The organism is Salegentibacter sp. T436, from assembly GCF_001932675.1.
Classification (GTDB): Bacteria; Bacteroidota; Bacteroidia; order Flavobacteriales; family Flavobacteriaceae; genus Salegentibacter; species Salegentibacter agarivorans.
Genome location: NZ_CP012872.1, coordinates 1323631 through 1381301, shown reverse-complemented (window position 1 = coordinate 1381301; position 57671 = coordinate 1323631). Strand labels below are relative to the sequence as shown.

Annotated in this window: 58 protein-coding genes (1 of these 58 running past the window's edge); 29 read left to right on the top strand and 29 right to left on the bottom strand. The window is 36.8% G+C overall.

Annotated elements, in window-relative coordinates; genetic code table 11:
• Positions 1–367 precede the first annotated feature (367 nt).
• Positions 368–1621 (bottom strand): LVIVD repeat-containing protein, encoded by a 1254-nt coding sequence (locus tag AO058_RS06150; RefSeq protein ID WP_075325735.1) that lies wholly within the window; start codon positions 1619–1621, stop codon positions 368–370.
• A gap of 142 nt (positions 1622–1763) precedes the next feature.
• Here AO058_RS06150 and miaB point away from each other — a divergent pair, with 142 nt between their 5' ends.
• The 7 genes from miaB (at position 1764) to groL (ending at position 8459) form a co-directional block, all read left to right on the top strand.
• A complete protein-coding gene (miaB, locus tag AO058_RS06145; RefSeq protein ID WP_075325734.1) occupies positions 1764–3209 on the top strand; it encodes a tRNA (N6-isopentenyl adenosine(37)-C2)-methylthiotransferase MiaB in 1446 nt (481 codons plus the stop codon).
• A gap of 74 nt (positions 3210–3283) precedes the next feature.
• Positions 3284–4561 carry a sigma-54 interaction domain-containing protein gene (locus tag AO058_RS06140; RefSeq protein ID WP_075325733.1) on the top strand — a complete coding sequence of 426 codons (1278 nt, stop codon included), beginning with the start codon at positions 3284–3286 and terminating at the stop codon, positions 4559–4561.
• 15 nt (positions 4562–4576) lie between these two features.
• Positions 4577–5080 carry an LPS assembly lipoprotein LptE gene (lptE, locus tag AO058_RS06135; RefSeq protein ID WP_075325732.1) on the top strand — a complete coding sequence of 168 codons (504 nt, stop codon included), beginning with the start codon at positions 4577–4579 and terminating at the stop codon, positions 5078–5080.
• A gap of 1 nt (position 5081) precedes the next feature.
• Positions 5082–5954 carry a hypothetical protein gene (locus AO058_RS06130; RefSeq protein WP_075325731.1) on the top strand — a complete coding sequence of 291 codons (873 nt, stop codon included), beginning with the start codon at positions 5082–5084 and terminating at the stop codon, positions 5952–5954.
• Positions 5951–6295 (top strand): preprotein translocase subunit SecG, encoded by a 345-nt coding sequence (gene secG, locus AO058_RS06125; RefSeq protein WP_075325730.1) that lies wholly within the window; start codon positions 5951–5953, stop codon positions 6293–6295. Before AO058_RS06130 ends, secG begins: the two co-directional genes overlap by 4 nt.
• A gap of 153 nt (positions 6296–6448) precedes the next feature.
• A complete protein-coding gene (locus AO058_RS06120; protein ID WP_057482963.1) occupies positions 6449–6724 on the top strand; it encodes a co-chaperone GroES in 276 nt (91 codons plus the stop codon).
• Between the two features lie 94 nt (positions 6725–6818).
• Positions 6819–8459, top strand: coding sequence for a chaperonin GroEL (groL, locus tag AO058_RS06115; protein ID WP_075325729.1), 1641 nt, complete (start codon positions 6819–6821; stop codon positions 8457–8459).
• A gap of 107 nt (positions 8460–8566) precedes the next feature.
• Here groL and AO058_RS06110 read toward each other — a convergent pair whose 3' ends face one another.
• The 6 genes from AO058_RS06110 to AO058_RS06085 form a co-directional block, all read right to left on the bottom strand.
• Complete coding sequence (locus AO058_RS06110) at positions 8567–9193, bottom strand: copper homeostasis protein CutC (protein WP_075325728.1); 627 nt, start codon at positions 9191–9193, stop codon at positions 8567–8569.
• Between the two features lie 5 nt (positions 9194–9198).
• Positions 9199–9654: an SRPBCC domain-containing protein gene (locus AO058_RS06105; protein ID WP_075325727.1), complete on the bottom strand. Its 456-nt coding sequence runs from the start codon at positions 9652–9654 to the stop codon at positions 9199–9201.
• A gap of 152 nt (positions 9655–9806) precedes the next feature.
• Positions 9807–12452: a carboxypeptidase-like regulatory domain-containing protein gene (locus AO058_RS06100; RefSeq protein ID WP_075325726.1), complete on the bottom strand. Its 2646-nt coding sequence runs from the start codon at positions 12450–12452 to the stop codon at positions 9807–9809.
• A 30-nt stretch (positions 12453–12482) separates the two neighbouring features.
• Positions 12483–13283, bottom strand: a complete 801-nt coding sequence (locus AO058_RS06095; protein WP_075325725.1) for a GLPGLI family protein — start codon at positions 13281–13283, stop codon at positions 12483–12485.
• On the bottom strand, positions 13280–14080 hold the full coding sequence (locus tag AO058_RS06090) for a GLPGLI family protein (RefSeq protein WP_075325724.1): 801 nt from the start codon (positions 14078–14080) through the stop codon (positions 13280–13282). The genes AO058_RS06095 and AO058_RS06090 overlap by 4 nt, the downstream gene beginning before the upstream one ends.
• An 8-nt stretch (positions 14081–14088) precedes the next feature.
• Positions 14089–14919 (bottom strand): GLPGLI family protein, encoded by an 831-nt coding sequence (locus AO058_RS06085; protein ID WP_075325723.1) that lies wholly within the window; start codon positions 14917–14919, stop codon positions 14089–14091.
• A gap of 189 nt (positions 14920–15108) precedes the next feature.
• Between AO058_RS06085 and AO058_RS06080 the strand changes: the two genes are divergently transcribed.
• Positions 15109–16578: an SLC13 family permease gene (locus tag AO058_RS06080; protein ID WP_075325722.1), complete on the top strand. Its 1470-nt coding sequence runs from the start codon at positions 15109–15111 to the stop codon at positions 16576–16578.
• A 35-nt stretch (positions 16579–16613) separates the two neighbouring features.
• On the opposite strand, the gene AO058_RS06075 is transcribed toward AO058_RS06080, so the two are convergent.
• Complete coding sequence (locus tag AO058_RS06075; RefSeq protein ID WP_075325721.1) at positions 16614–17636, bottom strand: helix-turn-helix domain-containing protein; 1023 nt, start codon at positions 17634–17636, stop codon at positions 16614–16616.
• 578 nt (positions 17637–18214) lie between these two features.
• Between AO058_RS06075 and AO058_RS06070 the strand changes: the two genes are divergently transcribed.
• The 9 genes from AO058_RS06070 (at position 18215) to AO058_RS06030 (ending at position 27876) form a co-directional block, all read left to right on the top strand.
• A complete protein-coding gene (locus AO058_RS06070; protein WP_075325720.1) occupies positions 18215–18550 on the top strand; it encodes an arsenosugar biosynthesis-associated peroxidase-like protein in 336 nt (111 codons plus the stop codon).
• A 67-nt stretch (positions 18551–18617) separates the two neighbouring features.
• The gene (arsS, locus tag AO058_RS06065) at positions 18618–19676 is read left to right on the top strand and encodes an arsenosugar biosynthesis radical SAM (seleno)protein ArsS (RefSeq protein ID WP_075325719.1); all 1059 of its coding nucleotides are present in this window, start codon (positions 18618–18620) and stop codon (positions 19674–19676) included.
• Between the two features lie 24 nt (positions 19677–19700).
• Positions 19701–20318 carry a TIGR04282 family arsenosugar biosynthesis glycosyltransferase gene (locus AO058_RS06060; RefSeq protein ID WP_075325718.1) on the top strand — a complete coding sequence of 206 codons (618 nt, stop codon included), beginning with the start codon at positions 19701–19703 and terminating at the stop codon, positions 20316–20318.
• Positions 20319–20321: 3 nt separating this feature from the next.
• Positions 20322–21134, top strand: a complete 813-nt coding sequence (locus AO058_RS06055) for a purine-nucleoside phosphorylase (RefSeq protein WP_075325717.1) — start codon at positions 20322–20324, stop codon at positions 21132–21134.
• 99 nt (positions 21135–21233) lie between these two features.
• A complete protein-coding gene (locus AO058_RS06050; protein WP_075325716.1) occupies positions 21234–22520 on the top strand; it encodes an NAD(P)/FAD-dependent oxidoreductase in 1287 nt (428 codons plus the stop codon).
• Complete coding sequence (locus AO058_RS06045) at positions 22517–24100, top strand: 4Fe-4S binding protein (protein ID WP_075325715.1); 1584 nt, start codon at positions 22517–22519, stop codon at positions 24098–24100. The genes AO058_RS06050 and AO058_RS06045 overlap by 4 nt, the downstream gene beginning before the upstream one ends.
• A complete protein-coding gene (locus AO058_RS06040) occupies positions 24101–24901 on the top strand; it encodes a glycosyltransferase family 2 protein (RefSeq protein ID WP_083634136.1) in 801 nt (266 codons plus the stop codon).
• A complete protein-coding gene (locus AO058_RS06035) occupies positions 24901–26367 on the top strand; it encodes a cellulose synthase family protein (protein WP_075325714.1) in 1467 nt (488 codons plus the stop codon). The genes AO058_RS06040 and AO058_RS06035 overlap by 1 nt, the downstream gene beginning before the upstream one ends.
• A gap of 123 nt (positions 26368–26490) precedes the next feature.
• Positions 26491–27876, top strand: coding sequence for a glycosyltransferase 87 family protein (locus AO058_RS06030; RefSeq protein ID WP_075325713.1), 1386 nt, complete (start codon positions 26491–26493; stop codon positions 27874–27876).
• On the opposite strand, the gene AO058_RS06025 is transcribed toward AO058_RS06030, so the two are convergent.
• From AO058_RS06025 to mvaD, 11 genes are all read right to left on the bottom strand, one after another.
• The gene (locus AO058_RS06025; protein WP_075325712.1) at positions 27847–28473 is read right to left on the bottom strand and encodes a lipid-A-disaccharide synthase N-terminal domain-containing protein; all 627 of its coding nucleotides are present in this window, start codon (positions 28471–28473) and stop codon (positions 27847–27849) included. The two genes, AO058_RS06030 and AO058_RS06025, sit on opposite strands and share 30 nt — an antisense overlap.
• 102 nt (positions 28474–28575) lie before the next feature.
• Entirely contained in the window at positions 28576–29547 is a 972-nt protein-coding gene (locus tag AO058_RS06020; protein ID WP_075325711.1) for a deoxyhypusine synthase family protein, read from the bottom strand.
• A complete protein-coding gene (speB, locus tag AO058_RS06015) occupies positions 29540–30415 on the bottom strand; it encodes an agmatinase (protein WP_075325710.1) in 876 nt (291 codons plus the stop codon). Before speB ends, AO058_RS06020 begins: the two co-directional genes overlap by 8 nt.
• 46 nt (positions 30416–30461) lie before the next feature.
• Positions 30462–31865: an arginine decarboxylase gene (locus AO058_RS06010; RefSeq protein WP_075325709.1), complete on the bottom strand. Its 1404-nt coding sequence runs from the start codon at positions 31863–31865 to the stop codon at positions 30462–30464.
• A 285-nt stretch (positions 31866–32150) separates the two neighbouring features.
• On the bottom strand, positions 32151–32993 hold the full coding sequence (locus AO058_RS06005; protein ID WP_075325708.1) for a pseudouridine synthase: 843 nt from the start codon (positions 32991–32993) through the stop codon (positions 32151–32153).
• 95 nt (positions 32994–33088) lie between these two features.
• Positions 33089–33565, bottom strand: coding sequence for a nucleoside deaminase (locus tag AO058_RS06000; protein WP_075325707.1), 477 nt, complete (start codon positions 33563–33565; stop codon positions 33089–33091).
• 21 nt (positions 33566–33586) lie between these two features.
• Complete coding sequence (locus AO058_RS05995) at positions 33587–34492, bottom strand: geranylgeranylglycerol-phosphate geranylgeranyltransferase (protein WP_075325706.1); 906 nt, start codon at positions 34490–34492, stop codon at positions 33587–33589.
• 12 nt (positions 34493–34504) lie between these two features.
• A complete protein-coding gene (locus AO058_RS05990; RefSeq protein ID WP_075325705.1) occupies positions 34505–35443 on the bottom strand; it encodes a mevalonate kinase family protein in 939 nt (312 codons plus the stop codon).
• Positions 35444–35477: 34 nt separating this feature from the next.
• Complete coding sequence (locus AO058_RS05985; RefSeq protein WP_075325704.1) at positions 35478–35804, bottom strand: hypothetical protein; 327 nt, start codon at positions 35802–35804, stop codon at positions 35478–35480.
• Positions 35792–35992, bottom strand: coding sequence for a hypothetical protein (locus AO058_RS05980; RefSeq protein ID WP_075325703.1), 201 nt, complete (start codon positions 35990–35992; stop codon positions 35792–35794). The genes AO058_RS05985 and AO058_RS05980 overlap by 13 nt, the downstream gene beginning before the upstream one ends.
• 53 nt (positions 35993–36045) lie before the next feature.
• A complete protein-coding gene (mvaD, locus tag AO058_RS05975; protein WP_075325702.1) occupies positions 36046–37146 on the bottom strand; it encodes a diphosphomevalonate decarboxylase in 1101 nt (366 codons plus the stop codon).
• Positions 37147–37377: 231 nt separating this feature from the next.
• On the opposite strand from mvaD, the gene AO058_RS05970 reads away from it, so the two are divergent.
• On the top strand, positions 37378–37854 hold the full coding sequence (locus tag AO058_RS05970) for a TspO/MBR family protein (protein WP_075325701.1): 477 nt from the start codon (positions 37378–37380) through the stop codon (positions 37852–37854).
• Here the strand turns inward: AO058_RS05970 and AO058_RS05965 are convergent.
• Entirely contained in the window at positions 37851–39071 is a 1221-nt protein-coding gene (locus AO058_RS05965; RefSeq protein WP_075325700.1) for an NAD(P)/FAD-dependent oxidoreductase, read from the bottom strand. The genes AO058_RS05970 and AO058_RS05965 overlap by 4 nt on opposite strands.
• Positions 39072–39122: 51 nt before the next feature.
• The gene (locus AO058_RS05960; RefSeq protein ID WP_075325699.1) at positions 39123–39809 is read right to left on the bottom strand and encodes a glycerophosphodiester phosphodiesterase; all 687 of its coding nucleotides are present in this window, start codon (positions 39807–39809) and stop codon (positions 39123–39125) included.
• A 190-nt stretch (positions 39810–39999) separates the two neighbouring features.
• On the opposite strand from AO058_RS05960, the gene AO058_RS05955 reads away from it, so the two are divergent.
• The 6 genes from AO058_RS05955 (at position 40000) to AO058_RS05930 (ending at position 43669) form a co-directional block, all read left to right on the top strand.
• Positions 40000–40848, top strand: a complete 849-nt coding sequence (locus AO058_RS05955; RefSeq protein ID WP_075325698.1) for an SDR family oxidoreductase — start codon at positions 40000–40002, stop codon at positions 40846–40848.
• Between the two features lie 33 nt (positions 40849–40881).
• Entirely contained in the window at positions 40882–41403 is a 522-nt protein-coding gene (locus AO058_RS05950) for a DUF421 domain-containing protein (RefSeq protein ID WP_075325697.1), read from the top strand.
• 6 nt (positions 41404–41409) lie between these two features.
• Positions 41410–41679, top strand: a complete 270-nt coding sequence (locus AO058_RS05945) for a SemiSWEET family sugar transporter (protein WP_075325696.1) — start codon at positions 41410–41412, stop codon at positions 41677–41679.
• Positions 41680–41781: 102 nt separating this feature from the next.
• Positions 41782–42480 (top strand): guanitoxin biosynthesis heme-dependent pre-guanitoxin N-hydroxylase GntA, encoded by a 699-nt coding sequence (gene gntA / locus AO058_RS05940; protein WP_075325695.1) that lies wholly within the window; start codon positions 41782–41784, stop codon positions 42478–42480.
• Positions 42481–42482: 2 nt separating this feature from the next.
• On the top strand, positions 42483–43100 hold the full coding sequence (locus tag AO058_RS05935) for an FMN-binding negative transcriptional regulator (protein ID WP_075325694.1): 618 nt from the start codon (positions 42483–42485) through the stop codon (positions 43098–43100).
• Positions 43091–43669: a DUF1989 domain-containing protein gene (locus AO058_RS05930; RefSeq protein WP_075325693.1), complete on the top strand. Its 579-nt coding sequence runs from the start codon at positions 43091–43093 to the stop codon at positions 43667–43669. The genes AO058_RS05935 and AO058_RS05930 overlap by 10 nt, the downstream gene beginning before the upstream one ends.
• A 78-nt stretch (positions 43670–43747) precedes the next feature.
• Here AO058_RS05930 and clpX read toward each other — a convergent pair whose 3' ends face one another.
• The 8 genes from clpX to AO058_RS05890 form a co-directional block, all read right to left on the bottom strand.
• On the bottom strand, positions 43748–44980 hold the full coding sequence (clpX, locus tag AO058_RS05925; RefSeq protein ID WP_075327894.1) for an ATP-dependent Clp protease ATP-binding subunit ClpX: 1233 nt from the start codon (positions 44978–44980) through the stop codon (positions 43748–43750).
• A gap of 52 nt (positions 44981–45032) precedes the next feature.
• Positions 45033–45710, bottom strand: coding sequence for an ATP-dependent Clp endopeptidase proteolytic subunit ClpP (gene clpP, locus AO058_RS05920; protein ID WP_075325692.1), 678 nt, complete (start codon positions 45708–45710; stop codon positions 45033–45035).
• A gap of 107 nt (positions 45711–45817) precedes the next feature.
• Positions 45818–47140 (bottom strand): trigger factor, encoded by a 1323-nt coding sequence (tig, locus tag AO058_RS05915; RefSeq protein WP_075325691.1) that lies wholly within the window; start codon positions 47138–47140, stop codon positions 45818–45820.
• Positions 47141–47229: 89 nt separating this feature from the next.
• Positions 47230–47571 (bottom strand): phage holin family protein, encoded by a 342-nt coding sequence (locus AO058_RS05910; RefSeq protein ID WP_075325690.1) that lies wholly within the window; start codon positions 47569–47571, stop codon positions 47230–47232.
• An 87-nt stretch (positions 47572–47658) separates the two neighbouring features.
• Positions 47659–49194 carry an SGNH/GDSL hydrolase family protein gene (locus tag AO058_RS05905; RefSeq protein WP_075325689.1) on the bottom strand — a complete coding sequence of 512 codons (1536 nt, stop codon included), beginning with the start codon at positions 49192–49194 and terminating at the stop codon, positions 47659–47661.
• Between the two features lie 10 nt (positions 49195–49204).
• Positions 49205–50452: an OmpP1/FadL family transporter gene (locus tag AO058_RS05900; protein WP_075325688.1), complete on the bottom strand. Its 1248-nt coding sequence runs from the start codon at positions 50450–50452 to the stop codon at positions 49205–49207.
• A 119-nt stretch (positions 50453–50571) separates the two neighbouring features.
• Positions 50572–51336 (bottom strand): alpha/beta fold hydrolase, encoded by a 765-nt coding sequence (locus AO058_RS05895; RefSeq protein WP_075325687.1) that lies wholly within the window; start codon positions 51334–51336, stop codon positions 50572–50574.
• Positions 51337–51361: 25 nt separating this feature from the next.
• Positions 51362–52075 (bottom strand): pyridoxine 5'-phosphate synthase, encoded by a 714-nt coding sequence (locus AO058_RS05890; RefSeq protein ID WP_075325686.1) that lies wholly within the window; start codon positions 52073–52075, stop codon positions 51362–51364.
• Between the two features lie 90 nt (positions 52076–52165).
• On the opposite strand from AO058_RS05890, the gene AO058_RS05885 reads away from it, so the two are divergent.
• The 5 genes from AO058_RS05885 to bamA all read left to right on the top strand — a co-directional run.
• On the top strand, positions 52166–52822 hold the full coding sequence (locus AO058_RS05885; protein WP_075325685.1) for a CBS domain-containing protein: 657 nt from the start codon (positions 52166–52168) through the stop codon (positions 52820–52822).
• Positions 52819–53703 carry an NAD kinase gene (locus AO058_RS05880; protein ID WP_075325684.1) on the top strand — a complete coding sequence of 295 codons (885 nt, stop codon included), beginning with the start codon at positions 52819–52821 and terminating at the stop codon, positions 53701–53703. Before AO058_RS05885 ends, AO058_RS05880 begins: the two co-directional genes overlap by 4 nt.
• Before the next feature lie 100 nt (positions 53704–53803).
• Entirely contained in the window at positions 53804–54508 is a 705-nt protein-coding gene (locus tag AO058_RS05875; RefSeq protein ID WP_075325683.1) for a type IX secretion system protein PorG, read from the top strand.
• Between the two features lies 1 nt (position 54509).
• Positions 54510–55250 carry an isoprenyl transferase gene (locus AO058_RS05870; protein WP_075325682.1) on the top strand — a complete coding sequence of 247 codons (741 nt, stop codon included), beginning with the start codon at positions 54510–54512 and terminating at the stop codon, positions 55248–55250.
• Positions 55251–55257: 7 nt separating this feature from the next.
• A protein-coding gene (bamA, locus tag AO058_RS05865; RefSeq protein ID WP_177195695.1) for an outer membrane protein assembly factor BamA crosses the window boundary here: on the top strand, positions 55258–57671 show its 5' portion. Its footprint extends 205 nt past the window's final position; 2414 of the gene's 2619 nt are visible here — the first part of the coding sequence; it begins with the start codon at positions 55258–55260; its stop codon lies off the right edge, out of view.

Here is a 57671-nt window from a genome sequence, read left to right as displayed (position 1 = left end):
TGTCTCTCGACTTGTTTCTGCTTAGCCTGGAAAGGCGAATAATCAGGCTTCCCCCGTTAAGCAAACATTCCTGTTAGTGAAGCCATCCGTTTTAACATATATTGCTATTCGGATTTTGGGCATCGGCACTTTTTGCAACCTTACCCCCAATATATGCCAGAATCGGTTCGATTTCTCTATGTTCCACTAACTTGCTAGGTCTTCCTTCACACCCCACCGTTGCCAGTGACGCACTTGACTTTACATTGCTCTTCCCTCCGATCAGGTGAGCGGGCTTTCTTTCAAGTCCCGGAATTGTTTGCATGCAGGGCAAACAAAAAACCCCGCAGTATTGCGGGGCATCCTTAAAAAACCAAACAAAATAAAATCAATTAAGGCTGAAAGTGCTTAGTAAATTGATCTCATTACCTTTATAAGTATATTGGAAAAGTGTATTATCCCCAACCATTAAGAGCACATCTTCTAAAGGGATGACGTCATAGGTGTTAATGTCCTGAAAATGGTCTATAAGTTCCAGGTTGGGGGTATTTTTTGTGTCATATATTTTTAATCCGGCAGTACCATCGCAAACAAAAAGCCAGTCGTCTTTTACGCCAAGGCCGTAAGGATTTTTCATTGGGTAAGATTGCAATAACTGCGGATTGGACTTATCGGTTACATCTATTACATCCAACTGGCTCCATTCCTGCCCGCATATATTTCCTCCTCTAATAGTTACATAAGCCATATCCCCTTTTACTACAACGGGATCGCAACCAAGAATATGTCTAAACATAGATTTATATTCTGGCGTAGCTGGATTTTCTACACTATAGATATACATACCGGTAGAACTTCCCAGGTATAAATGATTTTCTTTATAAAAAATAGTTTCTATATCTGGCCCAATCCATTCAGTTTTTAATAATTCGGGGTTACTTAATCCTGCAATATTGAAAACCGATAAATTATTTTGATCTACTACATATAAATAATCTTCATGAATATTGAAACGAGCCAAAGAACCTCCGGTACCGGAACCGCCTGATGAATTCCCTGATTCAGAAAAAGATGCCCTATCATTAGTTAACCATTCTGTATCGTTTGCCATTTCAATTTTTCGGGTTTCCATAACGTAACCTATCACTACTTCGGTTTCAGCATTAAAATTATCGCTATCTACAAAAGATGCACTTGCAGGAATACGGTTATTATGGTTGGGAAAAACGTTTTTCATTCTTTCCGCTTGTGTTATATTATTCATATCACTAATATCAAAAACCACCAGGTCCATAGCAGAATTTGCAAATAACATATCATCTTTTACAGCGATATCGGTATTTTGCGGAATTTCAAGAAATTTCATTTTTACAGGGTTTCGGTGATCACTGTTATCTATAATATGCACACCTTTTTGATCATCGTTTATAAAAACATAATCTCCATAAGAATAGATCTTGCCAGCTTCGGTAATTGCTCTTGGCTCAGAAATTTTAACCATAGCCCTAAATTCTTCAATAGGCTTTACTACGGGAACGGCTACATTATAAAATTCTTCTTCGGTTGCGTCTTTCTCGCAAGAAGTGAACAAAGCCATTAAAGCCAGAAGAAGCAACGTAATTAAACTGTAGAAAAATCTCATAATTATCTGGTTGGTTTCTATATAGATGCATTAATTACAAAAAGGTTGCGTGAGAAAATTAAAAATATTGCTGTCACTTTGTCAGAAGTTCGTTTTACCCTTATCTTTGCATTTCTTAATCCTGAAAAGGAAGATTTGAATTATGGAGAAGACAATAGACGAAAAACAACAGGGAAACACGCTCGTAATGGAGCCTAAGCAAGAAAATACCCGAAAGCTTTTTATTGAAAGTTACGGTTGTGCAATGAATTTTAGCGATAGCGAAATTGTTGCTTCTATTCTTGCAAAAGAAGGTTTTAATACTACTCAAAACTTAGAAGAAGCAGATCTGGTTTTGGTAAACACCTGTTCTATTAGAGAAAAAGCTGAACAAACCGTTCGTAAAAGGCTTGAAAAATATAACGCAGTAAAAAGAATAAATCCCGGGATGAAAGTGGGCGTATTAGGTTGTATGGCCGAGCGTCTTAAAGAAAAATTCCTGGAAGAAGAAAAAATAGTAGATCTTGTAGTTGGGCCAGATGCCTATAAAGACCTTCCAAATCTTATAAATGAAGTTGAAGCAGGCCGGGATGCAATAAATGTTCTTCTCTCTAAAGAAGAAACTTATAGTGATATTTCTCCTGTTCGATTACAAAGCAATGGAGTTTCAGCATTTGTCTCTATCACCAGGGGCTGCGATAATATGTGTACCTTTTGCGTGGTACCCTTTACCCGGGGAAGAGAGCGAAGCCGCGACCCACAAAGTATAGTAGAGGAAGTAAACGATCTTTGGAATAAAGGTTTCAAAGAAATTACGCTTCTGGGCCAAAACGTAGATAGCTATTTATGGTATGGCGGCGGACTTAAAAAAGACTTTAAAAATGCTTCTGAAATTCAAAAAGCTACAGCCACAGATTTCTCCGCACTTTTAAGACTGGTCGCCGAAGCACAACCAAAAATGAGGATTAGGTTTTCAACTTCAAATCCGCAGGATATGACTTTGGAGGTAATTGAAGTTGTAGCCGCTTATCCCAATATTTGCAAGCATATTCATTTACCGGTTCAAAGCGGAAGTGATAGAATCTTAAAAGAGATGAACAGGCTGCACACCCGCGAAGAATATTTTAAACTTATAGACTATATAAGAGAATTAATGCCAGAGTGCTCTATTTCCCAGGATTTAATTGTTGGTTTCCCAACTGAAACTGAAGAGGATCATAAGGATACTTTATCATTAATGGAATATGTGAAATATGACTTTGGGTATATGTATGCATATTCTGAAAGACCTGGTACTATGGCGGCCCGTAAATTGGAAGACGATGTGCCTGCAGAAACAAAACAAAGAAGATTAGCCGAAATAGTAGCGCTTCAGCGTGAACATAATCATTTTAGGACGCAAAGATTTCTTGGAGAAACCGTAGAAGTTTTAGTTGAAAAAGAATCTAAAAAGTCTAGCGAACACTGGAGCGGCCGAATCACTCAAAACACCGTGGCGGTATTCCCAAAAAAGAATTACAAGATTGGTGACTTTGTAAACGTAAAAATTAATGACTGTACCAGCGCAACCCTAATTGGTGAAGCCGTTGGATATAGTGAAAATAATTAAAAAATAGTTATTCAGTTTAAAGGAATCAGTTTTAGTAACTAGATTAATTCCTTCTGAAATAACAGGATTTATATATGGAATCAATTCAGGCAGTAAAACAGCGGTTTGGAATAATTGGCGACGATCAACGCCTTAACCGCGCTATAGAAAAAGCAATCCAGGTTGCGCCTACAGATATCTCGGTTTTGGTAACCGGGGAAAGTGGGGTTGGGAAAGAAAGTATTCCAAAAATAATCCATTCATTATCTCATAGAAAACACGGGAAATATATTGCAGTAAACTGTGGTGCAATTCCCGAAGGCACTATAGATTCTGAACTTTTTGGTCACGAAAAAGGCGCTTTTACCGGTGCCACCCAAACCCGCAGCGGTTATTTTGAAGTTGCCGATGGCGGGACTATTTTTTTAGATGAAGTTGGAGAATTACCACTTCCCACACAAGTTAGATTATTGCGTGTTTTAGAAAACGGCGAATTTATAAAAGTTGGTTCATCTAAAGTGCAAAAATCTGATGTTCGTATTATCGCGGCTACCAACATTAATATGCAGGAATCTATTAAAAAAGAACGCTTCCGTGAAGACCTGTATTATAGATTAAGCACGGTAGAGATTAACTTACCACCACTGCGGGATCGTAAAGACGATATTCATTTATTATTTAGAAAATTCGCTTCAGATTTTGCGCTGAAATATAAAATGCCAACCATTAAACTTCAGGATGATGCGGTAGGTTTATTAAAAAAATACCGATGGGGCGGGAATATTCGGCAGTTAAGAAATATTGCCGAACAAATTTCAGTTTTAGAGCAGGAGCGTATTATTGGCCCCGAGCGTTTAAAAGAATATTTACCTGATATTGGTAGCAATTTACCCGCAGTTATTTCTGATAAAAAGAAAGAAAGCGATTTTAGCAACGAACGGGAAATTCTTTACAAAGTGCTTTTTGATATGAAAAGCGACCTGACCGATCTCAAAAAACTCACCCTAAAACTTATGGAGAGTGGGAATACGCAAAAAGTTCAGGACGAAAACGAAAGCCTAATTCAGAAACTTTACGGCGACGATGATGGCGAAGATGTTGATGCAGAAGAATTAGAAGCTTTAAATGATGAAAGGCTGGAAGTACTTCAAATTCCGCAGAACAGTCCAAAATCTGAAATTAGTAGGGAAAAGGATAAATATTATTTTGCAGAAGAGATTCAGGAAGAAGAAACCCTTTCTTTGCAGGATAAAGAATTAGAACTTATAAAAAAATCTTTAGAAAGGCATAGCGGAAAACGCAAAGCTGCCGCTGAGGAATTAGGGATAAGTGAACGCACACTTTACCGAAAAATAAAACAATACAACCTGTAATTTTAGTCCGCTTATATGAAAAAAATTGCTTTTCTTTTATGTTTTGTGCTCCTACTTAGCACCCAATCTTGCGGAATTTACTCTTTTACGGGCGCCGATACCGGTGATGCCGAATCTTTCCAGGTGAATTTCTTTCAAAACCAGGCCGATTTAGTAGAACCGGGAATAGACAGGACTTTCACTTTACAGTTACAGGATCTTATTCAAAATCAAACCAGTTTAAGCCTGGCCAACAATAACGCCGATCTTATTTTTGAAGGAGAAATTATTGATTTTTATGTAGCACCTATTACCGCTACCGCCGAAAATACGGCGGCACAAAACCGACTCACCATTGCAGTGAATGTTCGTTATTATAACACCCTGGAACCGGAAAAAGATTTTGAAAGACGCTTTTCTTTTTACTACGATTATCCCGCCAATGCGCAATTAGTTGGTGACGTGTTGGCCACTGCCTTAGATGAAATTTACAACAGGTTAACCCAGGATATTTTTAATGCCGCTTTAACCGATTGGTAATATGGAAGCAAACGAATTCATACAACTGCTGCAAAACCCAGCCGAAATCACTGCCGGGCAAACCAGTGCTCTGGAAAAGCTTATTCAAAAAGCACCGTATTTCCAGGCGGCACGTGCAGTAAGGCTCAAAGGTTTAAAAGAGCATCAGGAATTCAGCTACAACAGCGCACTAAAAAAGACTGCCGCTTATACTACTAATCGTAGTGTACTTTTTGATTTTATAACCTCGGTAGAATTTAATCAGAATAAAATAGCAAGGCAAATCCAGGAGCAGGAAGAACAATTACGAAATATTACCGTTTTTGAACCCGAAGAAGTTTTTGCCAAAAGAAGTATGGCTATAGATGAAGCCATAAAAATGAGGCAATCTGAATCTGAACAGGTGATGGATCCCGACTTGTTTTCTGAGAAAAGTGAGGAAGCAAAGGAACATACCGAAGAAAATTTATCTGAAGACCAATTGAAATTGGGTGAACCTTTAGAGTTTGATGCTTCAGAATCACATTCTTTTTCAGAATGGTTGCGACTTACTTCAGCAAAACCTATAAAAAGAGAAGAATCGGAAGAAGAAAATCCGAAAGATGAGGTTCAGCATAAAAAGTTTGAACTTATAGACAGGTTCATATCCAAAAGTCCGAAAATAAAACCGGGCAAACCCAGCAATAAATCCAACCTGGCAGAAGTAAGCACAACCCCGCCAGAGTCGTTAATGACCGAGACTTTAGCACGGGTTTATTTGGAACAAAAAAATTATAAAAAAGCAATCCAGGCATATAAAATATTAATTTTGAAAAATCCCGAAAAAAGTGGTTTCTTTGCTGACCAAATTCGGGCAATCGAAAAATTACAAGAAAATAATACAAAGCAAGAATGAGCACATTCACGATTTTTTTAGCATTAATAGTTATTGTAGCCTTTTTACTGGTAGTGGTAATTATGGTACAAAACCCTAAAGGCGGTGGCCTATCTTCCTCTTTTGGTGGTAGTGGACAACAAGTAGGTGGTGTAAAGAAGACCGGAGACTTTTTAGATAAAAGTACCTGGACTTTAGCAACACTTTTATTAGTACTTATTTTACTTTCTAATGTAACTATTATGGACGATTCAAGCTACGGCGAATCAAGGGTTTTTGACGAAGATGCAATGCCTGAAAATACCGCTACCCCACCGGCACAAATGCCAGGACAACAATCAGGATCTGACAGCGATCAATAATCGCTTCTTTCTTTATAAAATTTACAAATGCCAGCTTATGACAAGCTGGCATTTTTTGTTTGTAATTGGCAGTAAAAGCGGGGTGGCATAATTTTAGAAATAGGCTTAGTCGCTTATTCAAAGATTAATTAACCTAAATAAATTTATAAAAAAATGGGACTAAACATTAAACCGCTCTCAGACAGGGTTCTTATTGAGCCTGAAGCAGCCGAAACTAAAACGGCATCTGGAATTTACATTCCCGAAACAGCTAAAGAAAAACCACAACGTGGAAAAGTTGTAGCTGTAGGTAAGGGTAATAAAGACCACGATATGACTGTGAAAGTTGGTGATACTGTGCTTTACGGAAAATACTCCGGTACAGAATTAAAACTTGAGGGTACAGACTATCTAATGATGAGAGAAGACGATATCCTTGCAATAGTATAAGACTTCTTTTCCCCACTCCCGGGGAAACTTTCAAAATAAATAATAGTATTAATTAGATTTCCGTCTTCACGGAAATGACAAAACATAATTTACAATGGCAAAAGATATAAAGTTTGACATTCAAGCCCGCGACGGAATTAAGCGCGGTGTAGATGCATTGGCAAATGCCGTAAAAGTAACTTTAGGTCCTAAAGGACGTAATGTAGTAATAAGCAAATCTTTTGGTGCACCAACCGTAACTAAAGATGGTGTTACTGTAGCAAAAGAAATTGAACTGGAAGATGCCTTAGAAAATATGGGCGCTCAAATGGTAAAAGAAGTTGCTTCTAAAACCAATGACCTTGCAGGAGACGGTACTACTACCGCTACTGTACTTGCCCAGGCTATCGTAAAAGAGGGCCTTAAAAACGTTGCAGCAGGCGCTAGCCCAATGGACCTTAAAAGAGGTATAGACAAGGCTGTAACTGCAATCACTAAAGATTTAGAGAAACAAACCAAAGAAGTTGGTGATTCTTCAGAAAAAATAAAGCAGGTAGCTTCTATTTCTGCAAACAATGACGAGCATATTGGTGATCTTATCGCCCAGGCTTTTGGGAAAGTTGGAAAAGAAGGTGTAATTACTGTAGAAGAAGCAAAAGGTACCGAGACTCACGTTGAAGTAGTTGAAGGTATGCAGTTTGACCGTGGTTATCTTTCTCCATATTTCGTAACAAATTCAGAGAAAATGACTGCAGATCTTGAAGATCCGTACATTTTATTGTTCGACAAAAAGATCTCTTCTATGAAAGATTTGCTTCCTGTTCTTGAACCGGTAGCACAATCTGGAAAGCCACTTTTAATTATTGCTGAAGATGTAGATGGCGAAGCCCTTGCAACTTTAGTAGTAAATAAATTACGTGGTTCTCTTAAAATCGCTGCTGTTAAAGCGCCAGGATTTGGAGATCGTAGAAAAGCAATGTTAGAAGATATCGCTATTCTAACCGGTGGTACTGTTATTTCTGAAGAAAGAGGATTCTCTTTAGAAAACGCTACTATTGATATGTTAGGTACTGCTGAAAAAGTAGCTATCGATAAAGATAACACTACTATTGTAAACGGTGCTGGAGACAACAAGCAAATTGAAGAACGTGTAAACCAGATCAAAGCTCAGATCGAAACCACTACTTCAGATTATGATAAAGAAAAACTTCAGGAGCGTTTGGCTAAACTAGCCGGTGGTGTTGCCGTACTTTATGTAGGTGCAGCTTCAGAAGTTGAAATGAAAGAGAAGAAAGACCGTGTAGACGATGCCCTTCACGCAACCCGTGCGGCTGTAGAAGAAGGAATTGTTGCCGGTGGTGGTGTTGCGTTAGTAAGAGCACAAGCCGTTCTTGCCAAGATCAAGACTGAAAATGATGATGAAGCAACCGGAGTTCAAATTGTATTTAGAGCAATTGAGTCTCCACTTAGAACCATCGTAGAAAATGCAGGTGGTGAAGCTTCTGTAGTAATCAATAAAGTTCTTGAAGGCAAGAAAGAATTTGGTTACGATGCAAAAACCGACACATTTGTAGATATGATGAAAGCCGGAATTATAGATCCTAAGAAAGTAACAAGAGTTGCGCTTGAAAACGCTGCTTCTGTTGCCGGAATGATCTTAACTACCGAGTGTGCTCTTGTTGATCTTCCAGAAGACGACAAAGGTGGCGGAGGTATGCCAGGCGGAATGGGCGGTGGAATGCCCGGAATGATGTAATGGCCCGACCATAACAGATATTAAAAACCCGTTTCTTTATTGAAACGGGTTTTTCTTTTTTCCAGAAACTTAAAAACTGGATTTATTAATTTCATTCAGAAGAATAATTATTGCAATCCCCGAACAATTCTCTTACCGTGATACGCTTTAGTATTGATTTCCCGGTGTAACTCTTCCAGATTTTCTGAAGTGATTTTTCCCGCGCAAATCACTTCCATATCACCGGCCAGAGCTATTACTTTTTTAAGTTGAAGGATGCCTTCAGCCGCGGTATTTTCTCCTCCTGAAGTAAGAATACCATTTACAACACCTGAGTCTCTTAAAGATTTCACAGATTCTAAAATAGCCGGAGTTTCATCTATGGCTTTATGAAAGACAAATTTCATAGGTTTTCCTATTGCCGCTAGTTTTTCAACGGCATCAATATTTATTGTTTTATCTTCTTTTAAAATTCCTAATACCACGCCATCTACACCGGCTTCTTTACAAAAGGCTATATCACTACCCATCTGCTTAATTTCAACATTATTATACACGAAATCACCCGCCCGGGGCCTAATCATTACGTGCACCGGAATATTTAATTGAGATTTAACCGAAAGGATCAATTCCCTGGAAGGCGTTAAACCCTCTAAACCTAAATCTGCACAGAGCTCGATACGATCAGCTCCATTTTGCTCAGCAATAAAAGCTTGTTCTAAGTTTTCCACACAGGCTTCCCGTATATAAGACATCTATTTTAGCTTTTCTTCATAAAATCGAAACCACCTTTTCTAAGATTGATCCCAAATTCTAAATAAGCCTTTAAACAGGCCAGGAAATTTGCCCAACCTTCGGTATTTCCGCCAAACCATTGAAGGCCCATCTCATTTGCTTCCAGCTTTCCCTCGGTTATTTTTACCAGTGTACTGGTTTTGGAAACTTCTGTAAGGCTAATTTCAACCTGTAGAGTTTTTTCTGCTGCACCTTCCCATTCAAAAGAGATCAATTCATTTGGAACTAATTGCACTACATCTACCGGCACATATTCATCAAACTCTGCGAATTTCCAACTAATAGACTTCCCCTCCTCCATCATCCCGGAGCTTTCAGCAATAAAATAATGCTTCATTTTTTCAGGATCTATTATTGCTTCAAAAACCTCAGCTTTTGGTTTTGCAATTTGTAAAGCGGTTTTTATCTCTAACATTTTCATAGGTTGAAATTTACTTAAATATAAAACAGAAATTCCAAACCTCACAGGTTTCAAACATACCAAGTTTAAAAACTAAACCATAAACCCACGAAATACAAAACTTATAATTAACTCAGGCTTAGATTTTGAAATATATTCAGATGGATGCTTAGTTAGAGACTAAATTTTAAGGTTGCTAAAACCTGCGAAGGCCTCAGTTGATAGCTGCTCTGCACATAATAATATTGATTGTTATATGCATTTATAAAAGTATCTGTATTCAAAATATTTCGCCAGCTTAAATTCAAGTCCATTTTGGGCTTTTTAAAAGTAAACTGATAGCCCAGGTTTACAAAATAATTATCCTCATTTTCAGAAAGTGAATTCCCATAATATTCTCCACTCAAACTCAAATATTGATTATCCTTAGGATAAAAATAAAGCTCAATAATATGCTGATGGGTTTCTATTTTTTGAAAATTATTGCCTTCAAAACCCGAAGTATAAGTTGAAAAATTACCTGAATAATTCGCAATTAGCCAACTAGAAATATCGGCTTCCACACTTCCTCGTAGATTCAAATTTTGCGTATTCACCTCGGCCAGCGTATTATTTAAAAGCTGTTGCCGATTTGATAAATTATATGAAGCATTTAGTTTAAGTGTTGTTTTTAATTTCCTAAAGTATTTACTTCCGCCGGCTTTGAAACTATGATTATCAAAACTATTATTGCGAGCCACAGCTTCTAAAATTGTTGTACCATTTTCACCAATATTAGAACTGTACAATAGGTTATTTTCAGAATATGCAAACGAGTAAGACGCATTTAAAAATAATTGATTTAACGGATTTCGATAGCGTAGGCCTCCGCTATAATTTTGCTTTTGTTCTTCGGAAATTGGTGCATTATAGCGATTTAAATTCCGATAGCCTTTCAGTAAAAATCCGTAATATAATTGCTGAATTTCACCAAAATTATAACTCAATCCTGCTGAAGCATTTGCTTCCCAAAAAGCTGAAATTTTCTTTTTTACATAAAAATTAGGTTCAAAAACCAAACGATCCAGATTTCTGCTATCCTCAAAATTATCATCTTCAAGGTGAAAGCTTTTAAATTCAAGCGGTGTACTTAAACGCAAATTCCAGGTTTCATCCTTACTTTCAAATCTGAAAGCGTTTTTAAAATACACCGAAGATTGTTCAAATTTGGTTCGGTTTTTAAAATTCGCATCCAAAACTTCGTCGTTCTCATTAAGAAAAACATCGCTATCTAGCTGCTGATGCTGAAATGAAAAACCGAATTTTGGGGAGATAGTGAATTTCCCCAGTGCTTTTGTGAATCCGGCAGAATTATCGGTATAAATTTTTCTGGCAGATACCAGTTGCTGAATTTCATTATAAGGATCTCCATCATTAAAAATAGCTTCAAATTGTCCTGGCTGCACCATGAGATCCTGATTATTTTCTGTAAATCCGGTATTCGAATTAAAAGTGATTAATTGTTTACCCACGGCCCTAAGCAAACGCAGATCGTTTTTAATTCCGAAGAAAGGATTATCCAGCTGCTGCTTTATTTTTGTATCAGGACGATCTATAACACCTCGTGCAGCATTCCAAAATCCGTTAAATTCCAATTGATTTTTCAGGTAATTTTTATCGGCATTATTTTCTAGGGTTAGTTTCCCCTGAAGTGTACTCACATAAAGATGGTTGTTTGTATTCTCGATCACATCAATCGTATCTGTAGGTGTAAAATAGCGGGTTTGTGTACTCCCATCCTGTTGCTGGTAATCATTTAGATAAGAGATATTCAGTTTTAGATCTATATTCTCTTTTATACGCTGTAAAATATTTGCAGAACCCAAATGCACATTATTATCCAACCAGCGTTCCTGAGAAAAAGGCGGCTCTGAAATGTTCTGAATCGAAAGCCAATCGGTTTTATTAATCGTAAACTGATCACCCAAAAAATTAATCGAAAAATCACGAATCTCCCGGGAAACATCACTACCGGTATTATTACTTTGATAAGTAAAGATCGCCTGTTGTTTTTTAGTAAAAATCATGGGCGTTACCTTTGCTTGCCAAAGCAGAGGCGCTGCACCAATCCCGGCGGTGGTCGTTCCGCTATACGTAATATCTTTTTTAAGCTTGATATTTATGGAAGCGCGCTCTGAAAATTCCAAACTATCCAAAACTTTTACCGGCTGGTGATTTTCCAGGATCTCTACTTTAGAAACCGCCTCGGCAGACAGGTTATCATTCGCCAGATTATAACGCCCTTCTAACAAATCTACACCTTCGATATAATATTTCTGAATAGGCTCATCTCTATAAAAAATCTGTCCGTTTGGCCGAATATCGATACCCGGTATTTTTTTTAGAACATCAGCGATCACACGGTCATTTTTTCCTTTAAAGGCTGCTACTGAAAAACTAAGCGTATCGCCACGTTGCTGCAAAATTTCAGATTTTACGAGCACCTCTTTTAAAGATTCTGAAGAAGGCGAAAGCTTAACTTCCAATGTCTGTGTTTTATTCTGAATCGTTGTTTTAAACGTACCAAAACCTATGTATGAAACCTTTAAAAACAGGGACTCACTTTCATTCTTGACAGCTATTTTGAATTTCCCATTCGCATCTGAAATACCATAAGCTAATATTGGAGAAACAGAATCTTTACTGACCATCACCGTTGCCCCACTAAGTTTTTCATCTTGATCGTCAAAAACCTGTCCCGAGATTTCTTTTTGAGAATAACCTATAGAAATGATGAATATCGATATCAGGAATAGGAAAATCTGTCTAAAATGATCCAATTGATTATTTTTTTGATTGATGATGATTTATTATGGCTGAAGCTCGATTGGATTATTTCGTCTTTTATATTTTTCGCTTAGTTCTTTTCTTGTTTTAGTTTCATCTTCTTCGCTCCAACCGAATTTTATGCCTGCCTTTTGCATGGTGCCAATAGGATCGCGATTATAATCGTCCCGAACCTGATCGAGTTCTTGCTGCGAAACAGTTTTATAATTATCTAAATTCAATAGTTTATCTACCGGATTTGCTAATTCCTGAAATGCCGTTAAGCTAAAATGATAATGATTTTTTAGGTCTGAAATCTCTAAAATAAGTCCCGGCAAACCACTAAACTTATAAGGCCCATCTGAGAATGGTAATTCTGGCGCAAACCAGGCGATATAATTTCTACCTGCAAAATCACCTGTGGCTTTCTGAACGCTAAAGCCTAAAATTTCTTTATTCTCTGGCTGAATTTCCCATTCAATCTGTTTTAGATCCTGTTTATATTTTAATTCATATTGAAAAACCTTTTCGGCTAAAGTAAGTTCGTTATCCTGATAATCTTTATAGATAGTATATTTAAAATCGGTCATTTGATTATACTCATCCATTCTCATGACTACAGGATTTGTCATATTTTCTAAAGAATCTTTAACTGCTTTACCCAGGCTGGAATATCGTGATTGCTCCTCACTTAAATAAAGTACACCGGTTTCAGATTTTATGGAATTTTCATCTGTCGAATCCTCCTGGAATTCGAGTTGATAGGTAGCTTTATAGGAATACTGATTCTGTGCCTGCAAATTTCCTAAACTAAGTAAAAGCACTATGATTATAAGACTTCTCATTTTTGTAGTTCTATTTGGTTATTCATTTTCGCAAACCTTTCTTTAAACAATTCAGCATATTTTTTCTTGGTTTCTTTAGAGATAGTTACATTAGGGGGAGTGGGAGCATACCCCCATGGATCTTCCATATATCGTTTCCAAACTTTATATAATTCAGTTTTATTGGTTTCAGCGTATTGGTTAAGATTGATCTTGTATTTAAGTTTTGGACTGAGTTTCTCAAGACCGAAAAATTCAAATACATAATGCTGCTGGGTATCTTCAAGCTCCAATATTAAACCCGGCAAACCACTAAACTTATAAGGCCCGTCTGAAATTGGAATTTCTGAAGTGAACCAGGCTATATAATCTCTTCCGGCAAAAGAAGTTTTAGCTTTCTGAACCTCAAAATCTTTAATTTTCTTTTTCTCCGGTAGAATTTCCCATTTAAATTGATTCATTTCCTGGGTATAGTAAAATTGATCACGTGAAATAGTTCTCGTGAAAAACAGCTTATTTTCACTCCTATGCTTCAAAATAACATATTGAAAATCTGTAACCGCTTCCCGGGAAGTATGTGCAGTATTTCCTTTTCTAACAATAGGATTGGCCAGAGTTTTTGCCCGACTTGAAAATTTAGAAAGTTCGTCTCCGGCAAACAGGAGCATATATTCAGATTTCGATTTATCCAGATTGGTAGAGTCTAACTTATAAGTGAGCTTGTAGGTAACTTTATATTCGAATTTATCGGTGAGTTTTTGAGCACTGCAAATTGATGTAAACAAAATAAGTAGAAATATCAAGTAGGCTTGTTTCATAGTTTAAATTATTTCAGTTCTATGGGGTTATTTTTCTTCTTAAATTCCTCGCGATGTTCCTTTAATAATTTCTCCTTTTGACCGGGTTGAAAACCCATTGTAATCCCGGAACTTTCCATTATTACAAAGGGATTTTCAGCATACTCTTCTTTTATTTGTAAAAATCTTTCTCTACTAACCTCCAGATAATTTTCTGGATTAAACTCCATCGAAATTTCATCGTTCAATTCTTTGAAACCGGTAAGTTTAAAGGTATAATAACCTTTATTATCTGAAATTTCCAGGATCAGGCCCGGTAAGCCACGAAATTTATATGGCCCTTCTGAAACAGGTATCGCAGTAGTAAACCACGCGGTATAATTCCTTCCTGAAAAACTTGTTTTTGCCTTTTGTGCCCCAAAACCGGCTACATCTTTAGTCTCGGGCAATATTTCCCAATTCAAATCAGCAATTTCCTGTTTATACCGGTAATTGTCCTTGACTATTTTCTCAGTAAAAGAAACCTCTGCTGAGTTCTGCCTCTTAAAAATATAAAAGTTTAATGCCGACATTGGCATTTTGGACCTCATTTCATTAAAACTTTGTTGGGTTCGTTCGCGATCTTTATAAGCCTCTTTTATAGAATCTGCTATGTATTGGCCTTCGCTGGAAAATCGCGAAATCTTATCACCAATAAACAATACCATAGCTTCATTCTGGATAGACTTAGCATCTGTTGAATCTATTTGCCAGGTAAGGTTGTACGTAGCTTTGTATTTAAATTGATCTTCAATCTCTTTGTTTTGTGCAAAAGCGGAAGAAAAAATAAGACTGAAAATAATCAAAAGGAAAGTCTGCATTAGTGATGATATATTAAGGATTAGATTGATATGGTGAATAATTATTCAATAATAAGAATATATTTTTCCTAATAAAAATTTTAACTAAATAAATAGTAGTTCAACTAAAAATAAAGTTGTCGCATATTTAAAGAATTATCCAGCTTTATTAAATTTAATATCTTGGTAGATCCTTGAGAACCTTATCTAATGAATAAATTTATAAGAGCGCTAATTTTAATAGCGGGGCCATTATTATTTTTTATCCTTCAAATCATCGGAGCACCGCAATCTATGCCGCCGGCAGCTTTTGATATTCTTTGTATTACCATTTGGATGGCGCTCTGGTGGGTTACCGAGGTAATCCCAATTTCGGTTACCGCTTTATTACCCATTGTCATGTTCCCCTTAACCGGCGCTTTAGATATTGAAGCCACCACCGCTGCTTTTGGTCATAAATACGTGTTTTTATACCTGGGCGGATTTGTTCTCGCGGTAGCTATAGAAAAATGGGATTTACACCGAAGAATCGCGCTGAACATCATCAATCTTATTGGCAGCAAAATAAAATTTATAATCCTTGGCTTTATGATAGCCACAGCATTTCTTTCTATGTGGATCTCCAATACCGCAACTTCAGTTATGATGCTTCCAATTGGCACCGCGATAATAAGTCAGTTAAAAAACAATCCTTTTAGCAACGAAAATGAACCTTTGGTCTTTGGTAAAGCATTAATGCTCGCAATTGCCTATAGCGCTTCTATTGGTGGAATTGGAACGCTGATAGGAACACCACCAAACCTGGTTTTTGCGGGAATAGTTGAAGAGTTATACGGAATAGAGATCAGTTTTTTAAAATGGGCAATGTTAGGAATTCCTATCTCGGTTTTTCTGTTGTTTATCTGCTGGAAATACTTAACCAGTTTTGCTTTTAAATTTGATAAAGCTGAATTCCCGGGTGGAAGAGCCGAAATTAATAAACTACTGAAGTCTTTAGGAAAAATAAGCAAGCAGGAAAAAAGGGTGCTGGTTATCTTCGGTTGCACCGCTTTTTTTTGGATCACAAGATCATTTTTAATTCAGCCTTTTTTACCCTTTATAGATGATACTATAATAGCTATTATTGCGGCAATCGCACTCTTTATTGTTCCCTCCGGAAAAGAAACAAAACCTTTATTAAACTGGGAAGAAGCGGTGAAAATCCCGTGGGGAATTATTTTACTTTTTGGCGGCGGAATGGCATTGGCAAAAGGTTTTAGCGAAACAGGATTAGCCATTTGGATAGGCGAACAACTCACCTATCTACAAAACCTGCCGTTATTTCTATTAATATTAATTCTTGTCGCTGCCGTTAATTTTCTAACTGAAGTAACCTCTAACCTGGCTACTACGGCAATGCTACTTCCAATTTTAGCGCCTATGGCTTTGGCAATTGGACTTCACCCTTACTTATTATTAATAAGCGCAACACTGGCCGCATCCTGCGCTTTTATGTTGCCGGTAGCAACTCCACCAAACGCGGTAGTCTTTGGCTCCGGCTATTTAAATATTCCAGATATGATAAAAACAGGATTATGGATGAACCTGTTTTCTATTCTTTTAATAAGTATTTTAGTGTATTTCTTTTTACCCAGCATCTGGGGTTTTAAAGTGAACGAGATTCCAGAAGTTTTTGCATAAAAAAAACTTGTGACTGATCAAGGGGAAAACTTTTTTTAATCAACTTCCTTCTTTCTCGTTTTCAAAAAGTATTTAGGATTTACTCCATACTTTTCTTTAAAGATCTTAGAGAAATAACTCCTGTTATTTAAACCAATCGCGGTTACAATTTCAGAAATATTCTTTTCTGAGGTCATTAGCATTTCTTTGGCGGCTTCCAGCTTTTTATGCTGCATATATTTATTTACCGTAAGATCGTAAACATATTTAAAACCTTCCTGCAGTTTATTTACGTTTGTTCCCGCTTCTTTTGCCAGGGCTTCTACTGTTAAATTACTTCCTAAATCACCCTGAATGCGTTTTACCACATAATCTACCTTTTCAATGTCAGACTGTCTTAGTATCTGCGGAAGCTTATCGCCATCTTCGTCATCTTCATACTGGGCAATTTGAATAACGAGCATTTGAAATGTTTTACCTTCCAAATAAAGAGAACGTAAGAAACCGGTGAATTCCTTAGTATTAATCTCATTCATAATATCGGCAGCTTTTATACTATAGTTGCCCTGGTAGAAAAACTGCTTTTCGGCCACCGCATCCTGAAATAATCCTTTTAGTGTGGGTTCAAGATCTTTAAAATCGTAGTTACGCCTATGGGCAAAAACCGATCTAATAATTTCAAGGCTGGAAATGTGAGTTGCCTCGTTGGCTTTAAAATACAGTACGTGCCCATTATACCCGCTACTGGATACAATGATATTTTGATAAGCTTTTATTTCATTTACTTTCTCAGCATCCTGGAAAGAATGACCAATTGATCCCGCTGAGCAAAAAATAAACTTTAAGGGATGCACCGTGTTTAAGGCAAAATGAATTTCCACATCTTCATAAAACTTGCAGTTGTATGAAATGAAGCCCATTCCAGAGTCAAAACTAATTCCCCTAATATAGCCTTCGCCCACTTCTTTTGGCAATTCTATGGTGTATTCTCCACTTCCATTTTGAATTGGTGCATTAAGGTTTTTAGAAATATCCTGAATAATTTCATCTACTGGTAAAGTTTTTACATTTATCCTCATAAACTAAACGTGGGGAAGCCCCTTTATTTCGAATTTTAAAACTTAATATTAGTTTTATTTTAAATACAAACGAAGTGTTTTAACACTCGTTGAATTTCTGTAAAGTTAGAATATCCTTCGCAAATAGCAGTAAAAGCCATTAACAAATCGGTTTTAAGTTAATATTTAGAGCTTTTGCGTTAAACACTTTGCTTAATTGCAAGCTCAAAATACGCAATTGTGCCCGATTTCACGTCATAAACCGTAACTTTTATCTTAAAAACGGCAAGCAAAACAAATTAACAATCAGATATTTACATATTATTAATCGCGCCCTCTCCTACCCTGGTTAGGTACCAAATATATCGAATACTATGGATATTATTTTTCTTCTTTTGGGCCTTGAAGCTTTGGCAATAATTATTGTTTCCACATTTTTTGTGAAAAAAATAATTAAAACACTAAGAAAGAAGTAGCTGCCAACTACCTTTTAAATTCTCAAATTTCAAAACTTCCCCTTTTAAAACAAACATTCATTGGGTAAGTAAGTTTTAATGGATATTTTAGACAAAAATTGTATAAATTAAACTTGTTACAAAATGTCTAAGACTTACTATAATCCAGATGATTTAAGAAAATTCGGCGAAATAACCGAATGGAGTGAAGAATTAGGAAATAAATTTTTTGATTACTACGGAAAAGTTTTTGAAGAAGGAGCACTTTCTGCCAGAGAAAAATCGCTTATAGCCCTTGCTGTTTCGCACGTGGTAAAATGCCCATATTGCATTGATGCCTATACTAAAGACGGCTTGCAAAGAGGAATCACCAAAGAAGAAATGATGGAAGCCGTACACGCCGGTGCCGCTATTGAAAGTGGAGCTACCCTTGTACACGGTGTACAAATGATGAACAAATATGATAAATTGAGTATGTAAGTTTTATACTGAAATATTTAAATACAAAAATCATTTTCTTCAAATTAGCATAAAATGTAATTTTTACATGGCTTTACTCAAATCCTTATCGGCTAGAAAAAACGATCTTTCAAAACCAGAGAACCAACTTGCCTTTTTAAGCAACGGAATTTTTAAAGAAGGAGAACTTCCCTTTTTTAAAGATAAAATTGCCAAAACCGGTAATCACCCATTAAAACCTAAAAAACTGGAAATTCTTCAGCTTAATTTAGGCTATATGTGCAACCAGGTGTGTTCGCATTGTCACGTAGACGCTGGTCCCGATCGCAAGGAAATTATGACCAAACAAACCATGCAGCAGTGCCTGGAGGTTATTAAAACCACTAAAGCCCATACCTTAGATCTTACCGGCGGCGCACCGGAAATGAACCCCAATTTTAGATGGTTTGTAGAAGAAGCTTCTAAAGCAGGGATCAAAGATTTTATTGTTCGGTCTAATCTTACTATAATTCTGGCAAACAAAAAATACCACGACTTACCAGAATTCTTCAAAAAATATAATGTTCACGTAGTTTCCTCACTTCCCTTTTATAAAAAAGAGAAAACAGATAAACAGCGTGGAAACGGTGTTTTTGATAAATCTATCAAAGCCCTACAAATGCTTAACGCTGTGGGCTACGCACAGCCAGGAACAGATTTAAAACTGGATCTGGTTTATAATCCCGCCGGTGCCTTTCTACCTACCAACCAGCAAGCACTGGAACAGGATTTTAAAACCGCACTTAAAGAAGATTTCAATATAGATTTTGATAATCTTTTCGCGATTACTAACCTACCCATAAGCAGGTTTCTGGAATTTTTAATCGCTTCAGAGAACTATGAAGATTATATGTATGCGCTTGTAGAGGCTTACAATCCCGCCGCGGTTGAGAGTGTGATGTGCACCAATACCATTTCGGTGAGTTGGGATGGCTGGTTATACGACTGCGATTTTAATCAGATGTTAGAATTAAAAGTAGATAGCAAAGTGCAGCATATTAGCGATTATAACGAAGATTTGCTCAATAACCGGGAAATAAGAATTTCACAACATTGTTACGGCTGTACTGCAGGCGCAGGCAGTAGCTGCCAGGGAACAGTTGCATAATTTTCTCTTCTTAAATTTTAAACTTTGAGCCTTAAACCTACCGAAGCTTTATTAATTATCTTTACCAGGAATCCAGAACCGGGGAAAGTAAAAACCAGGCTTGCCAAAGATGTTGGCGATATAACTGCTTTTAAAATTTATAATTTCTTGTTGGAACATACTGTTTCGGTTACTAGAAATCTTGCTGTTGGCAAAGAAGTATATTATTCTGAAGGAATTGCCCAAAACGATATTTGGGACCCTGAAATTTATGCTAAAAAACTTCAGCAGGGAGAAGGCCTTGGAGAAAGAATGAAGAACGCCTTTGAAGAAGGTTTTAAAAATGGCTACCAAAATATTATAATTATTGGCAGCGATCTTTACGATTTACAACAGGAAGATTTGGAGAAAGCTTTTCAATTACTTCAGGAAAAAGATGCGGTAATTGGCCCGGCTACAGATGGCGGCTATTATTTATTGGGAATGAATCAATTGTTTCCAGAAGTTTTTCAGAATAAAGAATGGGGAACCTCATCGGTTTTGGAGGATACTTTAAAAGACTTAAAAGGAAAAAATATTGGTTTGCTTGACGCCAGGAACGATGTAGATTATTATTCAGATATTAAAGATCATAGAGATTTTCAGCAATTTTTTAAAAATTAAAAAATGATTAAAGAAATACAGGAAACTACTAAATACCTGAAGGAAAAAGGATTCGAAAACCCGGAAGTTGGAATTATACTCGGTACCGGCTTAGGTCAGCTCTTAGACGAGATAAAAATAGAAATTGAGGTTAGTTACAATCATATTCCGCATTTCCCAACTGCAACGGTAGAATTCCATAAAGGAAAATTAATTTTTGGAGAACTGGAAGGAAAAAAAGTAATGGTCATGCAGGGACGTTTCCATATGTATGAAGGCTACACGATGCAAGATGTCACTTTTCCTGTACGCATTATGCACCAGCTGGGTATTAAAAAACTCCTGGTTTCTAATGCTTCCGGCTCGGTAAATTTAAAATTTAAAAAAGGCGAACTTATGCTAATTGACGATCATATTAATTTGCTGGGAGATTCCCCTTTAGCCTTTAAAGGAGTTTCACAAATGGGCGAACGCTTTGTTGATATGAGCGCGCCTTACGATGCTGAAATGAATAAAGCATTTGAAACTATCGCTAAAAAAGAAAGAATCACACTGCACAAAGGAGTCTACGCGGCACTTTTAGGTCCGCAATTGGAAACTCGTGCCGAATATAGAATGTTGCAGGTTTTGGGAGCAGATGCTGTGGGAATGAGTACCGTGCCCGAAATTATTGTGGCCAATCATTTAAAGCTACCGGTTTCAGCTATTTCTGTAATTACGGATGAAGGTGATCCCGATAACCTGAAACCGGTAAATATTGACGAAATTATCTCAATGGCTGAAAAAGCAGAACCTAATATGATTAAGCTTTTTAAGGAAGTAGTAAAATCTGTTTAAGTAAACTAGCGCCGAACAAATTCAAAAGGATATTTAGAAAATAAAACTTTAATTTCGAAGCAAGCCCTGGAGCTTTTAAATCTCGATTATCGAGCACATATGGAACACATTGTTATTATAGGAAATGGAATTGCGGGAATTACCTGTGCGAGGCATATTAGGAAAAATTCCGATGCAAAAATTACTGTAATTTCTGCGGAAAGCGAATATTTCTTTTCCCGTACAGCCATTATGTATGTGTATATGGGCCATATGAAATGGAATCACCTAAAACCTTATGAAGACTGGTTTTGGGAGAAAAATAGAATTGAATTAAAAAAAGCCTGGGTTGATACCATAGATTTTGAAGAAAAAACATTGCATTTTTCTACAGAAGAAACAATGAACTACGATAAGTTGGTTTTGGCAACGGGTTCGGTTTATAATAAATTTGGTTGGGAAGGTCAGGATTTAGAGGGTGTGCAGGGCCTGGTTTCTAAACAGGATCTGGAACTACTGGAAGAAAACACCAAAAACTGTAAGAAAGCAGTAATTATTGGCGGCGGACTTATAGGCGTAGAACTCGCCGAAATGCTCAAAACCAGGAATATTGAACTCACTTTCTTAATTCGGGAAGAAGCTTTTTGGCATAATGTCTTGCCCATCCAGGATGCTAAAATGATCTCTAAACATATCAAATCCCACGGCGTAGATCTTAGAGAGAAAATAGAACTGGATAAGATTGTTGCGAATGAAAATGGAAGAGTTAAATCTATAATCACAAAATCCGGAGAAGAAATCGAATGCCAGTTATTGGGCCTTTGCACCGGAGTTAGACCAAATATAGATTTTCTTAAAAACTCTCCATTAGAAACAGATAGAGGAATTCTCGTTGATGAATATTTACAAACCAACATCAAAGATGTTTACGCTATTGGTGATTGCGTCCAAATAAAGCAACCTTTACCTCATCGTAAATCTATTGAAGCAGTTTGGTATGCCGGCCGTATGATGGGCGAAACTCTTGCACAAACCTTAACCGGTAATGCGATGAAATACAAACCGGGAAACTGGTTTAATTCGGCTAAATTCTTCGATATTGAATACCAAACTTACGGCAATGTTTCGGCAAAACCGGGCGATAACGAAATGCATTTTCACTGGCAGCATAAAGATAATACCAAAGCTATTACGATCGCCTTTGATGCGAATTCAAATAAATTCCTTGGAATAAACACCTTCGGAATCAGAATGCGCCATTCAGTTTTTGATCAATGGCTTAACGAAAACAGAAAAATAGATCACGTTTTGGCCAATCTAAAACAAGCCAATTTTGATCCCGAATTTTACACTCGTTACGAGAAAGACATTTTTAAAAGTTTTAAAGAGAATCTACAGAAAGCATGAGCAAAATAGAACATAACATGTCTCTTACGACAGAAGCACCGGCAAAACTTTCTACCACGCAAAGACTAGCCAGCGGCATAGGTCTAGTCGGCCTTTTTATCTTAGTGCTTGCAGTTGCAAACGTGAATTTTCCCAATAAAACTTTATTCCTAAGTTTATCCCTGGGGCTTATCGCAGTTGGGACCATAATTTTTGCAAACGATCTCTATTTAGGAAAACACGAAGGCATAAAAAATGATGGCGTTTGGTTTAAATCACTAAGCGGGCGCGGGTTTTGGGCCTGGATCCTGGGCATTAGCCTTACCCTTTTTTATGTGGTTTTGTATTGGTATCCACAATATTTAGGATTAAATGCCGATGGCGCCAACACCGGTATTATTGCTTTATTCGATCCTTTAAGCCAATTCATTAGCGGAAATCCTGCCAGTCAATGGTTTGTTTATGGCACGCTTTATACGTTGGCTATTCTTATTTTCGGCTATAAATTTATTCTCAAATATCGCAATAACCGATATGAGGTAATTCGTACATTTTCGGTGATGTTCTTTCAGTTGGGTTTTGCATTTCTACTTCCCGAAATTTTAATCCGGCTAAACCAACCTTACTATAATCCAGCTAATATTTGGCCGCTTAACTACGATTTGTTCACCGATTATAAGATCAACGAATTCCTTTCGGCAGGCAATGTTGGAGTAATTATGCTCGCTTTTGGTTTGATTTCCATTTTTGTAATCACCCCAATTTTAACTTATAAATATGGAAAACGTTGGTATTGCAGCTGGGTTTGTGGCTGTGGTGGCCTCGCGGAAACAGCCGGTGATCCTTACCGCCAGCTTTCTAACAAATCTCAATATGCCTGGAAGATAGAACGCTGGGTGATTCATAGCGTTCTTGTTTTTGTAACGGTAATGACCATCGCGGTTTTATATTCCTTCTTAGGTGACAGCGCCAACGATTTCTGGCTTACCAAAGACGTTTTCCTTTGGAGCACTGCCGGTTTTCTTACTTTGTTTTTCGCGGTAATTATGATTTTTAAACGCAAGGAATTAGCGAAGGATGCTAAATATGGCGCTGTTGGTTATTTAGTGGTGATCTTGTCAATAATAAGCCTCAATTATTTCAGCGGAAATGGGAATATCTTTTTCTTCGGCGGTTACCAGCTTCGGGAATGGTATGGCTTCTTAATTGGCGCTGCATTTTCTGGTGTAATCGGCGTAGGCTTTTATCCGATATTTGGAAGTCGCGTTTGGTGCCGGTACGGTTGCCCAATGGCAGCGATCTTAGGCATGCAGCAACGGCTTTTTTCTAGATTTAGAATCACTACCAACGGCGGCCAGTGTATTTCCTGTGGAAATTGCTCTACCTATTGCGAAATGGGAATTGATGTTCGCGCTTATGCTCAAAAAGGTGAAAATATAGTGCGTTCAAGTTGCGTTGGCTGTGGAATCTGTTCTGCAGTTTGCCCGCGTGGCGTTTTAAAACTTGAAAATGACGATATGGACGGAAGGATAAATTCTGAAGAAGTGCTACTGGGAAATGATGTAGATCTAATGGATTTGGTAAACCAGAAATCGAAGTAAATGCCGCAAAAAAATCAGGAATCTGAGAGGAAAACTCCGACCAATGAATCAGAAAAATATTCTGCCAATGATAAAAAATTTCAGGATATAAAACCCTCTGGAGGGATTAAGGTTATTATTCCGGCTTATAACGAAGAGGAATCCATAGCTAAAGTCATTGCAGAAATTCCTGAAATTGTTCAGGAAGTAATTGTGGTAAGCAACAATTCTACCGATGCCACAGAAAAAAATGCTAAAAACGCCGGCGCCACAGTGCTACAGGAAAACCGCAAAGGTTACGGCTACGCCTGTCTAAAGGGAATGGATTATATTTCAAAACAGCCCTTCGACAAGCTCAGGACTAAACCCGATATTATTGTTTTTCTTGACGGCGATTACAGCGATTTCCCGGCCGAATTAACTAAAATCATCTCTCCAATTATTGAAGAAAATAAAGACCTGGTTATTGGTTCCAGAGTTAAAAGATTACGTGAAAAAGGCTCAATGACTTTTCCGCAGATATTTGGAAACTGGCTGGCCACTTCACTAATGAAACTATTTTTTAACGCCAGGTTTACAGACCTGGGTCCCTTCAGGGCAATTAAATACGATAAGTTGCTGGAACTCGAAATGCAGGACAAAACTTACGGCTGGACGGTAGAAATGCAATTAAAAGCCTTAAAAAAAGGATTTTCTTACACCGAAGTTCCCGTACATTACAAAAACAGGATTGGCACTTCAAAAGTTTCGGGAACCGTGAAAGGTGCTATCTTTGCAGGAGTAAAAATCCTGGGTTGGATCTTTAAATACAGTTTTAAGTAATGGATTTAGCCATTATCATCATATATACCCTTGCCCTGCTGCTTATTTTCTTCTACAGTATCTCGCAGTTGCATTTATTATTGAATTATCTAAAAGCCAAAAAACAGGTAGATGCTTCGGAAAAATTCAACCTGGAAGATCCTTCTGAAACACCTTTCGTCACTATTCAACTTCCACTTTACAACGAACTTTATGTCGTGGAACGCCTGCTGAAAAATATTGCGGAAATTGATTATCCACGTAAAAAATTAGAAATCCAGGTTTTAGATGATTCTACCGATGAATCGGTTGAGAAAATTAAAACCCTTGTAGACCAACTTCAAACAACCGGACTCGACATCCAACATATTACCCGAAAAGACCGAAGCGGTTTTAAAGCCGGTGCTTTAAAAGAAGGTTTAAAAATCGCTAAAGGAGAGTTTATCGCGATTTTCGATTCCGATTTTTTACCTAAAAAAGACTGGTTGTTGCAGACAGTGCCCTATTTTAAAGATCCTGAAATTGGAGTGGTGCAAACGCGATGGGGCCATATTAATCGCGACTATTCTTTACTTACCAGAATCCAGGCTTTTGCATTAGATTTTCATTTTATCCTGGAACAAACCGGCCGTAATTTTGGACGGCATTTTATCAACTTTAACGGGACTGCAGGAATATGGAGGAAAGAATGTATTTTGGACGCAGGAAACTGGAGCGGGGACACTTTAACCGAAGACCTTGATCTAAGCTATCGCGCGCAACTTAATAACTGGAAGTTTAAATACCTGGAAAATGTAGAAACTCCCGCCGAATTGCCAGTGGCAATAAGCGCGGCGCGTTCGCAACAATTTCGATGGAATAAAGGCGCTGCAGAGAATTTTAAAAAGAATTTCAAGAAGTTATTGAAAGACAAATCGGTTCCGTTTGGCACTAAGTTTCACGCATTTTTTCATCTTTTAAATTCCAGTATGTTTTTAATCATCCTGGTGTTAGCCGTGTTGAGTATTCCGGTATTATTTATCAAAAACAACAATCCGCAGTTTGGCTGGTATTTTAATTTGGTGGCTTTCTTCCTAATAAGCACGCTTATTTTCTTTCTATGTTATTACGCGGTTTATACGAAGATTCATGGTAAGAGTTTTAAAAGCTTTTTGAAGTTTATAGGAATGTTTTTTACTTTCTTTTCGGTAGCGATGGGATTTTCGGTTCACAATTCCCTGGCCGTCTTGGAAGGACATTTTGGGAAAAAATCGGCTTTTATTAGAACTCCAAAATTCAACGTAAGTTCCCTCAACGATTCCTGGAAAAAGAATATTTATATTCAGCAGAAATTTTCATTAAGCATTGGGGTTGAATTTGCTTTATGGCTGTATTTTGGTTTCGGACTCTATAGCGCCTTTATGCTGAACGACTTTAGCCTCGCCATTTTTCACCTGATGTTGTTTATAGGCTTTGGGTTTGTGGTTTTTAGATCGGTAAGAATATAGTAGGATGAATCACAAGCCGTCCTTGCGTCATTACGAACGAAGTGAAGTAATCTCTTCATTATTACACAAGTATAGATTGCTTCGTCCCTCGCAATGACGACTAATTTTTAATAAAAATATGCCGTGCTGGATTTCCTTAAAAATCATAAGTTTTCCATTCTCCTAATTTTAACGGGAATTGCTTTTTATTGGTCTTTCGCCTACGATCTAAACCGCGCTGATTTTATAAAATTAATCAGTCTTTATACAGGCATATTTTTTATCAGTTTTAAGCTTATTCAGTTAGAAAAGAATAATTTTTGGTTCCTGGTAGGAGTTGCAGTTTTATTCCGACTCGTTTTTATTGCAGCCACCCCAAATCTTTCGCAAGATTTTTATCGCTTTATCTGGGATGGACAATTGATTATGAACGAAATAAATCCATATTTATCGGTGCCTAATGATTTGAAAGAGCTCACAACTTCTCTCGAATTCACACAGCAAAAATTAATACAGGGAATGGGCAGTTTGAGCGCCGGCAACTTCACCAGCTACCCACCTGTAAACCAGTTGCTTTTTGCAATTTCAGCAATTTTAGGAGGAAAGAGTATTTTGGGTTCTGTGGTTGTAATGAGATGTTTTATCATTTTAGCCGACCTGGGGGCGCTATATTTTGGAAGAAAATTATTGCTAAAATTAAAGCTACCCACCCACCAGATCTTCTGGTTTATTTTAAATCCGTTTATCATCATAGAGCTCACCGGAAATCTTCATTTTGAAGGTGTAATGCTGTTTTTCTTACTCTGGTCTATTTATTTATTACATCAGAAAAAATGGGTTTGGAGCGCAATTTTACTTGGAATATCAGTTTCGGTAAAATTGCTTCCTTTATTGTTTTTGCCGCTTTTATGGAATTATTTTGTAAAAAGCAGAAAGACCGAAAATTCAGATATTCCGGGTCTAAATTTCAAGAAGCTGCTGGGCTATTATTTCATCGTTGGACTAACAGTAATAGCTAGTTTTCTACCTTTTATTTCTTCGGAATTTATCTCCAATTTTTCAGCAAGTATTGCGCTATGGTTTCAGAAATTCGAGTTTAACGCAAGTATTTATTATATAATTAGATGGATTGGATTTCAGCTAAAAGGCTACAATATTATTGGCACAGCCGGGAAAATCCTACCTCTAATTGTAATTTTAATTCTAGCAGGACTGGCCTTTTTCAGAAGAAATAATTCAACCCAAAAGCTAATTGGCACTATGCTGCTGGGAGTCTCGGTTTACTTTTTTCTTTCAACAACCGTACATCCCTGGTATATTGCCACCCCACTTTTGCTTTCGGTTTTTACCAAATTCAGGTTTGCACTGGTATGGTCGTTTTTGGTAATGCTAAGTTATTCGGCTTATACCATTAACGGATTCCAGGAAAATTACTGGTTAATTGCGGTTGAATATATTCTTGTTATAGGAATCTTCCTAATAGAAATTTTTAAACCGAAATTACTCACCAGACTTCCGTATTATAAATAAATTCCTAATATAAACAATTCCCCCAAAAAAGTGGGCGGCAATTAAAACCGGGTCATCCCGAAAAATGCCGTAAGTAAAAATAAGAATTGATCCCACGAGGCTTATAATCCAGAATTTAAGCGGTAAATCTGACTCCTGGTTTCTTTCGGCATGAATCCATTGATAAATAAAACGCGCAGTATAAATAAGTTGCCCCACAATTCCAAGAGCAATAAGCCATATAGAAATATTGTCGCCTTTAATAAGATCTTCCCAGTCTAACTGCCCAAATAAGCCTATATATAATGCGATTAGAATTGGCAAAACAATGACATAAACCTTGAACATTATGCCAGATTCTCCCCATTTACCCTGTAACTGAAGGTTTCTAAAATAACCGCCATACACCAGGAATTGTCCTAGCATAATAGCCATATCGTCTCGAAGATACCCGTAGATAAAAAGTAAAACAGCACCCTGCAGGCTCAGCTTCCAAAATAGCGTTGGTGTTTCAATTTTTTTGTTTTTCTCTGATTTTATCCACTGCATTATTAATCTTGCAGAAAATAAAAGCTGGGCTAAAAAACCAATGGCATATACTATCCAACTACTACTCATATCTTCATCTCAACTTAACTAAAAAATGGCACAAAAAAAGCTGTTCAATAATACATTAAATGCATTTCTGAACAGCTTTAAAGTCTAATAATAATTTGTTAATTACATATCTAACAAATAAGCAAAGATTAAGGGCGCAACAATGGTTGCATCACTTTCTATAATATGTTTTGGAGTGTTTATATCTAGTTTTCCCCAGGTAATTTTCTCGTTAGGAACCGCTCCCGAATAAGAACCGTAACTGGTAGTTGAATCTGAAATCTGGCAGAAATAGCTCCAAAAAGGAGTATCGGTTCTTTCCATATCCTGGTACAACATTGGCACCACGCAAATTGGGAAATCGCCCGCAATACCACCACCAATTTGGAAGAAACCAATTCCCTCTTTAGAATTGTTGGTGTACCAATCGGCAAGAAAAGTCATATACTCAATTCCCGACTTCATGGTGCTGGCTTTTAATTCACCTTTTAGCACATAGGAAGCAAAAATATTACCAAGCGTACTATCTTCCCAACCGGGAACAACCATTGGTAAATTCTTTTCGGCTGCGGCATACATCCATGAATCTTTAAGATCTATTTCGTAATGCTCTTCCAAAACCCCCGAAAGTAATAACTTATACAGAAATTCATGCGGAAAATAACGTTCGCCACTAGCCTCAGCATCTTTCCAAATCTTTACAATATGCTTCTGAATTCTTCTAAAAGCTTCTTCTTCCGGAATACAGGTATCGGTTACCCGGTTAAGCCCTTTTTCAAGTAAATCCCATTCATCCTGAGCGGTTAAATCACGATAATGTGGTACTCTTTTATAATGAGAATGAGCCACCAAATTCATTACATCTTCTTCAAGGTTTGCACCGGTACAGGAAACAATATGCACCTTATCTTTCCGAATCATTTCGGCAAAAATCTTACCTAATTCAGCAGTACTCATAGCTCCTGCAAGGGAAACCAACATTTTTGAGCCGCCTTCAAGTTGCTTTTCGTAATCTTTTGCAGCATCTACAAGTGCTGCGGAATTAAAATGTAAATAATATTTTTCTATAAATTGGGAAATCGCTCCTTTACTCATCTTCGTCTTCTTCGTTATAATTTTGGTATTTGAATTTGTAGCTCAGCATTTTGTAATACAACTTGGCCGCAAGAAAATCTGATGATTTTTCATTCTCATTTGGGCAAAGTTCTACAATGTCAAAACCTACAACATTTTTCTTTTTAAACATCATTTTTAGGAATTCCAGCGTCTCGTACCAGAAAAGGCCTCCTGGCTCCGGCGTGCCGGTAGAGGGTAAAATAGAAGGATCAAATGCATCTAAATCTATAGTGATAAATACATTTGGCGTCATTTGTCCAATAGCATCATCCTGCCAGTCTTCATAAAGATCGTGAGCAAAATACACCTGGTTTTCATCCATATGTTCTACTTCAGAAACATCCATAGAACGAATTCCAACCTGCAATAAATTTGTCTTTTTACTAGCCTCGTGCAATGCGCAGGCGTGATTACAAGTAGAACCTTCATATTCTGGTCTAAGATCGGCATGAGCATCTAATTGCACCACGGTAAGATCTTCAAAACTTTCATTAAAAGCTCTAATAGTCCCGATAGACACTGAATGTTCTCCTCCAAAAATAGTAACAAACTTCTCCTGCTTTATGTAGTTTTTTACCGTTTTATATACGGTATCTACCATTTTCTCGGGTGAAGAATCTTCGGTTACTGCAGGTGCCAGATAAATTCCTTTTTTATAGACTTCAGATTTTGTTTCAATATCATAAAGTTCCATATTCTCTGAAGCTTCTAAAAATGCGTCAGGGCCCTTATCTGCTCCTTTTTGCCAGCTACTGGTTCCATCGTACGGCACCGGTATTAATACCACTTTCGCGTCGTCTATTCGCGAGTATTTATCTGGTATTCCGGCGTAATTCTTTTTACTCATTGTAATGCTAAATTGGTTGTTGTTGGTTATATAAATTTATAAAAAATTAATTGCTTCCATTATAACCCAGAATTTTAAGCATATCCTCGGCATTTTGTTCAGGGCTAAATAAACTGGTTTTTATATTTCCATCTTGGTCTTTATCGATAAGAAGATGTTTTGGCTGCGGAATTAAACAGTGGTGCAAACCACCGTGACCTCCAATAGTTTCCTGGTAAGCCCCGGTATTAAAAAAGCCGATATAAAGTGGTTTTTCCTTTTTATACTTAGGAAGATAAATGGCGTTTACGTTCTGCTCTGAATTATAATAATCGTCACTGTCGCAAGTTAATCCTCCAAGTAAAACACGTTCATATTCATCATTCCAACGGTTTACCGGCAACATCACAAACTTTTTGCTTATGGCCCAGGTATCTGGTAGAGTAGTGATAAATGAAGAATTGATCATATTCCATTTCTCACGATCGTTTTGTTGTTTTTGATACAAAATCTCGTAAATAGCACCACCGCTTTCTCCTACGGTAAAACTTCCAAATTCGGTAAAAATATTAGGGACATCAACTTCAGCTTCCTCGCAATATAATTTGATTTGATTAATAATCTCGTCTACCATATAGGCGTAATCGTACTCAAAGTGAAGTGAATTTTTTACCGGGAACCCTCCACCAATATTTAGGCTGTCCAGCTCTGGACAAACTTTTTTCAGGTTTACATAAACGCGTAAACATTTCTGTAATTCGTTCCAATAATAGGCTGTATCACGAATACCCGTATTAATAAAGAAATGGAGCATTTTTAGAGAAACCTGGTCGTTTTCCTTTATTTGCTTATTATAAAAAGGTACAATATTCTTATAACCTATTCCCAACCTGGAAGTATAGAACTCAAATTTTGGCTCTTCTTCTGAAGCAATCCTGATTCCGATAGGAAATTTACCGTTAATCTTTTCAGCCAAAAGGTCTATTTCTTCGTAATTATCGATAATTGGAATACAGTTCTTATGACCATCATTTAACAGTCTGGAAATATTTTCTACGTATTGATCGCGCTTAAACCCATTACACAGCACGTAAGTATCATTGGTAATTTTACCAGATTTTTTAAGCTGCTCCACAATATTAATATCAAAAGCCGAAGAGGTTTCAATATGAATATCGTTTTTTAAAGCTTCGTTTAATACGTGCTGAAAATGTGAACTCTTGGTACAATAACAATAATTATAACTTCCTTTATAATCGTGTTTTGCCATAGCATCTGCAAACCACTTTTTGGCCCGACCAATATTTTCTGAAATTTTGGGCAAATAAGTGAATTTTAATGGAGCACCATATTCCTTTACAAGCTCCATTAAATCTATGTTATGGAATTTTAATTCGGTGCCTTCCAAAGTGAATTCTTCCTGTGGAAAATAATAAGTCTGGTCTATTAAATCGCTGTATTTCGTATTCAATTGATTGGTTTATATATTAAAGGTAAAAATTTAGGCATTAATTTTTCGCATCAAAAGAAACGACTGGTAAATTAATGTTAAGAAAGTGAGTTGAATTAATTGATTTGAAGCCTGAAAGGGTTTCAGAAAAAATAAAATTAAAGAGCGGAGAGCGCTCACATTTGTTTAGGTTATAAAATCCTGTCAATTAATTGTATGCATTAAAGTTTTTAAATAAAAAACCGGAAAAGGAAAATCCTAATCCGGTTCAAAAATATTAAAAAACTTAATACGGAATCACTTTTTTTAAAGCATTCCTAAATTTATAACTTCCTGATCTGTAAGCCTTCTAAATCGGCCTCTTGGTAGGTCTTTTTTTGTTAGTCCGCCAAAAACTACACGATCCAGTTTTTCTACTTCATAACCCTGACTTTTAAAAAGTCGTTGAATAATATGGTTTTTTGTACTGTTGGTTTCTATCCCAACTTCGTTCTTTGGTCTCTCAGCAATATAACTAATATCCTGAATGTTTACTTTCCCGTCTTCCAGGATCACACCGTTCCTAATTTTCTCTAAGTGTTCTACAGAAAGTGGTTTGGTTAGATTTACCTGGTAAATTTGTCTAATTCCATTTCTTGGCTTACCAAGTCTTTTAGCTAGAGTACCATCGTTAGTAAAAACCAATAATCCCATGGCCTGGGTATCTAATTTCCCTACAGGATCAAGCTTTGCTTTGGTAGCTTTAGCCATAATATCCATTACGGTTTTCCCTCCTTTTTCGGTACTGCCGGTAACATACACTCCTTTTGGCTTATTAAGCACAAAATATTCAGGCTTATCTGGATTCACGCTTCTTCCATCAAACTTCACCTCATCGGTTGGGGCTACCTTAAAGCCCATTTCGGTCACCACTTTTCCATTAACGGTTACATTTCCGGCAGAAATAAAGATATCGGCATCACGGCGGGAACAAATTCCGGCGTTTGCAATATATTTATTTAAACGAATTCCATCGGTTTTGGAAGGGGTTTTAGGAGCGGACTGCTGCTTTTTTATAGGCGCATTGCCGCGGGCCATAGACTTTTTAGAGTTTCCACCACCCTGTCTTCCGCTAACTTTTCCACCTTTAGATTTATCGTTTCTACTCATATCGCTAATTTTTTGCAAAGGTACTCTATTGATTTATAGTGGCATTCTATTTCGCCTAAAGATTTTACACCATATTTTGATTAAAAACCAGCAGATTAATAATCTACCCGATCGCCCTTAGCCTCCCATTTTTGAAAAATCGGAAGTCCTTCTTCTCGCATTAAATTTTCAAAAGGAATTTTACGATCGTCCATTTTCAGTGCAATTTCATCGTAAATAAACTGGTCGTCAAAACCTATTTTAGCTGCATCTTCCCTGGTTAGCGCGTAATAAACTTTTTTAGGGCGCGCCCAGTAGATTGCTCCCAAACACATGGGGCAAGGCTCGCAGGAAGTATATAAAATACAATTTTCTAATTGAAAATCCTGCAATTTTTCACAGGCTTTTCTAATCGCAACGACTTCTGCATGTGCTGTAGGATCGTTACTGGCTGTAACTTTATTGTTAGCTTCAGCTATAATTTCGCCATCTTTTACAATTACGGCTCCAAAAGGACCGCCCTGGCCTTTATCCATTCCTTCTTCGGCTAATTGAATAGCTCTTTTCAGAAAATAGCTATGATCTTTTTTCATATAAATTTTTGAATAAAATGATTAGAATACTCTGTTGAGCACTTCTTGAATATCTATAAGCAGAATGCTGAAAACACCTACTACAATTATTAATTTAAGAATATTATGGAGCAATAAATATTGCCATTTTGCCTTGCTGAAATAAAGAAACAACAGGAAAAACACGAGTAACAGCAGCGATACATAGAAATAGTAATTCATATAGCCAGTATCATACCGCGTGATTAAAAGCAAAATGGGAACAATAGCCAAAACACATAAGACTGAAAGAAATAGCTTACTAAGTCGTTCACCATAAACTACCGGGATGGTCTGGTAATTTTGAATTAAATCGCCTTTCATATTTTCCAAATCTTTCACTAATTCACGCATCACAATCATTAAATAAAGGAAAGTCGCGTGGATAAAAATTACAGTTTCAAAATTTTTATAGTACACAAACACCACAAAAAATGGTGTAATGGTTAAAATGGAAGCAACAAGATTCCCCAGGAACAATATTCGCTTTAAACGATGGGAATACAACCAAATCGCAAAAATGTAGATTGAAAAGAAAACTACCGCTCTAAACGAAACATAACTCGCGAAGAAAATAGCAAGCAAATTAAGTATGAAATAGCCTGAAAGTTTTGTACGCTGACTTACAAACCGGTCTAACATTGTTTTTTTAGGCCTGTTAATAAGGTCTTTTTCGCTATCGTAGAAATTATTGATAATATATCCGGAAGCGATTACCGTTGCTGAAGAAAGGATGAGAAAAAATAAATTATCGTCAAAAAGAATTTCACGTAAAGGCAGCTCTGGCGCTAAAATAAATGCCGAAGTAAGATATTGTGCTACGATGAGCACAAGGATATTATAACCACGAACCACCGAAAACAAACTAAGCATTTTCAGCAATAAGCGCTTATTAGAAGAGGACGCCATGAAGGGTGAAATTTAGAAGTTATAAACCACTTCTAATTTGTAATCTTTAAGAGCTTTTCTGGCTTTTTCAATATCTTCAGTAAAACCTAAAATATAGCCACCACCACCAGAACCACAAAGTTTCAGGTAGTAATCGTTGGTATCAATTCCGTGTTTCCATAGTTTATGAAATTGGGCAGGAATCATTGGTTTAAAATTGTCCAGCACAACGTGAGAAAGCCTTTTTACGTTACTGAATAAGGATTTCACGTCCCCTTTAAGAAAATCGTCTACACAGGCATCGGTATGTTTTACAAATTGCTCTTTAAGCATTTGACGGAAACCTTCCTGTTTCATATTTTCCATAAAAATCCCAACCATAGGGCCGGTTTCACCAGTGCTCCCGCTGTCTAATAAAAATACCGCACCCTGGCCATTTTCCGTTTGAGATGGAATACCGGCGGGCTCAATATTATCTTTAGAATTTATAAGAATTGGTATACTTAAATAACTATTAAGCGGATCTAAACCTGAAGATTTTCCGTGGAAAAAAGATTCCATTTCTCCGAAAACTTTTTTCAGTTTTAATAATTTCTCCCGGGTAAGATTTTCTAAAACAGTAATTTTCCCGGTTGCGTATTTATCGTAAATAGCAGCAACTAAAGCACCACTACTTCCCACACCATACCCTTGCGGAATAGTAGAATCAAAATACATGCCTTTTTCAATATCTGCATTTAAAGCAGTTATATCAAATTGCACAAGCTCTGGATTGTTTTTCTGAAGTTCGTTAAGATAATCGGCAAAACGGCGTAAACTTTTATTAGAAGCAATAGCTGCTTCAGAAGGATCTTCATCTACTTTTAAAGCTCCATTATAAAAATTATAAGGAATGGATAAACCTTTGGAATCTTTGATAATTCCATATTCTCCGAAAAGAAGAATTTTTGAATAAAATAAAGGTCCTTTCATATTCTAATGTTTTAATTCAATGGAAGCTTTGATTTTAGCCTTCACTTAAACTTGCAATTTCTTTACAATAATTATTCATTATTGTGGTAACCAGATAGTGTTGCTGCTTTTTTTCAAAAAACACATACCAGGTTGTACGCTTATTAGGTTTATAAAAAATATAATAAGTACCTAAGAAACGTAAGTTCTCCGGAGTGATTTTATGCGGAAAACTGTCTATTTTCGTTGTAACAAAATCAACAATTTTATCAACATAATTTTGTGCATTTTCTTTAAAAGAAAAATAGTCTTGCCTAAAAAGAGGATGCAAATAATTATCAAAATACTCTAAGGTGGATCTGGTAAAAATTACTTTTTCCACGGATATTCATTAATCCTTTTACGCATTTCTGCTTTAAATTCTTCGCCAGTCAAACCGTTCTCCCATTCCTTATCGAAATCGAATTCCTCATTCCTGTCCTTAATAGCCTTAATCTCATTAAGAACATTTTCATCTTCCAGGTCTTTCAACCAATCCAGCAGTTCGAATCTTTTAAAATCTACTTGCATAGCGAATGCTTTTAGCTAAAAATACGAATAATTATTAAACCCTGTTTTTTAGCTTATTGTATAGAAACAACTTTTTCTGCTCCCTTTCCTACAACATCGCAAATATACTGCCCTTTTTCACAATAGGCAACAAGCTCATTCTTAATGAATTCTAAAACTTTTGTTTTATTTGCCTCGGGATAAAGCACATGTACGTTAGCACCTGCGTCCAATGTGAAACAAATAGGCGTTTCGGTAGCTTCCCTAAACTCCCAGATTTTATTGATAATCTGTAATGTATTAGGCTTCATCAAAATAAAATAAGGATTGCTACTCATCATCATCGCGTGAAGTGTAAGCGCCTCACTTTCTACAATAGAAATAAACTTTTCTAAATTTCCGGAAGCAAAAACCTCTTTCAATTTGTCTAAATTTGAATGCGCCTGGGCAAAACGATTTTCAGCAAATGGATGGCCGTGCATTAAATTATGACCAACACTGCTGCTCACCTGTTTTTGGCCTTTGTCTACCAACAAAATAGTATCCTGGAAACTTTTAAAAACTTCATTAACTTCAAACGGATATTTTATTCCGAAGAGATCACTGCTTCCCGGGATATCTTTATGTTCTCCCCACTCAATTAATTCTCCTTCCAAACTACGGCAGGCGCTTCCTGAACCCAATCTTGCTAAGAATGAGGCTTTTTTATAAAAATATTCTTCATTATTAGTTTGTATAGCTTCTAATTCCTTTTCCAAACTCATTACGCAAAGCGCGAGAGCACTCATCCCACTGGCCGAAGATGCAATTCCGCTACTATGTGGAAAAGAATTTTCGGTATAAATCTTAAAGCTATATTCTTTTAAAAACGGGCAGTAAGTTTCAATTCTTTCAAAAAATTGTTGAATTTTCGGTTTAAAATCTTCCTTCTTTTTTCCTTCAAAATAAAGTTCAAAATCAAAAGATTCAGATTTTCCTGATTTCTTCTGAAATTCCAGTTTGGTAGTGGTTTTGCAATTATTCAAGGTAAAACTCACCGATGGATTTGCCGGAATCTGGTTTTCCTTTTTTCCCCAATATTTTACCAATGCGATATTGCTGGGAGATTGCCAGGTTACTTCTCCTTTCTCTATATTATTCGAAATTTGCTTGGAAATAAAATCCTTTTCAGGCATAATCAATATTTTAAAACTATGAATATTGGAGCTTAATAAACCAAATATCCCAAATTAAGAAGCAAAGATATGTTTTATGTTTTGGGAATTTTCTTTCCCGGTTCAAATAAATTTATATTTTAGTAGTTGAAAACTCACAAGCTTAGCGTCTGAAATAGTGATTTTTACACAATCTATTTCAGGAAACAAATGCTTGAGCGGTTTTAATTTTACTTTGAAAATCAACCAGGAATGACCAAAAAACTCTTTTTTCGAAGTTCGGTGGCCATTGGCATTTGTTTGCTGTTCGGTTTTATGGGCGTGATTGCTACCCAAACGGGATTTGAAGGTTGGTATCCAGAGTTGAACAAGCCCTGGTTTAATTTGCCAGATTCTATATTCGGGCCTATTTTATTTTTAATGTATGTTTTAATGGGAATTGCCGCTGGGATAGTTTGGAGTAAAGGTTTTTATCATAAATGGGTAAAAACGGCTTTATATCATTTTGGATTTCAGTTGTTGTTAAGCGGCGCCTGGTTCCTTCTATTTTTTGGCCTCCAACAGCCACTTTTAGCACTTTTAAATATTATTGCTTTATTTATTCTACTTCTTTTCACCATAAAATGGTTTAAAGTAGTAAATAATACTGCAGCTTATTTGCTTCTTCCCTATGCTGTTTGGGTGCTTTTTGCGATAGCACTTAATTTTGAAATTTGGCGACTCAACTAATCTTTACTTATTGCTTGCGCGGCAAGAAAGCCACCCGTCCAGGCATTCTGAAAGTTAAATCCTCCGGTTATGGCGTCTATATTTAAAATTTCTCCTGCAAAAAATAGATTTCTATAAAGTTTGCTTTCAAAAGTTTTAAAATTGACTTCTTTAAGATCTACGCCACCGGCCGTAACAAATTCTTCTTTAAACGTGCTTTTTCCATTTACTTTAAAAGAGGCCTCGGTAAGTTGTGCGCTTAAATTTTGCAGCTGATTTTTATTTAAATCTGCCCAGGTGGTACCATCTGTAATTCCTGCTGCAACTATTAAATTTCTCCAAAATCTTTTGGGTAAATCGAATTGCGCATTTTTTAAAACCTGCTGTTTGGCGAGTTTGTTTTTTAATTCTTTTAGTTGATCTAAAATTTCTTCGGCAGGATAACCCGGAAGCCAATTTACCTTAATTTCAAACTGATAATTTAGCTTTTCTAAATCCCTTGCTCCCCAGGCCGAAAGCTTTAAAATCCCCGGCCCGCTCATTCCCCAATGGGTAATTAAAAGCGGCCCTTTACTTTCTAAATTTACTTTTTTAGAATTTATTTTTACTACCGCTTCAGTCGCAATTCCCGGTAGGTCTTTAATTCGCTCGTCTTTAATATTAAAAGTAAAAAGGGAAGGTACCGGCTCAATAATTTTATGACCGATTTTTTTCAACAAATTCCACATTTTGGGATTGCTTCCTGTAGCCAGCATAACTTTTCCTGCTGAAAAATCTCCTTTACTGGTCTTTATCTCCCAAAAATCATTTTTTTGCTGAAATGTTTGAACTGCATGACTTTTTAATACCTGAATTTTTAATCTACCGGTTTCTCGTAAAAAGCAGTCTATAATACTCTGGGAATCGTCTGAAACAGGAAAAATTCTTCCGTCGTCTTCAATCTTTAATGCTATGTCTCTTTCTTCAAACCATTGCATAGTATCGCCGGTCATAAAGCTGTGAAAGGGCCCCAATAATTCTTTTTCGCCACGAGGATAATTAGTGCTAAGTTCCTTTGGAAGAAATTCAGCGTGGGTAACATTACATCTCCCCCCACCTGAAACTTTTACCTTGGTAAGCACATCTTTGCCACGTTCTAAAATGGCAATTTTTAAGTTGGGGTTTATCTCTGCTGCATTTATTGCGGTGAAAAATCCTGCTGCCCCGCCGCCAATTATAATGATATCAAAATGCTGCATTTTCAGGTTTAAAAGTTTAAAAATTCGGGTTTTTCAGCTTTCTGGCTTCTCTTAAAATAGTCTATCGGGAAAATCTGAAATAATCCCGTCAACACCAAATTCTTGCATTCGCGCAATATGTTCGGGTTCGTTAACCGTCCAGACATTTACTTTAAATCCGGCTTCGTGAGAAGCTTTTACATTATCTCTTGTAATAATTCCTAGGGAAGGGTGAATTGCTGAAGCATTGAGTAGTTTTCCCAATTCTATTGCCTCAGTCACACTTGCTTTACTCAAAATTCCTAAGGGAACATTTTCATCGAGTTTTCGCATTTGAAATAACTCGTTTTTCTGAAAACTGGAGACGATAAAATCTTCATATTTCCAGTTTCTTTCAGCAATATATTTCTTTAAAATTTTTGAGGTAGCTGTTGCGGTATTTAATCCTTTCAATTCAATATTTATGGCGCATTTTCCTTCAATAAGATCTAAAACTTCAGTAAGCAATGGAATTCTAAATTTATTTTCAATTTTAAGGGCTTGCAATTCTGCTAAAGATTTTTTTGCGATTTCTCCACTCCCATTGGTAGTTCGGTCTAAAGTAAAATCGTGAATTATCACTAATTCGCCGGTTTTACATCTATGTGCATCAATCTCTATGGCATCAACTCCAAAATCAAGGGCTTTTTGAATACTCTCCAGCGTATTTTCGGCTAAATGACCTTTGGCGCCCCGATGTCCAATCTTTAATAAATTCATTCGACAAAGGTATTCAATTAACACAAATGAATGTTTTTTTAACCTTATTAGGTTTTTAAAAGACCTCTTTAGAAAGACTTATAAATCCTTAACATTTTATTGTAGGCAATGCTTCTTAACTTTATACTTCGCCCGATTTCGAAATTGCCAAAGCATTAATTATAAAATATTTAGCCTAAAACCAATCAATATGAATAAACCAGAAAAATTTCCTGACCAGCAGCAGGAGCAACCCGGAAAAGAATACAAATTGAATCCGGAATCGGAAATTATTAGAAAAAACTATAAAGGTTCGGGTAAATTAGAAGGTAAAAACGCGTTAATAACCGGTGGCGATAGCGGAATTGGACGAAGCGTTGCCGTTCACTTTGCTTGTGAAGGGGCAAACATCGCGATTATCTATTTAGAGGAAAATGAAGATGCCCTGGAGACCAAAAAGTTAGTAGAAAAAGAAGGAAAAAAATGCCTCATTATTGAAGGGGATTTAAAGAAAGAAGACTTCTGTAAAAAGGCTTTGCAAGAAACTTCTAAAGAATTAGGTAAATTAAATATCCTGGTGAATAATGCCGCGATTCAGTTTCCCAAAGAAAATATAGATGATATAAGCACAGAGCAAATTCATAAAACTTTTGAAACCAACATTTATCCTTATTTCTATATCGTAAAAGAAGCGCTACACCAACTTCAGGAAGGTGATGTAGTGATAAATACCACGTCTGTTACAGCTTATCGTGGCAGTGAACATTTACTGGATTATAGCAGCACAAAAGGCGCAATTGTAAGTTTTACGCGTTCATTATCTAAAATGCTTGCAACTAAGAAAATTAGGGTTAACGGTGTTGCGCCCGGTCCCATCTGGACACCGTTGATTCCAGCTACTTTTGATGATGTAACCGAGTTTGGCCAGGATACTCCAATGGGAAGGGCAGGCCAACCCAGTGAAGTGGCTCCGGCCTATGTATTTCTGGCCAGTGAGGATAGCAGTTATATCACCGGACAAATTATTCACGTAAATGGTGGTGAAATTATTGGGGGATAAGCTGAAAATCAGTTAAATTACTAAAAACTTATTATGGAAAAATGGTTTGAAGCTTCCTGGACATCTATTCTGGCAATTTTTCTCACTGCCGCCGGGATTTACCTGGCTATTATAATTTTTACAAGAATTGCCGGAAAACGCAGCTTCTCTAAAATGTCCAGCTTTGATTTTGCGATGACGGTAGCAGTGGGTTCTATTCTGGCAACTACAATCCTCTCAAAATCGGTGAGTTTAATACAGGGAATTATAGGTTTGGCAGCCGTATATATTCTGCAAATTTCAGCGGCAATATTAAGGCGATTTTCCTGGTTTCAGGAAGCTATTGATAATTCACCGCTACTCCTAATGGACGGTAATACAATACTTCATAATAATTTAAAGAAAGCTCGGGTTACCGAAGGTGATCTCCGGTCTAAATTAAGGGAGGCCAACGTTCTAAATCTTTCGCAGGTGCGTGCGGTCGTTTTTGAAACTACCGGTGATATTTCCGTATTACATTCTTCAGATGAAAATGAGGAATTAGAAGACTGGCTTACTAAAGATGTCCTAAAATAATAAAATATGAATTTAGAGTGGACCGATATTCTGGGACTGGCGGCAGGAATTTGCACTACGGTGGCAGTGATTCCGCAGATTAAAAAAGCCTGGAAAACCAAGAAAGTGGAAGATGTTTCACCGGGAATGTTTAGTATTTTGATACTGGGCGTTTTTCTTTGGGTAATCTACGGAATCACCCAAAAAGATCTTCCTATAATCGCTACTAATGGAGTTTCCCTAGGATTAAATAGCGTTATGCTGTATTTAATGATTCGCTATCGGAAGAAGGAATGAAGCAACCTGTTAATCTTTTAAAATTTTGAACTAATTTATTCTTAAACCCCATAGAAGCTTTCAGAAAACCTGATAGTTTTACAAAAATAACCATTCAACATTATGATTTCCACCAGAGAAAAATCTAAAGTAAAACAAATGAAAGCTTCTACAGATCAAGCTATAGAGCCTGCATTTAAAGACTTTGTGCTTACGCAAGATCATCCTTGTATAATGGCACAAACTGTATTTAGCCAGGAGCATATAGACCTCCATACCTACGATGAATTTCCAAGTCGAAAAACCGCGAAACTCATTTATAACGATTTAGAAAAGTATATTGAAAACTACGACTTTGAATCGAATGAATTTCATACGTTCATGGCTGTTTTTAAAAATCAGGAATCTTTTTCTGAAACCCAGTTTGAAACCGCACTTTGGAAACAATTAGAATTTCTACACGATATTGACAATAAAGCCTGGGATCCCACCGTAAGCAAAAATCCCGAAGACGATAACTTTAGCTTTAGTATTGGCGGAAAAGCTTTTTATATGGTTGGCCTGCACCCCAACAGTAGCCGAAAGGCGAGACAAAGCCCATACCCCGCAATGGCATTTAACCTGCACTGGCAATTTGAGAAATTAAGGGAAATGGGGGCGTATTATACTGTAAGAGATAAAATTAGGGAACGCGATACCGAATTACAGGGTAATATAAACCCAATGTTAGAAGATTTTGGTGATAAAAGTGAAGCCAGACAGTATAGTGGACGTAAAGTTGGAGATGAATGGAAATGTCCCTTTCATCAAGGAAAAAAATAACTATGTACCAACCCAAAAAATACAAAAAGGATGATCCTGAATTTATCTTTAAATTTATACAGCATCATCCTTTTGCAACTTTTATAATTAATGGAGACCGACTTTTAGCTACTCATATTCCTGTTCTCACTCTTGGTACGGCAAAAGACTTTATTTTATTTGCTCATATAGCAAACCACAACGAGCAGTTTAAACACCTGGAAGATGGTAAAGAAGCTCTGCTTATTTTTCAGGGAGCCCACGGCTACGTTTCTTCCTCCTGGTATAAAGAAAAAGATATTAGTACCTGGGATTATTCGGCAATACATGTAAATGTTAAGCTGAAAATTCAATCGCGGGAAGAGCTGGAAGAATCTTTGCAGGAACTAGTAGCTACTTTTGAAAAGCAGCAGGAAAACCCGTTGTATTATAAAGATATTCCTAAAGAAATGCTGGAAGACCATTTACCACACATCACAGGATTTTGGTGTAAAGTTGAGAAAATTCAGGCCATTGCAAAATTGCACCAGGGGTATGATAAAGACGATATAGCATCGGTTACTTCACATTTGGAAAAGCAAGAAAATAATTTATCTTCCGCGTTAAGCGAAAACATTAAAAAAGAGCATAAATGCAAGTAATTAAAAAACAATCTGGAGCTGCCTTTAAATTGAAAAAAGGACAGAAGCTGAAGGTGATAGACCCCGAAGGTGAACAGGTTAGCGATATGGTTCTATTTAATGCAAAAGATAGAAGGGAAAAAATATCATCGGGCAAAACCCTGGATTTTGAAGAGTCTATTTTAATAAGTACCGGGAATTTTCTTTGGAGCAACCGCAGTAATAAAATGATGGAACTCCTGGAAGATACTAACGGTAGAAACGACTTTCTACTGGCACCCTGCAGCCCTGAAACTTTTGAGGTGATGTATGATTATGAAGGTTATCATCCTAGCTGTTTTGAAAACCTCTACACCAACCTTGAAAAATTTGAAATTGAGCCGGATGATATTCCTACGGCGTTCAATATTTTTATGAACGTACAATTTGATGAAAAAGGAAAACTTAGCGTAGACCCGCCATTAAGCAAAGCAGGAGATTATGTGTTGTTTGAAGCCAAAATGGACCTGATTGTAGCCTTAACCGCGTGTTCTGCTGAAGATAGCAATAACGGTAGTTTTAAGCCTATACATTATGAAATAGTAGATTAATTATTTCGAAAAACTACAAAAAAAGCGGCCGAAAATTCCAGATTTCCGGCCGCCTTTTAATTTATCCTAAAATGGTTTTTAAGAAACCGCTTTAAGTTTATTTATTGTTGATTTATTCAATTTATCCTCGGCATATTCCCGTGACACTTTAAGTTTGCTATGGCCACTTTCTGGCATTTCAAACATTGCATCAGTAAGGATTGCTTCGCATAAAGATCTTAATCCTCTTGCTCCTAATTTATATTCAACGGCCTTCTCCACTATATAATCCAGTGCATCATCTGTCATTTCAAACTCGATATCGTCCATTTCAAACAGTTTTTGATACTGTTTTACAATGGCGTTTTTCGGTTCTGTTAAGATAGAACGAAGCGTACTTTTATCCAACGGATTCATATAAGTAAGCGCCGGTAACCTTCCAATTATTTCAGGAATAAGTCCGAAATCTTTTAAATCCTTCGGAATAATATATTTCAGAAGATTGGTTCTTTCAATCGTGTCTTCACTTTTTGAAGCGCTAAACCCAACAGCCTGCATATTTAACCGCTTACTGATGTTACGTTCAATACCGTCAAAGGCACCTCCTGCAATAAAAAGGATATTTTCGGTATCTACCTCAACAAATTTCTGATCGGGATGTTTACGACCTCCTTTTGGCGGCACGTTAACTGTGGTTCCTTCCAGTAATTTCAATAAAGCCTGCTGAACACCTTCCCCTGAAACATCTCGGGTAATTGACGGATTATCGCTTTTACGGGCAATTTTATCTATTTCATCAATAAATACAATTCCGCGCTGTGCTTTTTCAACATTATAATCGGCTGCCTGAAGCAATCTCGTTAAAATACCTTCTACATCTTCACCTACATAACCAGCCTCGGTAAGTACCGTAGCATCTACTATAGCCAAAGGCACATTAAGCATTTTCGCGATGGTTTTGGCAATAAGGGTTTTACCCGTACCGGTTTCCCCAACCATAATAATGTTAGATTTTTGAATTTCTACATCATCGTCGCTTGCCGGTTGTAACAACCTTTTATAGTGGTTATAAACGGCTACAGACATTACTTTCTTGGTAGCTTCCTGCCCAATTACATATTGGTCTAAAAACTCTTTAATTACTTTGGGTTTGCTAAGCATGAGATCTGAAGACAATTCTTTGGCTTCTCCCTGCTTAAGCTCTTCCATTACAATGCCGTGCGCCTGCTCTATACATTTATCACATATATGCGCATCTAAGCCTGCAATAAGTAAATTGGTTTCGGGTTTCTTTCTACCGCAAAACGAACATTCTAATTCTTCTTTCGCCATTTCTTCAAATTTCAATTTTCAATCTATAAAATAATAAACTGAAAATTAATTCTTATCCTTCTCTCGTTAAAATCTCATCAATCATTCCGTACTCTTTGGCTTTTTCAGCCTTCATCCAGTAGTCACGATCACTATCTTCTTCAATTTTTTCATAAGATTGGCCAGAATGTTTTGCGATAATATCGTAAAGTTCCTTTTTAAGGGTTAATATCTCTCTCGCTGTAATTTCTATATCGCTGGCCTGTCCCTGCGCACCTCCTAAAGGCTGGTGAATCATCACTCTTGAATGCGGTAAACCGCTTCTTTTTCCTTTTTCACCTGCACAAAGCAATACTGCGCCCATTGAGGCTGCCATTCCTGTACAAATTGTGGCCACATCTGGTTTTATAAACTGCATAGTATCATAAATTCCCAAACCTGCATAAACGCTTCCTCCCGGAGAATTTATATAGATCTGGATATCTTTAGAAGCATCTGTACTTTCTAAAAATAACATTTGCGCCTGGATGATATTTGCAACCTGGTCGTTTATTGCAGTACCCATAAAGATAATCCTATCCATCATTAACCTGGAAAAAACATCCATCGCGACTGCATTCATTTGTCGCTCTTCAATAATATTAGGAGTCATCCCCGTAGGAGTCACGCTGCTCACTATCTTTTGGTAATAGTTACTATTTATACCGTGATGTTTAGTGGCGTATTTTTCAAATTCTTTTCCGTAATCCATCAATTTTTCTGTTTTTAAGCTTTTTCTCTTAGCTGCCTTTCAAGTGAAAAGGCATTAATCCAAATGGTTTAACGCCTTAAATATAAGTATAAATTTATAGAAAAAGCTTACTCGTAAATCTCTTTCACAAATTCATCGTAAGTCACTTCTTTTTCTTCAAAAGACATTTTCTCTTTGTAGAAATCAAGCAATTTCTCGTTCATTAATTGCTCTGACATTCTTTTTACTTCGTCCTGATTAGAAAGAATTCTTGCCGCGATATCGTCAAGTTCTTTATCTCCAGGATTCATTTGGCCGAACTGTGCCATTTGTTCTTTGATCTTTTCTTTAGCAAAAGCTTTAAGATCTTCAAACTCTACTGTAAGGTTATTTTCGTTTACTATTTTACCTTCAATTAACTGGTAACGTAAACCTTCTTCACTCTTTTCGTATTCTTCTTTGGCTTCTTCTTCAGTCATTGGTTTCTCACCAACTGTTTGAATCCATTTTTGAAGAAATTCTTTAGGAAGTTCAAATTTAGTTTGCTCAATAAGCTGCTTGGTCACATCGTTCATTAACTGCTGATCGCTTTGCTGCTTAAATTGTTTTGCTGCATCATCTTTGATCTTTTCTTTAAGCTCATCTTCACTGGTTACTTTACCTTCACCAAAAAGCTTATCGAATAATTCCTGGTTAAGCTCAGCCAGTTCTCTATGGTTAATCTCTTTTATGGTAAATTCAACTTCAATATCAAGATCGTGCGCCTTATCGTGCTCAATTCCTAAATGCTGAATTAGCTCATGGTCATCTTCAAAAAGACTTTTGGTCTTTAAAGTGATAGAATCGCCAACTTTAGCACCAACAAACTTATTAAGATTTCTTTTCCCTTTAAGTTTTTCTAATTCTACTGAAGTTTCTTTCTCAATCCCTTCTTCTTCATTTTTGAAGGTACCAGCAACGATATCTCCTTCTTCAGCCTCATCTTTAGAGATCAGTTTCCCGTATTGTTTTCTAATAGATTCAATCTGGTTATTCACCATTTTTTCATCTGCCACAATATTGTAATGGGTAACCGGCTTTTCAAGTTCAAGGTTTACATCAAACTCTGGAGCCAAACCAAGTTCAAACTCAAAGCTATATTCTTCTTTATTCCAATCGAAGTTTTCCTGTTCTTTTGGAAGAGGATTTCCAAGAACATCCAGTTTTTCTTCGGTAAGATATTTATTTAGTGAATCCTGTAAAAGTTTATTTACCTCATCTACCAACACAGCCTGACCGTATTGTTTCTTTACCATTCCCATAGGCACGTGCCCTTTTCTAAAGCCGGGAATATTGGCATTTTTACGGTAATCTTTTAAGATTTTATCAACTTTACCGGCGTAGTCTTCTTTGGCGATATCTACTTTTACTACCGCATTCAATTCATCAATATTCTCTCTGGTAATATTCATCTTGACTTGTTATAAAAATTGGAGTGCAAAATTACACTTTTTTCCCAAGCCAACAAAGTTTCAAATTATTGAATTTCAGCAATATTGTGCTAATCTTTTCCTAATAAAGAAAACAGCAAGGATTGAAAGAGTGATAAAAGCAAACTAAACAGCAAGGCTATAAAAAAGCCGCTAACTCCAAATCCTGAAACAAAAGCATCTGCCAGTAAGATAATTATCGCATTTATTACGAGTAAAAATAAACCCAGAGTAAGGATAGTAACCGGCAAGGTGAAAATTACCAAAATTGGTTTCACCAGTAGGTTTAGAATAGCCAGGACAATTGCTACAATTATTGCAGTTAGATAGCCTTCTACCTCAACCCCGGGTAAAAATTTGGCCAGTATAACTACTGCAACTGCGGTAAGTAATATTCTTAATATAAAATTCATAATATTCAGATTAGTTAGATTCTGAAAAATACAAAAAACGCCGGAAAAATCCGGCGTTTGTATATCTGTATTAAAAAGTATGTGTTCTTATTGAACTTCGTTGTTATAGGTCACTGTACCGTAAGCACCTACGTTTACTTTAGGCACATCGGCATTATAAGTAGTATTAATTGCATCAATTATACGGTTAGAAACTATTGCGTTTCCTCGAGGTGTAAGGTGGATACCATCAAGTGAGAAAGCACCTCCAGTTACAAAATCTGAAGTTACAAATCCGCCATCAAAAGAGATCCCATCTGTTGCTAATTTATTTAGCATTGCATTAGCATCTACAAACGCAAGACCATTAGCCTCTGCCAAACCAGAAATAACCTGATTATATCTAGTTGTAGCATCTCTAATTAATTCTTGCTCTGCATTTGTCAAAACGTGCTCATCTCCTAAAGGAACCGAAACCCCGTTTATCATATTTGGATTATCACCCACGGGAGTTCCAAGAATTCCAGAGCTGGTTAAAGGAATAAGATCTGTAGGTGTAGCCTGTCTTAACTGACTTAACAATCCTGCAGTTTGAGGATCAAGATTAAATGGCGCTCCCTGAATAGCCTGGCCAATATTGGTTAGCGACTCATCTTGTAGCGTTACATAATTTTGACCTTCAGCAAAATTAATTTGTCTGCTTTGCGCTTCTTCAGCGGTAATAAAACCAGCCTGAACCAAACCAGGAAGAACCTGTGTATTGTAAGCTGAAAATTGCTGATTTAAGGCTGCGGCGGTTTGAGCATCTAGAGGTATAGCATTAACAGGTACTCTTGTAAAAAAGGGAACCGAAGCTACATCTGGAATATTAATAAGAACTCCACCACTTGCATTTGCGGCTAAAGCCTGTACCATTTCACTATATACACTGGCAAAAACGTTTGGATCTGTAATATCATTATCTGCGTATGTAGAAGGCTGCAAATTATTTAATTGATATACTCCTGTTCCCCCAGTTCTTGCATAACCAAGAACATCATTATTTCCTATCCATAAAGAAAAGAAAGTTGGGTCCTGAGCAAGAGCATCTTCCATTACAGAAGCATTAGGCGCAGATGCGAAGCGAGCAAAATAAGGGTTTGCAGTTCCTACTGCTATTCCCTGGACATTTCCATATCCTGCAGCACCTAAATGATAAGATTTAGCGCCGGGTACTCCCATATTACTAAACGGCCCCTGTTGAACATTTCCCACTTCAGTAGTTGGTTGCATTCCTGTATATACTCGTGGAAGGGTATCGCCATTTACCACAGATAGCACCAATCTATTATTTGTTATTTGATTACCTCCTGCTAAAAGTCCGCCGGCATTATCACTCATAAAAGGAATAGTAAAATCCTCGATATCCTGAGTTTTATCAAATTGCTGCGCAAGGATGTTTGGATAAGAATTTTCCTGCCCGGTGATATAAAGGGCGTTATCTGCATATCCAGCAGTTAGTGAATTACCAAGGGCTACGTATCGGGAAAAATCTGCTTCCCCGTTACTGTACGCCCCGGCTTCGTCTACCGGGTTATCAAATTCTGGCTCGCAGGAAACAATTCCCAGCGCCAATATTGCTATATATTTAAAATACTGTTTCATCTTCTAAATTTTATAATTTGTAGGTTACACCAAGTCCCGGAATAAAGGCTGAAGTTTTATAAGTTCCTTCAAAAGGAACAGTCTCTCCATTCTCAGTATAATAATTGTAAGATTCGTCTACTTCCTCATACCTGTTGTAAAGGAAAGCCGCATCTATAGAGAATCTATCACTTACGTGTAAAGAAAGTCCGCCGGTAAATCCGTGGGCATCGTTTCTTGGAGTTTCAGGAGCAAAGTAACCTGATTGCACCGGAGATTCGTCAAAATAATATCCAACTCTTAAGGTAACGGTTTCGTTTGCAAAATACTGTAAACCAAACCTGTAAGAAGAAGAGTTTTTGTAATTTCTTGGATTATTAGAATCTGGAGTTGCATTTGCAAAATCTATATCTAAGGATTCGTAAACATCCCAGTAGGTCATATTATAATCGAATGCAAAAAGCCATTTATCCAGAAGCTCATAAGAAAGTCCTACCGAAAGCTCTGCAGGCATAGGCAATGCAGCATCAAATTGTGTATCCTGAAAAGGAGTTAAAGGAGAATTTGGAACGTTTTGAAAAGTAGCGTCCCCACCTTCTGCTTCAACCATAATTTCACTTCGGTAATTTATACCAAAACGTAAATCCTCGGTTGCGTTATACATTGCACTGGCAGACCATCCAAAGGCGCTAACCCCACTGGCATCTACGGTTACATTAGATCGGTTTCCATTAAGATCAGTTAGCGTACGGTTAAGGTTACGGTTAAAGTTTACCGATCCATTTACATAGATTGGCCCACCACCAACACTTAATTTATCTGAAATTTTCACAGAAGCAAGAGCCTGGATATAAATTGCTTGGAGATCTATATTGTTTACCAAATGAGACCCGGCCCAATCTGTTGGCCACTCTACACTACTACCGTAGGGAGTATAAGCTGCCAATCCTAAAGTTAACCAATCGTTCACACGGTAAGAACCATAGGCATAGAATGGCGTTCCTACAGGACTATCGGTTTCAGAACTAATTCCGAATTCTGAATTTTGATATTTCACATTGGAAAAAACAGCACTGGCACCGGCTGCTACATTTATCTTGTTTTCAAGATACACAAGGCCTGCGGGGTTAAAAAATGCAAGCTCAGCATTGTTGACTACCGCAACACCGGTGTGGCCCATAGCTAGCGATCTTTGTCCCTGGAGACTCACTCTATACCCACCTGCATAAGTTACCGCAGCCATTAGACCAAAAAGGCCCAGGAAAAGTAATTTTCTCATAATTGATTTGGATTTTATTCTATACTAATAATTTACTATCTCCAAATTTAGAATAAATTACATATTACTCAACAAAAAACGATAATTTATTATGCACACATAATAAATTTAGAAGGATTTTAAAGAAAATCGGCCACAGCTTTGTAGAAATCGTTCATTTTCTCAGCGTGAACCCAGTGCCCTGCATTGCGAATTTCCTCAAATTTAACTTCAGGAAATTGTTTTTGAATAGCAGCTTTGTCTTCTTCTTTGATATAATTTGAATTAGCGCCTTTTATAAATAGCGTAGAACCCTTAAAAATTTTATCTTGCGGAAGAGACTTGCCTACTTCTTCAATATTCTCTTTTAAAGTTTCCAGGTTTACTTTTAGACAGTATGTGCCCTCAGATTTTCGGTTTAAATTCTTTAAAAGAAAAAGCCTGATTGGTTTTTCTGAAATAAATTCTGAAAGTAATTTATCGGCTTCCTGCCGGGAGTCTAAATCTGCTTCTTCCAGAGCTGTTAATCCATCCAGGATTTGCTGATGATGCGGTTTATAATATTTAGGCGCAATATCTACCACAATAAGTTTTTCTACCAAATCAGGATATTCGGCTGCGGCAAGCATTGCAGTTTTACCTCCCATAGAATGCCCCATTAAAATAATATTTGATAAAGAATGTTGCTCGCAATAATCCTTCACATCTTCAGCCATTAACTCGTAGCTATGCTCATTGGTATGCGGACTTTTCCCGTGGTTACGTTGATCTATAAGATGCACCTGGAAATCCTTTTCTTCAGCAAGTTTATTGCCAATGGTTTTCCAATTATCACTCATTCCTAAAAAGCCGTGCAGTATTAATAAGGGCTGCCCCTTTCCCAGTATTATAGAATTTAATTTCATTGCAATTATTTTTTATGGAATTGTATTATTTCAGCAATTCCAGGTATTTTTCAATGGTTTTTTCCAGCCCAATATATAAAGCTTCAGCAATTAGTGCGTGGCCAATAGAGACCTCATCTAAGTAAGGTACATTATCTTTAAAATAATTTATATTTTCTAAAGAAAGATCGTGCCCGGCATTTATTCCCAAACCTAATTGATGTGCCAGAGTTGCACATTTTTTATAAGGTTCTACCCCCGTTTTATCACCTTTCGCATATTTTACTGCAAAAGCCTCGGTATATAATTCTATTCTCTCGGCACCGGTTTCCACAGCTCCTTCTATCATTTTTTTATCGGGATCAACAAATATAGAAGTACGAATACCGTTATTTTTAAATTCCTGGATTACTTCCTGAAGAAATTCTTTGTTTTTAATAGTATTCCAGCCGGCATTAGAGGTAATTGCATCTTCGGCATCTGGTACTAAAGTAACCTGAGCCGGTTTTGCCTCCAGCACCAAATTAATAAATTTTGCAACCGGATTTCCTTCAATATTAAACTCGGTTTTCACAATTGGAGAAAGATCCCGCACGTCCTGGTAAGTAATATGCCGTTCGTCTGGCCTTGGGTGAACAGTGATACCCTGCCCACCAAAAGATTCTATTTTCTTGGCGGCTTCCACTACGTTGGGAATATTGCCCCCTCGGGCATTTCTTAAAGTGGCAATTTTATTGATATTTACACTTAATTTAGTCATTTTATAAGCTTTTGTTTAACAAAAATACAAACTTGTAAATGCCCTAATGAATTTTATTTTAATTAATTTGCATAAAAAGGAAACGACATCATGAACATGCAAGATATTATAATTAACGATGTCTCTATAAGGCATTTTTCTGATAAAATTGGGGAAGTCCAGGACTTATTCAATCAGTTAACCTATTCGCATTTACCAGTAGAAAACAACGGTATTTATATGGGTTGTATTTCAGAAAACGATATTCGTTGTTTTGAAGCCGAAAAATCGCTGGAAGATTATCAATATGCCCTGGAAGGTTTTTTTGTTAGAAATACAGATTTTTGGCTGGATATTTTAGAACGTTTTGCCCAAAACAATACCAATATTCTTCCTGTTTTAGATGAAGAAAACACCTATTTGGGCTATGTAGAACTCAACGAAATTATTGCCTTATTTAACGAAACGCCTTTTTTAAGCGAAGCGGGAAATATTATTGTGATCCAAAAAGGTATAAAAGATTATTCCTTTAGCGAAATCACCCAAATTACCGAATCTAATAATGCCAATATTCTGGGGATCTTTATTTCAAAAATTGAAAATGATGTTGCCCAAATCACGGTTAAATTAAGCCCTTCGGGTATAAATGAAATTATTCAGTCTTTCCGCCGCTATGGTTATAAAATAATTTCTGAACACCGGGAAGACAATTTCAACAAAAATCTTAGAGACCGCTCTAAGTATTTAGATAAATATATGAATATATGAAAGTAGGCATCTACGGTCAGTTTTACCATACAAATGCCGGGATCTATATAGGGCAGCTTCTGGAATTGCTGAAGCGCGAAAATATTAAAGTAGTAATTGAAGAAAATTTCCTGGATCTAATTCATTTAAATAAAACTATAAATGAAAATTACTCACACTTCAACACATTTGAAGAGTTAGATAATAGTTTCGATTTGTTTTTTTGTATTGGTGGAGATGGTACTATTTTAAAATCTATAAATTATATTAGAAATTTAGATATTCCAATTGTAGGAATTAACACAGGGAGATTGGGCTTTTTGGCAACTATTCAAAAAGAGGAAATCAAAGAATGTTTACAGAGTATTCTTGAAAAGAAATTTAGTATTTCCCGTAGAACTGTTTTAAATATTAAAACAAATCCCACCAGCCACGACCCGGTTTTTAGAAATATAGCCCTTAACGAAGTTGCAGTTAGCCGAAAAAACACCACTTCTATGATTACCGTAGATACGTGGCTAAATGATCAATATTTAAATTCTTATTGGGCCGATGGATTAATTGTCTCTACACCCACAGGCTCTACCGGTTACTCCCTTAGTTGTGGCGGCCCGGTTATAACCCCAGATGCAGGCTCTCTTATAATTACCCCCATTGCGCCACATAATTTAAACGCGCGTCCTTTAGTAATTAAAGACGATACTAAAATAACACTTCGGGTATCGGGACGGGAAGAATCTCATTTAGTTTCTATGGATTCCCGTATCGCAACCCTGGAAAATGATACTGAAATTATTATAGAAAAAGCACCCTACGCAATAAATCTTGTTGAACTTAAAGGCGATAGTTTTCTTCACACCCTAAGAAAAAAGTTAATGTGGGGTGAGGATAAACGTAATTAAGCAATAAATGATTTTAAAAACTGTTTAAGAATATATACAAAATTGCTCAAATTATTGTGGAGCAAACATAATTGTTATATTTGCAAACTTTTGAAAGCCTATGAGGTACCTATTAGTTGTAGTAATCATGCTTGTTTTTGCTCCAAAAACAAATTCTCAAACATTTGAAGTAGGACCATATATTGGTGGCGCCAATTATATTGGAGATGTAGGGCGAACCAATTTTGTTCTACCCAGCGGACTGGTTGGAGGCGCATTGCTTAAATGGAATCGCAGCCCACGTCACGCTTTTAGATTTTCGCTTTTATATGCAGAAATAAATGCCGACGATGCAAATTCTAATGACCCCCGAAGATTAAACAGAGGCTACTCTTTTAACAATACAATTGCAGAAGCTTCGTTAGGATTAGAGTATAATTTCTGGAGTTTTGATTTGCACGAAGGCCATCCCCAAAGCACCCCATATTTGTATACAGGGATAACTTATTTTAGAGCAGATCACTTACTACTTGATGCCGATTTTCCTAACGGCCAATTGGAAAACCAGGGCGCCAACTGGGATTTTGCTATTCCGGTAGTTTTTGGTTACAAAGAAAGTATTACCTCGCATATTGTAGGAGCCCTGGAAGTAGGTGTTCGTTATACTTTTACCGACAACCTGGATGGAAGCTGGCCTGAAGAAATTTTTGGGAACAGAATGCCAAAAAAGGAATTCGGAAATAGAAATACCAACGATTGGTATGTTTTTACGGGCGTGAATTTCACCTTCTCATGGGGTAGGGAACCTTGCTACAGTAGATTTTAATATGGATTATAAAAAAAACATAGATCTTAAGAAACTACCTAAACACATTGCCATAATTATGGATGGTAATGGGCGTTGGGCAAGAAAAAAAGGCTTTCTTAGGGCTGCTGGGCACGAAGAAGGCACTACCGCAGTTAGAGATGTTGTAGAAGCTTCAGCCGAAATTGGCATAGAATACCTCACCCTCTATGCTTTTTCTACCGAAAACTGGAAGCGTCCAAAATTAGAAGTAGACACTTTAATGCGTCTATTGGTCTCTTCCTTAAGAAAAGAAATTAAAACACTTCAGGACAATAATATTAGGTTAAACGCTATAGGAAATCTAAATACCCTGCCTAAAAAGGTATTTAGAGAACTTCACGAAGTTATAGAGAAAACTAAAACCAACGATCGTATGGTGCTTAACCTTGCACTAAGTTACGGTTCACGGGAAGAGCTAAGTTCTGCAATACGTGAAATTAGCCTGAAAGTTAAAAATAATGAAATAAGCGCCGATGCTATTGATGAATCGGTTATAAATCAGCATCTTTACACCCGAAATTTTCCGGAGGTGGATTTACTAATCAGAACCAGCGGAGAACAACGTATAAGCAACTTTCTATTATGGCAAATTGCTTATGCCGAATTATATTTTACAAAAATCTTATGGCCAGATTTTAGAAAAGAAAATCTTTTTGAAGCCATTTACAATTATCAAAATAGAGAACGACGATTTGGAAAAACCAGTGAGCAACTCAGTTAGCGCATTCATGACGAAGAAAGTATTTACCCTTCTGGCAATAGCATGCAGTTTAATATTCAGCATTTCTTCACAAGCTCAGGGCTTACCATTAGCAGATGGCAAAAAATATATAATTGGAGATATAAAAGTTACGGGTACCGTTAGTTTTAACGAGCAAACCGTAATTGCTTATACCGGTCTAAAAAAAGGGGAAGAAATCTATATTCCCGGAGATAAAATTAGTAGCGTGATCAATAAACTATGGGATATTGATCAATTTAGTGATATTAACTTTTATATCACCAATGTAAGTGACGGCAATGTAGCCGATCTTGAAATTGAGATACAGGAAGTTCCAAAACTTAATAAAGTTCAGGTTACCGGACTTAAAAAACGGGAGAAGGAAGAAATAATTAAGGAAAACAAACTAAGAACAGGCGCAAAAGTTTCTGAAAACCTTATAACCACCACCAAAAATTATATTGAAAGTAAGTATAGAAAAGAAGGTTATTTTAATGCTAAGGCAAAAATAAGCACTAGTGAAGTTACCGATACTACAGCAAATACCAACCTGGTAAATATGCTTATAGACATAGACCAGGGTGATCGTGTAAAAATTGCCGAAATAAATTTTTCTGGCAACGAAAAATTTTCTAACTGGAAGCTTAAAAGGGCCATGAAAAACACCAAACAAAAGAATTTTTTCCGCTTTTGGAAAAGATCAAAATTTGTGAGGGCAGATTACCAGGAAGACAAAGAAAATATTATAGATAAATATAAGGAAAGTGGTTATAGAGATGCCAGGATTGTTACAGATTCTTTGGTAGAAGTTGACGACGAAACCATAGCCTTAAACCTTAAGGTAGAAGAAGGAGATCAATATTATATTGGTAATATAGATTATTTAGGAAATTCGGTTTATACCGATGCGCAATTACAACGAGCTTTAGGAATTAATAAAGGCGATGTTTATAACGGGGTGCTTTTAGACGAGCGAATTGCCGATGAAACCAAACCAGACGGGGAAGATCTTTCTAACCTGTATAAAAACAATGGTTATTTATTTTCTACCATTAACCTTGTAGAAACCAATGTTTACAACGATACCATAGATTTTGAAATACGAATAATTGAAGGAAAAGAAGCATACTTCAATAATATTAGTGTAACCGGAAACGACAAAACAAAAGATCACGTTATTTATCGTGAATTAAGAACAAAACCAGGCCAAAAATATAGCCAGGAAGATGTGGTTAATACCGTTAGGGAACTTGGACAACTTGGATTTTTTGATGCAGAGCAATTAGAACCAAAATTTGTTGATCCAGATCCGCAGGCCGGTACTTTAGACCTTGAATATTCTGTTGTAGAAGCAGGCGCCAGCCAAATAGAACTACAAGGTGGTTACGGTGGCGGTGGCTTTATTGGCACTTTGGGGCTGTCCTTTAACAACTTCTCTTTATCTGGAATTTTTGATAAAGAAGCCTATAAGCCAGTACCTATGGGAGATGGGCAAACGCTTTCTTTAAGAGCACAAGCCAGTACGTTTTATCAAACGTACAGCCTGTCTTTTCAGGAGCCATGGTTGGGAGGTAAAAAGCCGGTAAGTTTGCAAACCTCTTTCTCTTATACAAGACAGTTTTTATTCGATTATATAAACAGAGAAGCAGATAGAAGCAGAAGTTTTGATATACTTGGAATAAACGTAGGCCTGGCAAAACGTTTAACGGTACCAGATCCTTATATGACGGTGTCTCACTCGGTAGGTTTTCAGCGTTATAACTTAAATAATTACAATACGGGGCTATTTACTTTTGGTGATGGTCACTCTAACAACTTCACCTATACTTTTGGACTCACAAGAGATAATACTTATGTAAACCCAATTTTCCCAATGGGGGGTTCTAAATTTAAACTTACGGCAAAATTCACTCCTCCTTATTCTTTATGGAATGGTGTAGATTATGCAAATTTAGCTGATCAAAGAGAGTTTCAGCTGGAAGATGATAATGGGAATCTTATAGACCAACAAGGCAACAGGGTCACTCCTGAAAATGCAGTTGGAGACCAACGTCTAATAGATCAGAAGAAATTTAACTGGTTAGAATTCTATAAAGTTAAGTTTAGTGGTGAGTGGTTTACTCAAATCTACGACAAACTTGTACTAAGAACTAACGCCGAATATGGTTTCCTTGGAGCTTATAATAGCGATCGTGGTGTTCCACCTTTTGAAAGATTCTTTCTTGGGGGAGATGGCCTTGGCGCATTTAGTTTAGATGGCAGAGAAACCGTACAGTTAAGAGGTTATCCAAATCAATCTGTAGTTCCTTTAGATCGTCCTGCCGGAGTTAATGATGATGGCGCTACCATTTACAACAAATACTCTTTAGAACTTAGATATCCTATTACCTTAAAGCCAACAGCATCTATTTATGCACTTAC

Bases quoted from the DNA above. Each gene is read 5' to 3' on its own strand.
- AO058_RS06080 (WP_075325722.1), top strand. From the start codon at position 15,109: ATGAATAAATTTATAAGAGCGCTAATTTTAATAGCGGGGCCATTATTA.
- AO058_RS05965 (WP_075325700.1), bottom strand. From the start codon at position 39,071: ATGCAGCATTTTGATATCATTATAATTGGCGGCGGGGCAGCAGGATTT.
- AO058_RS06095 (WP_075325725.1), bottom strand. From the start codon at position 13,283: ATGAGAAGTCTTATAATCATAGTGCTTTTACTTAGTTTAGGAAATTTG.
- AO058_RS05900 (WP_075325688.1), bottom strand. From the start codon at position 50,452: ATGAGAAAATTACTTTTCCTGGGCCTTTTTGGTCTAATGGCTGCGGTA.
- AO058_RS06085 (WP_075325723.1), bottom strand. From the start codon at position 14,919: ATGCAGACTTTCCTTTTGATTATTTTCAGTCTTATTTTTTCTTCCGCT.
- AO058_RS06035 (WP_075325714.1), top strand. From the start codon at position 24,901: ATGGATTTAGCCATTATCATCATATATACCCTTGCCCTGCTGCTTATT.
- AO058_RS06050 (WP_075325716.1), top strand. From the start codon at position 21,234: ATGGAACACATTGTTATTATAGGAAATGGAATTGCGGGAATTACCTGT.
- gntA (WP_075325695.1), top strand. From the start codon at position 41,782: ATGATTTCCACCAGAGAAAAATCTAAAGTAAAACAAATGAAAGCTTCT.
- miaB (WP_075325734.1), top strand. From the start codon at position 1,764: ATGGAGAAGACAATAGACGAAAAACAACAGGGAAACACGCTCGTAATG.
- AO058_RS06040 (WP_083634136.1), top strand. From the start codon at position 24,101: ATGCCGCAAAAAAATCAGGAATCTGAGAGGAAAACTCCGACCAATGAA.
- AO058_RS05895 (WP_075325687.1), bottom strand. From the start codon at position 51,336: ATGAAATTAAATTCTATAATACTGGGAAAGGGGCAGCCCTTATTAATA.
- AO058_RS06045 (WP_075325715.1), top strand. From the start codon at position 22,517: ATGAGCAAAATAGAACATAACATGTCTCTTACGACAGAAGCACCGGCA.
- AO058_RS06055 (WP_075325717.1), top strand. From the start codon at position 20,322: ATGATTAAAGAAATACAGGAAACTACTAAATACCTGAAGGAAAAAGGA.
- AO058_RS06090 (WP_075325724.1), bottom strand. From the start codon at position 14,080: ATGAAACAAGCCTACTTGATATTTCTACTTATTTTGTTTACATCAATT.
- AO058_RS05870 (WP_075325682.1), top strand. From the start codon at position 54,510: ATGGATTATAAAAAAAACATAGATCTTAAGAAACTACCTAAACACATT.
- AO058_RS06150 (WP_075325735.1), bottom strand. From the start codon at position 1,621: ATGAGATTTTTCTACAGTTTAATTACGTTGCTTCTTCTGGCTTTAATG.
- AO058_RS05955 (WP_075325698.1), top strand. From the start codon at position 40,000: ATGAATAAACCAGAAAAATTTCCTGACCAGCAGCAGGAGCAACCCGGA.
- AO058_RS06020 (WP_075325711.1), bottom strand. From the start codon at position 29,547: ATGAGTAAAGGAGCGATTTCCCAATTTATAGAAAAATATTATTTACAT.
- secG (WP_075325730.1), top strand. From the start codon at position 5,951: ATGAGCACATTCACGATTTTTTTAGCATTAATAGTTATTGTAGCCTTT.
- AO058_RS06070 (WP_075325720.1), top strand. From the start codon at position 18,215: ATGTCTAAGACTTACTATAATCCAGATGATTTAAGAAAATTCGGCGAA.
- clpP (WP_075325692.1), bottom strand. From the start codon at position 45,710: ATGGATTACGGAAAAGAATTTGAAAAATACGCCACTAAACATCACGGT.
- AO058_RS06075 (WP_075325721.1), bottom strand. From the start codon at position 17,636: ATGAGGATAAATGTAAAAACTTTACCAGTAGATGAAATTATTCAGGAT.
- AO058_RS05880 (WP_075325684.1), top strand. From the start codon at position 52,819: ATGAAAGTAGGCATCTACGGTCAGTTTTACCATACAAATGCCGGGATC.
- AO058_RS06025 (WP_075325712.1), bottom strand. From the start codon at position 28,473: ATGAGTAGTAGTTGGATAGTATATGCCATTGGTTTTTTAGCCCAGCTT.
- AO058_RS06120 (WP_057482963.1), top strand. From the start codon at position 6,449: ATGGGACTAAACATTAAACCGCTCTCAGACAGGGTTCTTATTGAGCCT.
- AO058_RS06110 (WP_075325728.1), bottom strand. From the start codon at position 9,193: ATGTCTTATATACGGGAAGCCTGTGTGGAAAACTTAGAACAAGCTTTT.
- speB (WP_075325710.1), bottom strand. From the start codon at position 30,415: ATGAGTAAAAAGAATTACGCCGGAATACCAGATAAATACTCGCGAATA.
- AO058_RS05930 (WP_075325693.1), top strand. From the start codon at position 43,091: ATGCAAGTAATTAAAAAACAATCTGGAGCTGCCTTTAAATTGAAAAAA.
- mvaD (WP_075325702.1), bottom strand. From the start codon at position 37,146: ATGCCTGAAAAGGATTTTATTTCCAAGCAAATTTCGAATAATATAGAG.
- lptE (WP_075325732.1), top strand. From the start codon at position 4,577: ATGAAAAAAATTGCTTTTCTTTTATGTTTTGTGCTCCTACTTAGCACC.
- AO058_RS05875 (WP_075325683.1), top strand. From the start codon at position 53,804: ATGAGGTACCTATTAGTTGTAGTAATCATGCTTGTTTTTGCTCCAAAA.
- AO058_RS05945 (WP_075325696.1), top strand. From the start codon at position 41,410: ATGAATTTAGAGTGGACCGATATTCTGGGACTGGCGGCAGGAATTTGC.
- AO058_RS05970 (WP_075325701.1), top strand. From the start codon at position 37,378: ATGACCAAAAAACTCTTTTTTCGAAGTTCGGTGGCCATTGGCATTTGT.
- AO058_RS05935 (WP_075325694.1), top strand. From the start codon at position 42,483: ATGTACCAACCCAAAAAATACAAAAAGGATGATCCTGAATTTATCTTT.
- clpX (WP_075327894.1), bottom strand. From the start codon at position 44,980: ATGGCGAAAGAAGAATTAGAATGTTCGTTTTGCGGTAGAAAGAAACCC.
- groL (WP_075325729.1), top strand. From the start codon at position 6,819: ATGGCAAAAGATATAAAGTTTGACATTCAAGCCCGCGACGGAATTAAG.
- AO058_RS05990 (WP_075325705.1), bottom strand. From the start codon at position 35,443: ATGAAAGGACCTTTATTTTATTCAAAAATTCTTCTTTTCGGAGAATAT.
- AO058_RS05960 (WP_075325699.1), bottom strand. From the start codon at position 39,809: ATGAATTTATTAAAGATTGGACATCGGGGCGCCAAAGGTCATTTAGCC.
- AO058_RS06105 (WP_075325727.1), bottom strand. From the start codon at position 9,654: ATGAAAATGTTAGAGATAAAAACCGCTTTACAAATTGCAAAACCAAAA.
- AO058_RS05885 (WP_075325685.1), top strand. From the start codon at position 52,166: ATGAACATGCAAGATATTATAATTAACGATGTCTCTATAAGGCATTTT.
- tig (WP_075325691.1), bottom strand. From the start codon at position 47,140: ATGAATATTACCAGAGAGAATATTGATGAATTGAATGCGGTAGTAAAA.
- AO058_RS05905 (WP_075325689.1), bottom strand. From the start codon at position 49,194: ATGAAACAGTATTTTAAATATATAGCAATATTGGCGCTGGGAATTGTT.
- AO058_RS06130 (WP_075325731.1), top strand. From the start codon at position 5,082: ATGGAAGCAAACGAATTCATACAACTGCTGCAAAACCCAGCCGAAATC.
- AO058_RS05910 (WP_075325690.1), bottom strand. From the start codon at position 47,571: ATGAATTTTATATTAAGAATATTACTTACCGCAGTTGCAGTAGTTATA.
- AO058_RS05950 (WP_075325697.1), top strand. From the start codon at position 40,882: ATGGAAAAATGGTTTGAAGCTTCCTGGACATCTATTCTGGCAATTTTT.
- AO058_RS06005 (WP_075325708.1), bottom strand. From the start codon at position 32,993: ATGAGTAGAAACGATAAATCTAAAGGTGGAAAAGTTAGCGGAAGACAG.
- AO058_RS06140 (WP_075325733.1), top strand. From the start codon at position 3,284: ATGGAATCAATTCAGGCAGTAAAACAGCGGTTTGGAATAATTGGCGAC.
- AO058_RS05995 (WP_075325706.1), bottom strand. From the start codon at position 34,492: ATGGCGTCCTCTTCTAATAAGCGCTTATTGCTGAAAATGCTTAGTTTG.
- arsS (WP_075325719.1), top strand. From the start codon at position 18,618: ATGGCTTTACTCAAATCCTTATCGGCTAGAAAAAACGATCTTTCAAAA.
- AO058_RS05890 (WP_075325686.1), bottom strand. From the start codon at position 52,075: ATGACTAAATTAAGTGTAAATATCAATAAAATTGCCACTTTAAGAAAT.
- AO058_RS05980 (WP_075325703.1), bottom strand. From the start codon at position 35,992: ATGCAAGTAGATTTTAAAAGATTCGAACTGCTGGATTGGTTGAAAGAC.
- AO058_RS06000 (WP_075325707.1), bottom strand. From the start codon at position 33,565: ATGAAAAAAGATCATAGCTATTTTCTGAAAAGAGCTATTCAATTAGCC.